38 protein-coding genes and 14 pseudogenes (1 of these 52 running past the window's edge) are annotated in these 57,671 nt (G+C 32.8%); 32 read left to right on the plus strand and 20 right to left on the minus strand.

The window, feature by feature from the left end:
• Positions 1-2,594: the 5' portion of a carboxypeptidase-like regulatory domain-containing protein gene (locus P5P87_RS13940; protein ID WP_278019670.1), read on the minus strand. Its footprint begins 94 nt before the window's first position; 2,594 of the gene's 2,688 nt are visible here — the first part of the coding sequence; it begins with the start codon at positions 2,592-2,594; its stop codon lies off the left edge, out of view.
• Positions 2,595-2,633: 39 nt separating this feature from the next.
• The gene (locus tag P5P87_RS13945) at positions 2,634-3,524 is read right to left on the minus strand and encodes a GLPGLI family protein (RefSeq protein WP_278019671.1); all 891 of its coding nucleotides are present in this window, start codon (positions 3,522-3,524) and stop codon (positions 2,634-2,636) included.
• A gap of 226 nt (positions 3,525-3,750) precedes the next feature.
• Here P5P87_RS13945 and P5P87_RS13950 point away from each other — a divergent pair, with 226 nt between their 5' ends.
• Together P5P87_RS13950 and P5P87_RS13955 are read left to right on the plus strand one after the other, a co-directional pair.
• Positions 3,751-4,554 carry a hypothetical protein gene (locus tag P5P87_RS13950; RefSeq protein ID WP_278019672.1) on the plus strand — a complete coding sequence of 268 codons (804 nt, stop codon included), beginning with the start codon at positions 3,751-3,753 and terminating at the stop codon, positions 4,552-4,554.
• Positions 4,554-5,167: pseudogene (locus P5P87_RS13955) on the plus strand (deoxynucleoside kinase). Before P5P87_RS13950 ends, P5P87_RS13955 begins: the two are co-directional and overlap by 1 nt.
• Before the next feature lie 102 nt (positions 5,168-5,269).
• Here P5P87_RS13955 and P5P87_RS13960 read toward each other — a convergent pair.
• The 5 genes and pseudogenes from P5P87_RS13960 to P5P87_RS13980 all read right to left on the minus strand — a co-directional run bounded on the left by P5P87_RS13960 (position 5,270) and on the right by P5P87_RS13980 (position 12,915).
• Positions 5,270-7,789, minus strand: a complete 2,520-nt coding sequence (locus tag P5P87_RS13960; RefSeq protein WP_278019673.1) for a sodium-translocating pyrophosphatase — start codon at positions 7,787-7,789, stop codon at positions 5,270-5,272.
• Positions 7,790-7,902: 113 nt separating this feature from the next.
• Positions 7,903-8,433, minus strand: a complete 531-nt coding sequence (locus P5P87_RS13965) for an inorganic diphosphatase (protein WP_111379450.1) — start codon at positions 8,431-8,433, stop codon at positions 7,903-7,905.
• Positions 8,434-8,544: 111 nt separating this feature from the next.
• Positions 8,545-9,144, minus strand: a complete 600-nt coding sequence (locus P5P87_RS13970; protein WP_278019674.1) for a DNA-3-methyladenine glycosylase family protein — start codon at positions 9,142-9,144, stop codon at positions 8,545-8,547.
• 224 nt (positions 9,145-9,368) lie between these two features.
• Positions 9,369-11,869: pseudogene (locus P5P87_RS13975) on the minus strand (DUF5686 and carboxypeptidase-like regulatory domain-containing protein).
• A 68-nt stretch (positions 11,870-11,937) separates the two neighbouring features.
• Entirely contained in the window at positions 11,938-12,915 is a 978-nt protein-coding gene (locus P5P87_RS13980; RefSeq protein ID WP_278019675.1) for a pyruvate dehydrogenase complex E1 component subunit beta, read from the minus strand.
• A gap of 503 nt (positions 12,916-13,418) precedes the next feature.
• On the opposite strand from P5P87_RS13980, the gene P5P87_RS13985 reads away from it, so the two are divergent.
• The 4 genes from P5P87_RS13985 (at position 13,419) to P5P87_RS14000 (ending at position 16,927) form a co-directional block, all read left to right on the plus strand.
• A complete protein-coding gene (locus tag P5P87_RS13985) occupies positions 13,419-14,165 on the plus strand; it encodes an electron transfer flavoprotein subunit beta/FixA family protein (protein WP_278019676.1) in 747 nt (248 codons plus the stop codon).
• A 60-nt stretch (positions 14,166-14,225) separates the two neighbouring features.
• The gene (locus tag P5P87_RS13990) at positions 14,226-15,194 is read left to right on the plus strand and encodes an electron transfer flavoprotein subunit alpha/FixB family protein (RefSeq protein WP_278019677.1); all 969 of its coding nucleotides are present in this window, start codon (positions 14,226-14,228) and stop codon (positions 15,192-15,194) included.
• Between the two features lie 165 nt (positions 15,195-15,359).
• The gene (locus tag P5P87_RS13995; protein WP_278019678.1) at positions 15,360-15,983 is read left to right on the plus strand and encodes a bifunctional nuclease family protein; all 624 of its coding nucleotides are present in this window, start codon (positions 15,360-15,362) and stop codon (positions 15,981-15,983) included.
• A 92-nt stretch (positions 15,984-16,075) separates the two neighbouring features.
• Positions 16,076-16,927: a thymidylate synthase gene (locus P5P87_RS14000; RefSeq protein WP_278019679.1), complete on the plus strand. Its 852-nt coding sequence runs from the start codon at positions 16,076-16,078 to the stop codon at positions 16,925-16,927.
• A gap of 33 nt (positions 16,928-16,960) precedes the next feature.
• Here P5P87_RS14000 and P5P87_RS14005 read toward each other — a convergent pair whose 3' ends face one another.
• The gene (locus P5P87_RS14005) at positions 16,961-17,257 is read right to left on the minus strand and encodes an isoamylase early set domain-containing protein (RefSeq protein ID WP_198854650.1); all 297 of its coding nucleotides are present in this window, start codon (positions 17,255-17,257) and stop codon (positions 16,961-16,963) included.
• A gap of 239 nt (positions 17,258-17,496) precedes the next feature.
• Between P5P87_RS14005 and P5P87_RS14010 the strand changes: the two genes are divergently transcribed.
• The 4 genes from P5P87_RS14010 (at position 17,497) to porT (ending at position 20,354) form a co-directional block, all read left to right on the plus strand.
• Entirely contained in the window at positions 17,497-17,841 is a 345-nt protein-coding gene (locus P5P87_RS14010) for a 2TM domain-containing protein (RefSeq protein ID WP_111288290.1), read from the plus strand.
• A gap of 11 nt (positions 17,842-17,852) precedes the next feature.
• On the plus strand, positions 17,853-18,335 hold the full coding sequence (locus P5P87_RS14015; RefSeq protein ID WP_278019680.1) for a dihydrofolate reductase: 483 nt from the start codon (positions 17,853-17,855) through the stop codon (positions 18,333-18,335).
• Positions 18,336-18,910: 575 nt separating this feature from the next.
• A complete protein-coding gene (ubiE, locus tag P5P87_RS14020; RefSeq protein ID WP_198854652.1) occupies positions 18,911-19,642 on the plus strand; it encodes a bifunctional demethylmenaquinone methyltransferase/2-methoxy-6-polyprenyl-1,4-benzoquinol methylase UbiE in 732 nt (243 codons plus the stop codon).
• 1 nt (position 19,643) lies between these two features.
• The gene (gene porT / locus P5P87_RS14025; RefSeq protein WP_198854653.1) at positions 19,644-20,354 is read left to right on the plus strand and encodes a type IX secretion/gliding motility protein PorT/SprT; all 711 of its coding nucleotides are present in this window, start codon (positions 19,644-19,646) and stop codon (positions 20,352-20,354) included.
• Positions 20,355-20,363: 9 nt separating this feature from the next.
• Here the strand turns inward: porT and P5P87_RS14030 are convergent.
• Positions 20,364-21,093, minus strand: a pseudogene (locus P5P87_RS14030) (TrmH family RNA methyltransferase).
• Positions 21,094-21,130: 37 nt separating this feature from the next.
• Between P5P87_RS14030 and tamL the strand changes: the two are divergent.
• From tamL to P5P87_RS14055, 5 genes and pseudogenes are all read left to right on the plus strand, one after another.
• Positions 21,131-23,705, plus strand: a pseudogene (gene tamL, locus P5P87_RS14035) (translocation and assembly module lipoprotein TamL).
• A 60-nt stretch (positions 23,706-23,765) separates the two neighbouring features.
• Positions 23,766-24,834, plus strand: a pseudogene (gene fbaA, locus P5P87_RS14040) (class II fructose-bisphosphate aldolase).
• Between the two features lie 81 nt (positions 24,835-24,915).
• Positions 24,916-25,770 (plus strand): acetyl-CoA carboxylase, carboxyltransferase subunit beta, encoded by an 855-nt coding sequence (gene accD / locus P5P87_RS14045; RefSeq protein ID WP_278019681.1) that lies wholly within the window; start codon positions 24,916-24,918, stop codon positions 25,768-25,770.
• 211 nt (positions 25,771-25,981) lie between these two features.
• Positions 25,982-26,383, plus strand: coding sequence for a helix-turn-helix domain-containing protein (locus P5P87_RS14050; protein WP_198854656.1), 402 nt, complete (start codon positions 25,982-25,984; stop codon positions 26,381-26,383).
• An 89-nt stretch (positions 26,384-26,472) separates the two neighbouring features.
• A complete protein-coding gene (locus P5P87_RS14055) occupies positions 26,473-27,087 on the plus strand; it encodes a hypothetical protein (RefSeq protein ID WP_278019682.1) in 615 nt (204 codons plus the stop codon).
• Between the two features lie 101 nt (positions 27,088-27,188).
• On the opposite strand, the gene P5P87_RS14060 is transcribed toward P5P87_RS14055, so the two are convergent.
• From P5P87_RS14060 to P5P87_RS14070, 3 genes and pseudogenes are all read right to left on the minus strand, one after another.
• A complete protein-coding gene (locus P5P87_RS14060; RefSeq protein ID WP_198854658.1) occupies positions 27,189-28,076 on the minus strand; it encodes a cupin-like domain-containing protein in 888 nt (295 codons plus the stop codon).
• 147 nt (positions 28,077-28,223) lie between these two features.
• The gene (locus P5P87_RS14065) at positions 28,224-28,964 is read right to left on the minus strand and encodes a hypothetical protein (protein WP_278019683.1); all 741 of its coding nucleotides are present in this window, start codon (positions 28,962-28,964) and stop codon (positions 28,224-28,226) included.
• Between the two features lie 18 nt (positions 28,965-28,982).
• Positions 28,983-30,230: pseudogene (locus tag P5P87_RS14070) on the minus strand (ABC transporter permease).
• A 165-nt stretch (positions 30,231-30,395) separates the two neighbouring features.
• Here P5P87_RS14070 and purH point away from each other — a divergent pair.
• The 6 genes and pseudogenes from purH to rodA all read left to right on the plus strand — a co-directional run bounded on the left by purH (position 30,396) and on the right by rodA (position 37,664).
• Complete coding sequence (purH, locus tag P5P87_RS14075) at positions 30,396-31,922, plus strand: bifunctional phosphoribosylaminoimidazolecarboxamide formyltransferase/IMP cyclohydrolase (protein WP_278019684.1); 1,527 nt, start codon at positions 30,396-30,398, stop codon at positions 31,920-31,922.
• A gap of 56 nt (positions 31,923-31,978) precedes the next feature.
• Positions 31,979-33,007: a rod shape-determining protein gene (locus P5P87_RS14080; protein ID WP_278019685.1), complete on the plus strand. Its 1,029-nt coding sequence runs from the start codon at positions 31,979-31,981 to the stop codon at positions 33,005-33,007.
• Positions 33,008-33,117: 110 nt separating this feature from the next.
• Positions 33,118-33,943: pseudogene (mreC, locus tag P5P87_RS14085) on the plus strand (rod shape-determining protein MreC).
• Entirely contained in the window at positions 33,936-34,442 is a 507-nt protein-coding gene (locus tag P5P87_RS14090) for a rod shape-determining protein MreD (protein WP_198854664.1), read from the plus strand. The pseudogene mreC and the gene P5P87_RS14090 overlap by 8 nt, the downstream one beginning before the upstream one ends.
• Positions 34,439-36,413 (plus strand): annotated as a pseudogene (mrdA, locus tag P5P87_RS14095) (penicillin-binding protein 2). Before P5P87_RS14090 ends, mrdA begins: the two are co-directional and overlap by 4 nt.
• Positions 36,414-36,428: 15 nt before the next feature.
• Positions 36,429-37,664, plus strand: coding sequence for a rod shape-determining protein RodA (rodA, locus tag P5P87_RS14100; protein ID WP_198854666.1), 1,236 nt, complete (start codon positions 36,429-36,431; stop codon positions 37,662-37,664).
• Between the two features lie 258 nt (positions 37,665-37,922).
• Here rodA and P5P87_RS14105 read toward each other — a convergent pair whose 3' ends face one another.
• From P5P87_RS14105 to xrtF, 7 genes and pseudogenes are all read right to left on the minus strand, one after another.
• Positions 37,923-38,603: a DedA family protein gene (locus tag P5P87_RS14105; protein ID WP_198854667.1), complete on the minus strand. Its 681-nt coding sequence runs from the start codon at positions 38,601-38,603 to the stop codon at positions 37,923-37,925.
• Between the two features lie 136 nt (positions 38,604-38,739).
• Positions 38,740-39,082: pseudogene (locus P5P87_RS14110) on the minus strand (heavy-metal-associated domain-containing protein).
• 41 nt (positions 39,083-39,123) lie between these two features.
• Positions 39,124-41,133 (minus strand): annotated as a pseudogene (locus P5P87_RS14115) (TonB-dependent receptor plug domain-containing protein).
• Positions 41,134-41,316: 183 nt separating this feature from the next.
• Positions 41,317-41,648 (minus strand): annotated as a pseudogene (locus tag P5P87_RS14120) (HYC_CC_PP family protein); the annotation flags it as partial.
• 46 nt (positions 41,649-41,694) lie between these two features.
• A complete protein-coding gene (locus P5P87_RS14125) occupies positions 41,695-42,141 on the minus strand; it encodes an exosortase F system-associated membrane protein (RefSeq protein WP_198854670.1) in 447 nt (148 codons plus the stop codon).
• The gene (locus P5P87_RS14130; RefSeq protein WP_278019687.1) at positions 42,131-42,292 is read right to left on the minus strand and encodes a hypothetical protein; all 162 of its coding nucleotides are present in this window, start codon (positions 42,290-42,292) and stop codon (positions 42,131-42,133) included. The genes P5P87_RS14125 and P5P87_RS14130 overlap by 11 nt, the downstream gene beginning before the upstream one ends.
• The gene (gene xrtF / locus P5P87_RS14135) at positions 42,285-42,668 is read right to left on the minus strand and encodes an exosortase family protein XrtF (RefSeq protein WP_278019688.1); all 384 of its coding nucleotides are present in this window, start codon (positions 42,666-42,668) and stop codon (positions 42,285-42,287) included. Before xrtF ends, P5P87_RS14130 begins: the two co-directional genes overlap by 8 nt.
• A gap of 70 nt (positions 42,669-42,738) precedes the next feature.
• Here xrtF and P5P87_RS14140 point away from each other — a divergent pair, with 70 nt between their 5' ends.
• From P5P87_RS14140 to P5P87_RS14155, 4 genes and pseudogenes are all read left to right on the plus strand, one after another.
• On the plus strand, positions 42,739-43,194 hold the full coding sequence (locus tag P5P87_RS14140) for a GAF domain-containing protein (RefSeq protein WP_198854672.1): 456 nt from the start codon (positions 42,739-42,741) through the stop codon (positions 43,192-43,194).
• A 33-nt stretch (positions 43,195-43,227) separates the two neighbouring features.
• Positions 43,228-43,923 carry a toxin-antitoxin system YwqK family antitoxin gene (locus tag P5P87_RS14145; protein WP_198854673.1) on the plus strand — a complete coding sequence of 232 codons (696 nt, stop codon included), beginning with the start codon at positions 43,228-43,230 and terminating at the stop codon, positions 43,921-43,923.
• 175 nt (positions 43,924-44,098) lie between these two features.
• Positions 44,099-44,364 (plus strand): annotated as a pseudogene (gene rpsO, locus P5P87_RS14150) (30S ribosomal protein S15).
• Positions 44,365-44,542: 178 nt separating this feature from the next.
• Positions 44,543-46,688: pseudogene (locus tag P5P87_RS14155) on the plus strand (polyribonucleotide nucleotidyltransferase).
• Positions 46,689-46,916: 228 nt separating this feature from the next.
• On the opposite strand, the gene P5P87_RS14160 reads toward P5P87_RS14155, so the two are convergent.
• Positions 46,917-47,609, minus strand: a complete 693-nt coding sequence (locus P5P87_RS14160; protein ID WP_278019689.1) for a fatty acid desaturase family protein — start codon at positions 47,607-47,609, stop codon at positions 46,917-46,919.
• Between the two features lie 340 nt (positions 47,610-47,949).
• Between P5P87_RS14160 and P5P87_RS14165 the strand changes: the two genes are divergently transcribed.
• The 7 genes and pseudogenes from P5P87_RS14165 to P5P87_RS14195 all read left to right on the plus strand — a co-directional run bounded on the left by P5P87_RS14165 (position 47,950) and on the right by P5P87_RS14195 (position 57,663).
• Positions 47,950-48,624 (plus strand): helix-turn-helix domain-containing protein, encoded by a 675-nt coding sequence (locus tag P5P87_RS14165; protein ID WP_278019690.1) that lies wholly within the window; start codon positions 47,950-47,952, stop codon positions 48,622-48,624.
• A gap of 46 nt (positions 48,625-48,670) precedes the next feature.
• The gene (locus tag P5P87_RS14170) at positions 48,671-48,913 is read left to right on the plus strand and encodes a hypothetical protein (RefSeq protein ID WP_278019691.1); all 243 of its coding nucleotides are present in this window, start codon (positions 48,671-48,673) and stop codon (positions 48,911-48,913) included.
• A 1,047-nt stretch (positions 48,914-49,960) separates the two neighbouring features.
• A pseudogene (locus tag P5P87_RS26285) lies at positions 49,961-52,746 on the plus strand (TonB-dependent receptor).
• 9 nt (positions 52,747-52,755) lie between these two features.
• Entirely contained in the window at positions 52,756-53,964 is a 1,209-nt protein-coding gene (locus P5P87_RS14180) for a DUF4249 domain-containing protein (RefSeq protein WP_278019692.1), read from the plus strand.
• A gap of 32 nt (positions 53,965-53,996) precedes the next feature.
• Positions 53,997-55,184, plus strand: coding sequence for a DUF4249 domain-containing protein (locus P5P87_RS14185; RefSeq protein ID WP_278019693.1), 1,188 nt, complete (start codon positions 53,997-53,999; stop codon positions 55,182-55,184).
• Positions 55,185-55,239: 55 nt separating this feature from the next.
• On the plus strand, positions 55,240-56,433 hold the full coding sequence (locus tag P5P87_RS14190; RefSeq protein WP_198854681.1) for a DUF4249 domain-containing protein: 1,194 nt from the start codon (positions 55,240-55,242) through the stop codon (positions 56,431-56,433).
• A gap of 54 nt (positions 56,434-56,487) precedes the next feature.
• Positions 56,488-57,663 (plus strand): DUF4249 domain-containing protein, encoded by a 1,176-nt coding sequence (locus tag P5P87_RS14195; RefSeq protein WP_198854682.1) that lies wholly within the window; start codon positions 56,488-56,490, stop codon positions 57,661-57,663.
• Positions 57,664-57,671 lie beyond the last annotated feature (8 nt).

Genomic DNA, 57,671 nt, shown 5'->3' on the forward strand with positions numbered 1-57,671 from the left:
AGATATTTTGTATTTAATAAATTGGTTGCGGAAACTTTATATTCCCATTTGCTGTTTTTCTTTTGATAAATTAAACTGGCACTTAAGAAATCATATTCGTTATCAACTGTTTTATCTCCATTATAATAGTGATAGAATTCATATTCTGAAACAAAAGAGAAACTATCTAAAAAATAGTAATCTAATTTTGCAAAAGGCTTATCGGTATAAAAAGTGGAACCACTATATTTATTAATTAAAAGATTATATCCAAATTCGATATTGGGAAGGTTTTTATAATTCGTAGAAGCTTTTACAGTATAGCTCTGAACAAAACTTTCTGTTGTTCTCAAGTCATCATTTTGAATGTTATTAAACTTTGACCAGTTTAAACTTGCATTAACAGAAGCTTTGTAGTTTTTTAAAAATGAACGTCCATAAGCTCCCATTCCTGAGAAAGTTTCATCTGCCAAATTAGAATTATATGGAACAGAAGATTGATTGATTCCGTCAAAATCTGCTTTTGTTTTAATCGCATCTACCTTTTTTGTATAAGTCGCATTGGCAAAAATGTTCTCAAAATTAAACATGTTATATTTAAAATAACGAAGCGTATGCACTTGCGAAGTTGCATTTTCTAAGAAACGATTTCCATGAAATAAACTACTGTAATCAGACAAAACATATCCTGCTGCCAATTGGTTAATATCTGTAAAATCATTCGTTAAAGAGAAATTATAAGTAAGTGTTTCAGATTTTTTGATTTGGTATAAGGCAAAGAAATCTGGCAGTATTTTGCTAAAACTTTGAGAATAATCTGTTCCCTCTTGTCCGTTTGTCATTTGATACGTATGCAGGCTTACTCCTGGCGTCAATGTAAATTTTCCAGTTAGAATTTTATAATGGAAGCCTACGAACGCATCATTGAACCTATAATCTACATCGTTATTATTTTCAGGATTATTTAAATCATTTCTGCCTCCATTATCTAACATTTGAAAAATATGAGAATTGAAATTCTGATAAGAATAGGTGTTTCCTAAAGTAACATTGAAATTACTTTTAGGTGTTACCATATAATAATAATCCAGTTTAGCATCGAGCTTATTCGTTTTTACAAAACGATCCTGATTGTAATCATTTCTAGATTGTGTAACATCATATCCTGACAAAGCAAAAGGAAGCGTTTGCAGGTTAGCATTATAAAACGGATTCTCATCTTGATACAAATGCTGCATTTCAAAAGCAAAAATATTTTTAGCGTTTTGCGTGTAATACAAATTCAAATTCTGATTAATTGAAGTCGGATCTTGTTTTTTGGTGGTAAAAATATCTTCCGAAGTTGCTACATTCTGTACAATTTGCTCTCTAAACAAATCTGAATATTCTTCTTGTTTAGTAAGTTTGGTCAAAATATCATAATCAAACTGAAATTTGTCGTTTGGTTTATAGATTGAGCTTAATTTAAAAAGTCCCAAATTATTTTTTTGACTTGTATTTTCGTTACTTTTCTGCTGATCTCCAGAATCTAAAATTGTGGTTTGCGATTTGGTTTCCAATTCTGTTTTTGAAGTTGATAGAATTCCAAAACCGCTTATATTCCAAGCTTTATTAATCGAATAAGCAAAGTTTGTAGCTCCGAATTTAGTTTCAATTTCTTTTGCACGATTATTTCGAAGCAATGAAATTCCCAAATCATTTGAAGAAACATTAAAACTGCTCCCTCCTTTTTTCATCAAGTTTTTAAACCCACCCGTAAACTTAAAATAATCTTGAGCCGTAAGAGGCAACTCACCAATATTGTTAAAATTGGTAATTAAATTTATACTATATTTTGGACTGTAATAGAACAATTTCGGATTAATGATATATCGGCTATCCAATTCTGCAACACCAATTCCTGCGGTAACGTCGCCAAACCAAAAATTCTTTTTCCCTTCTTTCAGTTTAATATTCATTGCCACATTATCCTGATCGTTTTCAAGTCCTTTTAATTGACTAATTTCATTATAATTTCTTAAAACCTGAACTTTATCAATAGCATCAGCAGGAATATTTTTTACGCCTAATTTAGTATCTCCGTCAAAAAAGTCTTTTCCTTCCACCATTAATTTACTGACTTTTTTCCCCTCTACTTCTATTTCTCCGTCAGCATTTACCTCAACTCCTGGCAGTTTTTTTAGAACATCTTCAAGTTTTTTTTCTGTTCCAGATTTAAAAGAATCAGCATTATAAACAATCGTATCTCCTTTTATAGAAACGGGCATTTCTCGGACAATTTCTACTCCTTCCAACTCTATTCCATCTCCATCCAAAACAATATTTTGAGTCATGTTTTCAGCTTTTGTAGATACAGCCATTTCCTTAGATTTCATTCCCAAATAACTCACTTTAATAGTATAAGCAGTATTTGGCTTTAAAGTGAGCTGAAACTTTCCTTTGTCGTTCGTAATTCCATACGAATCCATCGCTTTGGTTCCGTTATTAACAGCCATGATATTAGCCATTTCTAACGGATTTTTCTGTTCATCTTGAATAAGACCATCAAAACGAACACTTTGTGCAAAAGAAAAAGAAGTAATTAAAAAGGCGACGAAAAAATATAGCTTGTTCATTAAAAAAGGATGCTTAGAATAAATAATAAAGGCTGCGAGTTATCTTCCCGGAGGAGGAGGAGGTCCGCCAGCACGACCGCGGTTCATCTCTCTAAATTCTTCCATTTTTTTAATCACTGTTTCGTCATATTCTTTTTGAGAAATTACTTTTCCTTTTTTAGAAGGTTTAATATCCACTTTCTCTTTAGCATTCAAAACAATTTTCGAGCATAAAATTGTAGTTGTTCCATCATTAATTTCTAAAATTAAACCAGGAAGCCCCCAGTAATTTTCTGGCCCTTGATTAATCGGGATTTCTGGTGTATACCAAGCCGTTACCACAATTTCTTTTGGCATTTCAAAGTTGTCTGCAAAGTTGGTTTTAGTATCTCCTGACGTCTTTTTAGCTTCATCCTTTTTATCATCGTTATTCTTAGGTCTAAAGTTTCTAAAATCGGTTTTGCTTGCTTGTTTTACAGCCGTCGCTTTATAACAATTATATCCTCCAATTTGTTTGGTTTCTTGTTCTAATTTCCAGTTTAATTTTGGCAATGAATCGACAACAAGAAATTCTTTGCCCATAAATTCTTTATCTACAGTATACGTTTTTGTTTTTACGTCTTTATAAAAAGTTCCTCCGCCTCCCGTAAGAGAGCCAAACATCATTCTAAAACCCCCTTGCTGTTGGCCAGGCGCTTCTAGTTTTTCTTCTTCTTTATAAATTGATGTCGCTTTATCGAAGTTTAAGATGAATGTTTTTTCTAGCATTTTTTTCATGCGCTCCTCCATGTTTTTCTGCATCTCTGGCGTGATGTCTCTATTTCCGCGCATTCCTTCAAATTTTGGCGCTTGCGTTTTCGATTCGTAAACAGCCATTCCTTGAAAATCTTTTTGCGCTTGAATTTGTGTTGAAACAAGCATCAAAGTCATATAAAAAAATATCTTTTTCATTTCGTTTTTCTTTAAGTGAGCAAATTCAATAAAACTTACATTCAAATGTATTATTAATTTTAAAATTCAAAAAACTAAATATATTAATCGCATAATGGCATAGATAGAACCGTCTATTTTTTAGACAATTAGTATAAAAAAAGGTTTAAACCTTAAAATTGATGTTTTAATGCGAGTTTTTTGTAATTTGGTAATCTTGTAAATCAATTTTCTAATCTGTAAAACCGTGCAAAAAATTTTATTCTCCATACTTCTTTTCTGCACTTTTCAGGCGCTTTCGGCTCAGGATTTGAAAATAAATCCGACCTTAATTTCGCAGTACAAAAATACTTCAGATGAATTTTTAGGATATGATTCATTTGGGTATTCGTATCAGATAACAAACAACGTTTTTAGTAAAATTAAAGGAAAAGAAATTTTCGAATACAAGAATATATCTTTAGGAAAAATAACAAAAGTTGATCTACAAAATCCGTTAAAAATTGTTTTGTTTTATGAAGATTTTAATAGCGTTGTCTTATTAGATAATCAATTAAATAAAATGACTGAAATTAACTTTTCGCAGAATACAACCCCAATTGTAGTAAGCGCAATCGGAATGTCAACACAAAATCAACTATGGATTTACAACACTTTAAATCAGCAGATTGGTCTATTTGATTATTTGAAAAATGAATACAAAACGGTTTCAATTCCGTTGACTGAACCAATTCAATATTATCAAACCGATTTTAATGCTTTTTATTGGATTGATAAGAAAAACAACTGGTTCTCTTGTGACATTTTCGGAAAAATCACTTCGTTAGGAAAAATAACCGATTTCGATAAAATTGCCATTGTTAATTCTTCACAATATCTTTTCAGTAAGGGTAATTTATTGTATTTTAAAGGTTTCAACAAATCAAATCCAGAAGTAATTTCTGAGATTAAAATTTCAGAAAAAACCTTTGACAATTTTTATTACAAAGACCAAATTTTATCTATTTTTACAGCTACAGATATTTCCAATTATAAAATCGTAACACCGTAATGCACATAGCAATAGCAGGAAACATAGGCGCAGGAAAAACTACTTTGACCAAATTATTGGCGAAACACTTCAAATGGGAACCTCATTATGAAGATGTAGTTGATAATCCGTACCTAGATGATTTCTACCATCAAATGGAGCGTTGGTCATTTAATCTTCAGATTTATTTCCTTAATAGCCGTTTTCGTCAAGTGCAACAAATTCGCGAAAGCGGAAAAAAATCATTCAGGATAGAACGATCTATGAAGATGCTCATATTTTCGCACCCAATTTATATGCAATGGGATTAATGACAAGCCGTGATTTTGAAAATTATACGTCTTTATTCGAATTAATGGAATCTTTGGTTAAAGCTCCAGATTTATTGATTTATTTAAGAAGTTCTATTCCTAATTTAGTGGGACAAATTCACAAACGCGGACGCGAATATGAAAACTCTATTTCTATCGATTATTTAAGCCGTTTGAACGAAAGATACGAGGCTTGGATTCAGACTTATAGTAAAGGAAAATTACTAATCATTGACGTTGACAACATTAATTTTGTTGACAACCCTGAGGATTTAGGAGATATCATTAATAAAATTGATGCTGAATTGAACGGATTGTTCTAAAAATATAGTTTATATACGAATACGAAAAAGCCTCTAAAATATTTTTAGAGGCTTTTTCTGTTTTAAGAAACTTTGTCAAAGTTTTAAACTTTGACAAAGTTGTTATTTTGCGACTTCAACTTTTGCTAAAACTTCTTCTTCAGTTCCTTCAAAAACTTCGGTTGTTGTTTTTCCATCTACTGTTTTAGTAACCGTTCCCGTAGTTTTTCCGTTAATATTTTTAACTTCAACACGAACCGATTGGCTTTCTGTATGCGCATATTTTCCGTTTGCATCAAAATGAGCCAGACACTTTGCTGTTTCTTCTTCAGAACAACCTTTTTCTTTACACATCTTGATACATTCTTCTTTTGTCATTCCAGACATATCGCCACATTTAGACATCCCTGCATGCATTTCTGTTTTAGCACAGCAAGAAGCTTTTCCTGCGATATCTGATGATTCGTGGCCTTCTCCTAAAATTGGAGCAATTACCAATCCAATCAAACAAGTTAATTTGATTAAAATATTCATTGATGGTCCAGAAGTATCTTTAAACGGATCTCCAACTGTATCTCCTGTTACCGCTGCTTTATGCGCATCAGAACCTTTATAAGTCATTTCTCCGTTAATCATAACTCCTGCCTCAAAAGATTTTTTAGCATTATCCCAAGCACCTCCAGCATTGTTTTGAAAAACTGCCCAAAGTACGCCAGAAACAGTAACTCCTGCCATATATCCTCCTAACATTTCAGCAATTAACTGATTGTTGTCTGAGTAAACTAATTTTCCTAAAAGAACAATTAAAATTGGGAAACCAATCGTTAAAATCCCTGGAAGCATCATTTCACGTAAAGCCGCTTTTGTAGAAATCTCAACACATTTTCCGTATTCTGGCTTTCCTGTTCCTTCCATAATTCCAGGAATTTCTTTGAACTGACGGCGAACTTCGTACACCATATCCATTGCGACTTTTCCAACAGAATTCATTGCCAAAGCAGAGAAAACTACTGGAATCATTCCACCAACAAATAACATCGCTAAAACTGGCGCTTTAAAAATATTAATTCCGTCGATTCCTGTAAAGGTTACATAAGCGACAAATAATGCCAATGAAGTTAAGGCTGCAGAAGCAATTGCAAATCCTTTTCCTGTTGCTGCAGTTGTATTTCCAACTGAATCTAAAATATCGGTTCTAGTACGAACTTCTTTTGGCAATTCGCTCATTTCGGCAATACCTCCAGCATTATCAGAAATTGGTCCGAAAGCATCGATTGCCAATTGCATTGCTGTTGTAGCCATCATTGCAGAAGCTGCTAAAGCTACTCCATAGAATCCTGCTAAAGCATACGAAATCCAAATTGCCACCGCAAACAATAATACGGTTGGGAAAGTAGAAATCATTCCGGTTGCCAAACCTGCAATTACGTTTGTTCCCGCTCCTGTAGATGATTTTTGAACAATTGCCATAACTGGTTTTGTTCCTAATCCTGTATAATATTCTGTTACTGATGAAATAGCGCCACCTACAACTAATCCGACTAATGTAGCGTAGAAAACACGCATTGATGAAATCGCTTTAGAACCTTCTCCAAAGAAAGTCATTTGCATTGTTTCAGGAAGCATGTGCTGTACTAAGAAGAAACAAGCCACAGCGGTTAAAACAATAGAAACCCAGTTCCCTATATTTAATGCTTTCTGTACTTGTGCTTCTTTAGCATTGTCATCTGAGATTTTTACTAAAGTTGTTCCGATAATTGAAAACAAAATTCCGAAACCAGCAATTGCCATTGGAAGCAAAATTGGTCCAATTCCGCCAAAAGCATCATTGATACTTCCACCCATATCTTTTATCACATAGTTTCCAAGAACCATTGCGACCAAAACAGTTGCTACATAAGAACCAAATAAATCGGCTCCCATACCTGCAACGTCTCCCACGTTGTCTCCTACGTTATCTGCAATTGTAGCAGGATTACGTGGATCATCTTCTGGAATTCCAGCTTCAACTTTACCAACTAAATCTGCTCCAACATCGGCTGCTTTTGTGTAGATTCCACCACCCACTCTAGCAAACAAAGCGATTGATTCTGCACCAAGCGAAAATCCCGCTAATGTCTCTAAAACAACTGTCATTGTATCTGTATCTTTCCAAACTCCACCAGAGAATAAATGAAAGAAAATTATAAAAAATGATGTTAATCCTAAAACGGCTAATCCAGCAACACCTAATCCCATTACTGTTCCGCCACCAAAAGAAACTTTAAGAGCTTGGGGTAAACTTGTACGAGCTGCCTGAGTAGTTCTAACGTTTGTTTTTGTTGCGATTTTCATTCCCATATTTCCTGCTAAAGCAGAAAAGAATGCACCAAAAATAAAGGCAATTACGATTAATAAATGTGTTTTTACTCCTGGAATAAAAGTAATTCCTGCCAAAGCTAAACTGGCAATAATTACAAAGATGGTTAATAGTTTATATTCGGCTTTTAGAAAGGCTAAGGCTCCTTCGTAAATGTAATCTGAAATCTCTTTCATCTTACCGTCTCCAGCGTCTTGTTTTAAAACCCAAGTCCTTTTTATTCCCATGAAAAGTAATCCTAAAACTGCCATTATAATTGGCAGGTAAATCATAAATGCATTCATAATATATTAATGGTTTTGGTTAATAGTCAACAATCTAACTGAAACGAATTTAAACAAAAAAGCAATACTCCTGACGGCAGTATTGCTTTTTTTATATTAGAATGCGGTTAAAATTATTTAATGCTAAATAATCCAGCCGGTTTATTTTCAATGTCATCAAAACGTTTTGTACACTCAGCGATAATGTCGTAAGCTTCTTTTACGTCTCCCCATCCTTCTACATCTACTTTTTTGTTTTCAAGGTCTTTGTAAACTTGGAAAAAGTGCTCGATTTCTTTTAATAAGTGAGCGTTAATATCAGAAAGATCGTTTAATGAATTCCAGATTGGATCTGAAACTGGTACACAAATAATTTTCTCGTCTGGTCCTTTATCATCTGCCATGTGGAATACACCAATTGGTTTCACTTCCATAACACATCCAGGGAAAGTTGGCTCGTTTACCAAAACTAATACGTCAAGAGGATCACCATCTAAAGCTAAAGTTTCTGGAATAAATCCGTAATCAGCTGGGTACATCATTGAAGAGAATAACATTCTGTCAAAACGCATTCTTTTAATTTCAAAATCGTACTCATATTTATTTCTGCTTCCTCGTGGTATTTCGATTAACACATCGAAAGTCGTTAATTTGTCTGCGGTCATTTTCGTTTTTTATTGTTTCTATAATTTCGGTTGCAAAAATAACTAAAGAATCTAGTTTTACAATAAAAAACAAGGTTAAATTATGCGCATTAAAGTTTAAAAAACAAGCATTTAATAGGTAATACTTCGATTTCTCTTCTTTAAATAATAATGCCAAAGCAAATAGGTTGCATAAGATCGATACGGACTCCACTGTTCTGCATGAATTTCCATTTCCTGTTTGTCATGAATATCCAGCAATTCTTTGATCGTATTTATTACTGCTATATCGCCAAGCGGAATTAAATCGGGTTCTTCCAAACAAAACATCAGATAAATATCAATTGTCCAATTACCGATTCCCTTTAGTTTAATGAGTTCTTCACGAACTTGTTTTGCCGATTTTGAAGCTAAACTTTCAATATCTAATTCTTTGTTTAAAACCGCTTCCGCTAAAATCTTTATATATTTTGTTTTCTGGCGACTTACTCCCAAATTTCTAAATTCCTCATCAGTCAAAACAGCCATATTTTCGGGATTGCAAGTTTTGTAAGCTTTGATTTTTAAAAATGTGGCTTTCGCCGAATCTATAGAAACTTGCTGTTCAAGTATTAATAAAACCAAAGTTTCAAATCCAGGCGGACGTCTTGGAATTGGAGGCAATCCGTATTTCTCAATAATTTCTAAAAATACAGGATTTTTATTGGTTAAAAAATCGATGGCTTCTTGCATAAGTCATTAAAGTCTTTATCAAAATTAAACAAAAAACACTATAAACTAATTTTTAGTTCTCGCAGATCTAGCAGATTTAGCAGATAAATTAAACGTTTTAAAGAATATCAAATCTGCCTTATCTGCAAAATCTGCGTGAGGTAAAACATTTAAACAAAAAAAATCGCAAAGATTTTTAAACCTTTGCGACTCTGTAACTTTGAACCTTTGCCTCTAAAATATAATTAAAAATAAAACCCGAAAGATCCTTTAATTGCAAATTTGTGTGCGTCTGGCATATCTAAATAATTTCCTCTCCAAGAGAAATCAAGACGGAAAACTTTAAAAATATTTCCAATTCCTGCATTATATTCCCAGTATACTTTTTCAGGAGCGTTATAAGGTAATCCTGAAGCATTGATGGCGCGATTGGCATCAGAAATAGTTCCGTGAACGGCTCTAATTCCGATAAACTCTCTCCAGTTCAGTTTTCTCATGAATGGAATTCTGGCAAACAATCTTCCGCCAAAATCATGATTCCACTGCAAGGTTGTATATTGATCTGTAACGAATTCATAGAAATTCAAGTTACTGAATGTATTTTCGATTGTAAAATAAGTCTGGTTACCCGAATTACGCTCATCAAACCTAACGGAATTGTACCAAAAGTTTTTCCTGTTTCGATTGTAATATTTGTTCTTCCTAAAGGCCCGATAATAATTGGCTGTCTATAGAAAACTTGAATTTTTTCGTACGCAAAATCACTATCAAAAACTCCTTTTAATCCGTAACTGAAATTCACGAAGAAATGGCTAAAAGGACTATCAACTAAACTCCTTTCTACACCATAACCAATCGTTTTTCTGTTTGGCATAAACTCAAACTGAATATTGGCTTCAGATTGCTTTACCATACTTTCGACAACACCTGCTGGATTTGCTGCGGTTGGTAAAGTTGTATAATAATCCAAACTAAAGGTCTTCGATGCCGATTCTAGTGTTCGATATGAGAGCCCTGCCGAGACAATAAAATTCTTTTTAGGCTCCATTTCTACAGAAATGTTACTCAAATTAATATTGGTCAATTTCCCATTACTTCCAGTAGTAAATAAGGCCGAAGATGCAAAACTTCGTCCTAAAACGTCATTTGTAGTGGTTAAACTTGCACCAATCTGTTCAATATCTCGTCTATTTCCTCCAGAAATGATAACTCGGTTTTTCTTGTCAACCATCCATTTTCCGGAAACACCATATTTGAATTTATTATCATCAAATCCGTAAGCGGTATAAGCTTGAAGACGCCATGGATCATTTGGTCCAAAATAGGTTCTTCCTCCTACTCTCAATCTCAAACCTTCGACTTCGTTATATCCAAAAGTTGAAAATATAGGCCCGTAATCGAAGTTTTTAAATTCGATGTAACCACTTCCTAAAATAGAGACCAGATTATATAGTCGCTTAAATCGCTTGACTGTCTGCAGTGTATCAAGCATTTTATAAATACCCTGCTCATCTTTATTTAATTTTTCAAAACGATTTTCTTCCCAAAACTCAGGCGGTCGTTCGTAAACAGCATTATCAATAAAATTGACTTCTTCTTTATAAAACTTCTCCGGTTTCTGAATGTTGAATTTATGATTGCGGTATAAAGTTGTTCTTTTACCATAAACTCCTTTTGATTTTTCTTTTTTATTTAAAGCAAAATCAGACATCATGTAATCACGTGTCAAAAGGAAAACTGAGTCGTTTTCTACTTCAAATTCCTGTTCAATATAAATATCTTTTACCCAGTTAATATTGGCGCTTTTCGTCACACCCATATTAATTTTCTTGATCGCAAAAGTGGTATCGTTAACCCAAAAATCTCCCTTAAAAGTTAATTCGTTTTTACGTCTAGGATAAAAAACAATATTATAACACCATTTTTTATCGATATAAGCACTGTCTTTTAAAACATAATTGTAAACATCGATTCCTGTTCTTGAAAGCGGACTTGTAAAACTCTTATCAAAGAATTTCAGGTGATTGTCATAAATATTATAGTCAGAATAAAGATCTTTAACGAAAGATAAAATCTGCTGATTTCCATTGAAACCAGACATTTTATTTCCAGTAAGATTTTCTTTTACCTTTTTTAATTTATTATCTCCGTAAACATCATAAACCGATTCGTTGATAAAAATTGGCAAATAGGTTTTTCCCGTAACGTCTGAAGTATCAACGTGATTAAAGATAAACTCCATTCCCTTAAAAAGCTTATTCTTCATGAAAGCACTATCAATTGTGTTCATGTCAAACTCCACTTTTTCATACTTCTGCATTTGATACTGATTAAATAGGTATAATCCGTTTTTACGTTTTCTTTCCCAAATTTTTCTCAAAATATCCAATGCTGGATTATTCTTTTTAGAAGTTTTTCCAGTATAAATTACAACTTCGTTAAGCACTTGCTCTTCGAACAAAACAATTTTAAAATTATAATTAACTGCTTTGTCTAAAGGAACTTCTTTATCTGAAAATCCTGCTGAAGTAACCAAAAGTGCGGTATAAGTATTTGGCGATTCTAAATAAAAACGACCGTCTTCATTGGAAACAATCCCAATATTAGAACCTTTAAAAACTACATTTGCAAAAGGTATTGGCTGATTCGATTTGTCCAAAACAACTCCACTCACTTTGGTTTGTGCAGTAACAACATTCGCAAATGCAAATACAATATATAAGAGAAGTAGAGTTAATTTGTTCATTATAAAGTAAAAAAAACTTCACCAATCCATGTTGTCTGATGAAGTTTTATGAGTATTTTGTATTTGTATTATTTGTATAATACTTTTTTAACTGCTTTTACTACATCACCAGCATTTGGCAACCAGTCTTTAAGCAATACTGGAGAATACGGTGCAGGAGTATCTGCTGTTGTAATACGTTGAATTGGCGCATCAAGGAAGTCGAATGCTTGTTCTTGAACGATATAAGAGATTTCAGAAGAAAGGCTGGCAACTGGCCAAGCTTCTTCAAGAATTACTAAACGGTTTGTTTTTTTAACCGATTTTAAGATCGCATCTTTATCCATTGGACGAACTGTTCTTAAATCGATAATCTCACAAGAAATACCTTCTTTTGCTAATTCATCAGCGACAATAAAAGCTTCTTTGATGATTTTTCCGAATGAAACGATAGTTACATCTGTTCCTTCACGTTTAACATCAGCAACACCTAACGGGATTGTATATTCTCCATCTGGCACTTCACCTTTGTCTCCGTACATTTGCTCAGATTCCATGAAAATAACTGGATCGTTATCACGGATAGCTGATTTTAAAAGTCCTTTTGCATCATAAGGAGTTGAAGGAACAACAACTTTTAAACCTGGAGTATTAGCAAACCAGTTTTCTAAAGCTTGTGAGTGAGTAGCTCCTAATTGACCAGCAGAAGCTGTTGGTCCACGGAAAACGATAGGCACATTAAACTGTCCTCCTGTCATTTGACGCATTTTAGCGACGTTATTTATAATTTGATCAATACCAACTAAACAGAAGTTGAATGTCATATATTCTACAATAGGGCGGTTTCCGTTCATTGCAGAACCTACTGCAATTCCTGAAAATCCAAGCTCAGCAATTGGAGTATCGATTACTCTTTTTTCACCAAACTCAGCAAGCATTCCTTTAGAAGCTTTGTAAGCTCCATTGTATTCTGCAACCTCTTCTCCCATTAAATATATGGATTCATCGCGACGCATTTCTTCGCTCATTGCTTCACAAATGGCCTCTCTAAATTGTATTGTTCTCATATTTTATATTGTATGTTGAATTTTCTGAAAAGCAAAAATAAATATTTTAAATAACTTAAATGCAAAAATTGAATTTAAAATCGCATGAACTTCTATCTGTTCTCTGGTTTTAACTTTTTAAACTTTATTGTGATATTAACGAAATCGATATAATAACGTACAATTCACACTTAATCTATTCCAGAATATTTTTTAGACAAACTTTTATTCATTTGTTTAATTCTTATTTTTCTTCAAATTCATTCATCATAACGTAAAAAACCAAAAAATAGTATTTCTCAGACAAAAATTAATCTACTCCTCAACTGTCAGTTATTGCAAAATTCCTAACAATCAGACAAAATGAGTATTATTTTATTTTTAGATTCCGATGAAAATCATTCAAAACTGAACAATCTGCGAAATCGTAATAGTTTTGAAAAATATTATGCATGCATAGTATAATTATTCCAAATTAAATTCTAAATTTGTAAAAGCATATTATAAATTCAAAATATATACTTATGAAAATACTAGTTTGCATCAGCCATGTGCCTGATACTACTTCAAAAATTAACTTTACCAACGGTGACTCAGAATTTGACACTAATGGAGTACAATATGTAATTAACCCTAACGACGAATTTGGTCTTACACGCGCTATCTGGTTTCAAGAACAACAAGGTGCAAATGTAACGGTTGTAAACGTTGGAGGTCCTGATACTGAACCAACTTTGCGTAAAGCATTAGCAATTGGTGCAAACGAAGCAATTCGTGTGAATGCAAATCCAACTGACGGATTTTTTGTTGCTAAGCAATTAGCAGAAGTTATTAAAAACGGAGGTTATGATCTTGTAATAGCGGGAAAAGAATCTTTGGATTATAACGGAGGAATGGTTCCTGGAATGATCGCAGGAATTTTAGGTTCTAACTTCTTAAACTCTTGTACAGCTTTAACAATTGACGGAAACAATGTAAAAGCAGTTCGTGAAATTGACGGTGGAAAAGAAACTGTAAGCACTACTCTTCCATTAATTATTGGAGGTCAAAAAGGTCTTGTTGAGGAAAAAGATTTACGTATCCCGAACATGAGAGGAATTATGACTGCAAGAACAAAAGCTTTAACTATCCTTGAGCCAGTTGATGCGACTGTAAACACAAAAGCGGTGAAATTTGAAAAACCAGCTCCAAAATCAGCAGTGAAATTAGTTTCTGCAGATAATTTAGATGAGTTAATCAATTTATTACACAACGAAGCGAAGGTAATCTAGTATTCAGTAATCAGTTTTCAGTCTCAATTTATGAACTTTAAACTTTAAACAAAAAAAATTATGTCAATATTAATATATGCAGAATCTGCAGAAGGAAAATTTAAAAAAGTTGCTTTCGAATTAGCTTCTTATGCAAAAAAAGTAGCTGAATCATTAGGAACAACTGTTACAGCTTTAACTGTAAACATCAGCGATGTGAGCGAATTAGGCAAATACGGAGTTGATAAAGTTTTAAAAGTAAGCAATGATAAATTAGCTGGTTTTAACGCAAAAGCTTACGCTGATGTTATTAAACAAGTTGCTGAGAAAGAAGGAACAAAAGTAGTATTGCTTTCTTCTACAACAGACAGTATTTACCTTTCTCCACTAGTTGCGGTAGCTTTAAATGCTGGTTTCGCTTCAAATGTAGTTGGGTTGCCAGTTAGCACTTCTCCTTTTCAAGTAAAAAGAAATGCTTTTTCAAACAAAGCTTTCAACATTACACAAATCGATACAGATGTAAAAGTTCTTGGTCTAGCTAAAAATTCTTACGGACTTTTTGAAAGCGCAGGAGCGGCTGCAGCAGAAGATTTCAATCCAACAATTGGAGACAATGATTTTGGTGTAAAAGTAGAATCTGTAGAAAAAGTTTCTGGAAAAGTTTCTATTGCTGATGCAGATATCGTAGTTTCTGGCGGACGCGGACTAAAAGGTCCAGAAAACTGGGGGTTAGTAGAAGATCTTGTTGCTGTTCTTGGCGCTGCTACTGCTTGTTCTAAGCCAGTTTCAGATTTAGGATGGAGACCTCACAGCGAGCACGTTGGACAAACAGGAAAACCAGTTGCAACAAACTTATATATTGCCATCGGTATTTCTGGAGCTATCCAACACATTGCAGGTATTAACTCTTCTAAAGTAAAAGTAGTAATCAACAATGATCCTGAAGCTCCTTTCTTTAAAGTGGCTGATTATGGTGTAGTTGGGGATGCTTTTGAAATTGTACCACAATTAACAGAGAAATTAAAAGCTTTTAAAGCTCAGCACTCTTAACACAAAGAATTCTCTTTAAAAATATTGTTGCCTAAAAACAAGATGTTGTATCTTTGTTTATAGGCGACTTTTTTGTTCCATATTTTTTGATTAAAATTGCGACTTTATTTTTTAAACCAAAACAGTATTAAAATAAGGTGCTAAGTGCCTTTTTTACAAACATATATGAGTCTAGTAAAATTATCCATAAAAGGAATTTCATACAGTCAAACTCAAAATGGCGCCTATGCCTTAATTTTGAATGAAGTGGATGGCGAAAGAAAATTACCTATTGTTATTGGTGCTTTTGAAGCCCAGTCAATCGCTATTGCTTTAGAAAAAGAAATAAAACCGCCACGTCCGTTAACACATGATTTATTCAAAAATTTTGCTGAAAGATTTGACATTGTGGTTAAGCAAGTTATCATTCACAAATTAGTTGATGGTGTTTTTTATTCTAGCTTAATCTGCGAAAGAGATAAAATCGAAGAGATTATAGATGCTAGAACTTCTGATGCAATTGCCTTAGCATTACGTTTCAACGCTCCTATTTTTACTTATAAAAACATTTTAGATAAAGCTGGTATTTATTTAAAATCAAACACTGCTGAAACAGATTCTGGCGCTCAAGAAATTGATGATGTTCTTTCAAACCCTGAAACTTTTGGACACGAAGAAGAAAGCAACCAATCTGGAGACGTTTACGCAAAACATAGTTTACAAGAACTAAACGAGCTTTTAGATCAAGCCGTTTCTCAGGAAGATTACGAAAAAGCGACAAAAATTAGAGACGAAATCTCTAGAAGATAAATTTTGATGTTTAATCGTTAAACCGTTTATTCGTTAAATCGATTAAACAAATTTACAATTAAACAGATCCACGATTAAACGATTAAACAAAGATGAAGCAATACTTAGATTTAGTAAAACACGTTTTAGAAAACGGCAATCAAAAAGGAGACCGAACTGGAACTGGAACAAAAAGTGTTTTTGGTTACCAAATGCGTTTTGATTTAAGTGAGGGCTTCCCAATGGTTACAACAAAAAAACTTCATTTAAAATCGATCATTTACGAATTGCTTTGGTTTTTAAAAGGCGATACAAACGTAAAATACCTTCAAGAAAATGGAGTCAAAATTTGGGACGAATGGGCAGATTCTAATGGTGATTTAGGACCTGTTTACGGCCACCAATGGCGTAATTGGAATAGTGAAGAAATAGATCAGATTTCTGAATTAATTAAAGAATTAAAAACAAATCCGAATAGCCGAAGAATGCTAGTTTCCGCATGGAACCCATCGGTTTTACCAGATACTAAAAAATCTTTTGAGGATAATGTAGCCAATAACAAAGCGACTTTGCCTCCATGCCATGCTTTTTTCCAGTTTTATGTAGCAAGTCCAGATCTTGAAAAAGGAGAAACAAAAGGAAAATTATCTTGCCAATTGTATCAGCGAAGTGCCGATATCTTTTTAGGAGTTCCTTTTAACATTGCTTCTTATGCATTGCTAACTATGATGATTGCACAAGTATGCGATTTAGAGCCAGGCGAATTTATTCACACTTTTGGTGATGCACATATTTATAATAATCATTTTGAACAATTGGAACTGCAATTAACGCGTGAACCAAAACCATTACCAAAAATGATTTTAAATCCTGAGATTAAAAACATTTTTGATTTTGATTTTAATGATTTCACACTTGTAGATTACGATCCACACCCTGCCATTAAAGGAAGTGTTGCAGTATAAAAAACAAAAATCCGCTTTAATAGCGGATTTTTTTTATACAACTAAAACACTGTTTTCACTTCCAGCGTAATCATTCCATTTATAAGAATCGGCTTCTGGATCGTTCACATAATTTCCGTCAATCAGATACTTAAATTCATAAATAGCATCTTTAACCAAGTCATAAGTTGCTTTAAAAGTTCCATTTTTCAATTTACTCAGAGTTCCTTCTTCAGCATTCCAATTATTGAAATCTCCAACAACAGCTGCCGAATTTGCATCTTTAGCATCTATTGAAAACGTCACTTTACATACGGGTTTCGTTTTCACAAATTGTTTCTTTAAAGACATAACTATTTCGTTTTTAGATTTATACATCTAAAATTAATTAAATTCAATGAAACACTAACTACCTTCAGAAGCGATTTATGATAATACCAAAAACAGCTTAATATTTTCGCTTTATCTGCAATTTAAAGTGGTTAAAATTTTGTTTTTCAAATTCTTATATCTGCAAAAGGCAAATATTCCATATTCAAAATATTGACTTTCAAAAATAAATTTTAACTTTATAATCTCATTTTTATCTTATGGAAAAAGAAGTACACGAACAATACGAATACGCTAGACGCCGATTAAGACAAAAAAAGGTCTTATATTTTCATTTTGTTCTTTTCCTGCTTGGAAGTTTATTTTTATTTATTGCCAATAAATTTTTTGGATTTGGAGAGGGTACAACTCAAAATTGGTGTATTTGGGGTATTACAATTTGGCTTTTCCTTTTTATTCTACATTTTATAAAGGTATATATAACGGACCGTTTTATGAATAAGAAATGGGAAAGAGAACAAATTGACCGATTAGTTGCTTTACAGCAAAAAAGAATCAGTCAGCTAGAATCTTCTATTAATGAAGAGAATGAAAATAAAATTTAGTTAAGCATACCATGATTATAATGATAGCGGCTGCAGCCGAAAATAATGCGCTTGGAAAAAACAACGAATTAGTATGGCATTTGCCAAATGATTTTAAAAGATTTAAATCGCTTACTACTGGTCATCATATCATTATGGGAAGAAAAACTTTTGAAAGTTTTCCAAAACCGTTACCAGATCGCGTTCATATTGTAATTTCTCGTCAAGAAAATTACAACCCAGAAGGATGTATTGTAGTAGACAGCATTGAAAAGGCAATTGCGCTATGTCCTGAAAATGATGATAGTTATGTTATTGGCGGTGGAGAAATTTATAATCTTGCTCTTCCGTTTACCGATATTATTGAATTAACAAAAGTTCATCATTCGTTTGATGCAGATGCTTTTTTTCCGAAAATCAATAAAAATGAATGGATTTTGGTCGAATCTGAAGAAAATTATAAAGATGAAAAGCATCTTTATGATTACACCTATGAAACTTACATTAGAAAATAAATAAAAAACATCCTCTTTTAAGGGAGGATGTTTTTAAATAATTGATTTTGAAGCCTAACTCGCTCAAGAAAAATTTTGTCTAAAAAAAATCACAAATGTCAAGAAACATTTGTAAAACTGAATAACATTTAATGTTATTGGGACCTAAATCCCAAAGGCCTTTAATAACAAATACCACTAAGATATTAAAGGCAGAAAATTAAAATTTCCAAAAACAAATTTAATCCTAAGAACGTACTTTGCACTTAAATACAGTATTTCCCCCCAAGAACAATACTTTACAAACTCTTTCAAGAACAAATGAATTACCAGCGCAAAAAAGCAACCACTTGTTTAAGTTATAGCAACTTTATCAATCATTAAACTTTAATCATTTTTACTTGAACAAAGTTGCTCATAATAACGTGATTGCACAATACCGCGTTTTAGGGATTTTACCAAAATCCCTAAATTTAGGGATGCCAAAACAGCCTGTAAATCTGTTCTAAAACAAACTCTGCAAAACATTTATTTTACAAATTAAAAAACTCAATTACAGTTAAACTAGATTGTTTATATTTGCCTAAATAAAAAAAATGTCTGAAAAAGTAACTCCGTATAAAGACTCTACCTTAGGTAAAAAAGAGCAAGTAACCCAAATGTTTGATACCATTTCTGGGAATTACGACAATTTGAATCGTGTAATTTCATTTGGAATTGATGTTAAATGGCGCAAAAAAGTATTAAAGATCGTATCAGACAAAAAACCAAAAGTCATTTTGGATATTGCAACAGGAACTGGCGATTTAGCAATTTTGATGGCACAAACTAATGCTGAAAAAATTGTTGGTCTAGATATTTCTGCCGGAATGCTGGAAGTTGGAAAAAAGAAAGTTGAAGAAAAAAAGCTTTCTAATGTTATTGAACTAGTTTTGGGCGATTCTGAAAACATGCCATTTGAAGACAATTATTTTGATGCTATTACTGTTGGCTTTGGTGTGAGAAATTTTGAAAACTTAGAAAAAGGTTTTGCAGAAATTTTAAGAGTTTTAAAACCAAACGGAGTATTTGTTATATTAGAAACTTCTGTTCCAAATAAATTCCCTTATAAACAAGGTTATAATTTTTACAGTAAAAATATACTTCCTCTAATCGGAAAATTATTTTCTAAAGATAATGATGCCTATGGTTATTTATCCGAATCGGCGGCAGCTTTTCCTTATGGTGAAGCCTTAAACAATATTTTAAGAAAAACTGGGTTTATAGATGTTGTGGCAATGCCCCAAACTTTTGGTGTCGCAACAATTTATTCTGCATCTAAAAAATAGTATGAAAAAAGTTGTAATCTTATTTTTATTGGTCTTAACGACAAAAGGACATTCTCAATTTGCTAAAAATATGTTTAGCAAAGATCCTATCATTAATCTTGAAAACTGGCAAAAGCAGCGCATCTACTTTGGCTATTATCTAGGTTTTAATAGTTTCGACTTTAAATTTGACTACAAAACTCCTGTACAGCAAGATATTCAGGTTAAAAAAACTACTGGTTTTAATGTTGGTGTTGTAGCCGATTTAAGACTTCAGGAATATATCAACCTGCGTTTTGAACCTGGTTTGTATTATACTAAACGAGATTTATATTTTCCTGGAATAAGCAACAAAGAGACCGACTATTTAAGAGAAGTAAATAGTACTTATATTCACTTCCCTTTATTATTGAAATTTTCTGCCTTGCGTACAGGAAATATACGTCCGTATTTAGTTGGCGGTATGTCTACAACTTTAAATTTATCTAGCAATGCCAAATCTCAAGACGATAACTTTGAGCAAAAATTCAGAGTAAAACAATGGACTGCTGCTTACGAGTTAGGTTTAGGGATTGATATCTTTACCGAATACTTTATTTTTTCTCCTTCTGTTAGAGGAATGTTCGGCATAACAGATGAACTTATTAGAGATAAAACTCCAGACAGCCCTTGGACTGGAAATATCGATTCGATGAAATCTAGAGCTATTTTAATAAATTTCACTTTTCATTAAAACAAAATATCAACTATTTCGTTTAAATTCACTAAGAATAATTGCTGTTGCAGTAGCTACATTTAAACTTTCCGTTTTTTGAAGCTCTCCAAATCTAGGAATTGTTAGACGATTAGTTACTATTTTTTCAATTTCTCCAGAAATTCCGTTGGCTTCATTACCCATAATAATGATTCCTTCTTGAGGCAATTTGGATTGATAAATATTTTCTCCGTCCATAAAAGTTCCAAAAACTGGCAGTTTAGTTTGAGCAAGAAAAAGTTTTAAATCAACATAGCTTACATTTACTCTGGTAATTGATCCCATGGTAGCTTGTACGACTTTCGGGTTATAAATATCTACCGTTTCTTTAGAACAGACAATCTGCTTAATACCAAACCAATCGCACAGACGCAAAATAGTTCCTAGATTTCCTGGGTCTCTAATATCGTCTAGCGCCACAATCAAGCCTGAATCGATTGCCTTCTTTTCGGCTGGAATTTTAAAAACCGCCAAACAAGAATTTGGAGTCGACAAAGCACTTATTTTTTTCAGTTCTTGTTCATTAATAAGTGTTCGTTTTGAAGCTTGAACCGTTTCAAAATCATTCAATGTGGTGTATAAATGTTCTAATTCAAAATTGGATTGCAGCAATTCTTGAATTACTTTTACTCCTTCAGCAAAGAATAATTGATTGGCAAAACAGCCGCTTTTTTTGATGCAAACTAGAGATAAGCTTTATTTGGTTTTTACTAACCATAAAATAATGTACTTTTGAATTAAATATTAAAAAACACTTGAAAAATAATTCCACAAAAATAATAGCATTTCTTCTAATTGCAATATTAATTTGCGCTTGTAATGCCGTAAAAAGAGTTCCCGATGGAAAAAACCTTCTTGTAAAAAATAATATTCTAGTTAACGGAAAATCTACAAGTGACGAAACGGCTTCAAACCAAATGTACCAAAAGCCAAATGGTAAATTATTAGGTTATAAGCTTCGATTAAATTTATACAATTTAGCCAATTTAAATCCAGATTCTACTTATCAGGCAAAATTTAAAAACAATCCTGGAAAGTATGAGCGTATGTCTAAAATTTTTTCTGCAAAACAAGTAGATCGTCTTGGGCAATCTTTTTATTATAAAGGAATTCATGAATTTCTAAAAAACACTGGCGAACCACCTGTAATAATTGACACTTCAAAAACCAAAAAATCATTATTACGTTTAAAATACTACTATTTCAACAATGGTTTTTTCAATGTTCAAACAGGATATACAATTGATACTGTTGGTATAAAAAGAGCCGCGATTAATTACAATATTACAACAGGACCTGCTTATAAATTGGATACTATTAGAACCAAAATAATGACTCCTGCACTAGACTCATTATATAGAACTAATAATGAGCCTTCTCTATTAAAATCTGGAAATCAGTACAAAACTACAGATTTTGAAGAAGAGAAAAACCGTATTACAACTTACTTTAGAAATCACGGAGCTTATTATTTTCAACCTACTTATGTAACTTTTGACATTGACACGATTGGCAAAAAAGCAAAAGCCGATGTCACCTTAATTATTAATAACAATAATATACAGGAAAAAGATTCAAGCCGTACCGAACCTTTTAAATTATATAAGATTAGTGATGTAAATATCTACACCGATTATTCTGCTCGCCAATGCTAAGAAAAAACCAACAGATAGCGTAAGTTACAACAACTTTAACCTTTACAGTTACAAAGGGTTAAAATATAGACCGCGCGCCATTACTGATGCTATTTTTATTACAAAAGGAAGTACGTTTGCCGATTTTAGAACAACTCTTTCTTCTCGTTCTTTGAACAATTTAAGGATTTTCAACTATCCTTCTATTCAGTACGAAGTAGACAAGAGAGATTCTACAGCACAATCTCTTATCGCTAATGTTTATTTGACTCCGAGAAAAAAATACAGTTTTGGAACTACTCTTGACGTAACACACTCTAACATTCAGGATTTCGGAATTGGAGCCAGTATTTCTGAAACGATTCGAAATGTATTTAATCGAGCAGAGACCCTTGAAATTTCAGCTCGTTTAAATATTGGTTCATCTAGAGATATGGCTAATCCGAACAATAATTTCTTTAACGTTTCGGAATATGGTTTGGATATGAAATTGAATTTTCCGAGAATTTTACTGCCTTTTGGAACCGAGAAAATCATTCCGAAAAGTATGATTCCGTACACTTCTATATCATCTGGTTTTTCCAAACAGCGAAATATAGGCTTGGATAAAGAAAACTTCACAGGAGGTATCTCATATAATTGGAGCCCAAAACGTCATAATACTGCAAAACTAGAATTATTGAACGCACAGTTTGTTCGAAACTTAAATCCAGGGAACTACTTTAATGTATATACATCTTCTTATGATGATTTGAACGGTATTGGAAAAGACTACAATGTCAACCCTGACAACTGGGGAGAAACTACAGAAGAACAAGCAAGAAAAGATCTAACCATACCTAAAGGAACAACAGGATTTACTAATGATGTTTTAACAAACAAAACTGCTTTAACACCAAGTGACGCACAATACCAGGAAGTTTCAAGTATAGAAGAAAGACGAATTCGTTTGACTGAAAATGATTTCATTCTAGCAACAAGTTTTTCTTTTACCAAAACAACTAAAAAAGATTTAGCAGATAACAACTTCTATCAATTTAGAACAAAAATAGAATCAGCTGGAACTTTATTGACTCTGGTTTCTGAAATTGGAAATCTTCAAAAAAATTCGAAAGGAAACTATGAGATTTTCAACCTAGAATATTCAGAATACGTTAAAACAGAGTTTGATTATATCAAGCACTGGGATTTTGGAAAAGAAAAAGTTTTAGCCGTTAGAAGCTTCTTTGGAATTGCTATTCCATTTGGAAACTCAAATTATATTCCGTTTTCACGAAGTTATTATGGTGGAGGTTCTAATGATAACCGTGCTTGGCAACCTTATGCTTTAGGGCCAGGAAGCACAAATGCTGTAAACGACTTTAATGAGGCCAATATGAAACTTGCAGCAAGTGCCGAATTTCGTTTCAAACTTTTTGGAGATGTAAAGGGAGCATTGTTTGCAGATGCCGGAAATATCTGGAATGTCCTCGATAATGTTACAGATTCCAAAGCAAAATTTGACAACTTAAACGATTTAGAAGAAATTGCTTTGGGTACAGGATTTGGTTTAAGATACGATTTAAGCTTTTTTGTTATTCGTTTAGATTTAGGCTTTAAGACTTATAATCCGGCGCATGAGAAGGGAGATCGATGGTTTAAAGAATACAATTTTGGACACTCGGTTTTAAATTTTGGTATAAATTATCCGTTCTAATGCTAATTAATTCTTATTTTTGCAACCTAAAAACTAAAAACAACTATAAAAAAAATTACAATGGCACATAACATTAAACCAGGAGTAGCTACAGGAGATCAAGTACAAGAGATCTTTAATTATGCGAAAGAGAAGGGTTTTGCTCTTCCAGCAGTAAACGTTACTGGATCTAGCACAATTAATGGAGTTCTTGAAACTGCAGCGAAACTAAACGCGCCAGTTATCATTCAATTTTCTAACGGAGGAGCTCAATTCAACGCTGGAAAAGGATTATCAAATGCAGGTGAAAAAGCAACGAATCGCGGGAGGAATCGCAGGAGCAAAACATATTCATACTTTGGCAGAAGCTTACGGTGCAACTGTAATCTTACACACTGACCACTGTGCAAAAAAACTTTTACCTTGGATTGATGGTTTATTAGATGCTTCTGAAAAACATTTCGCAGAAACAGGAAAACCATTATTCAGCTCTCACATGATCGATTTATCTGAAGAACCAATCGAAGAAAACATCGAAATCTGTAAAGAATACTTAGCTAGAATGAGCAAAATGGGTATGACACTAGAAATCGAGCTTGGTATTACAGGTGGTGAAGAAGATGGTGTTGATAACTCTGATGTTGACAGCTCAAAATTATATACTCAACCAGAAGAAGTAGCTTACGCTTACGAAGAATTATCTAAAGTAAGCCCTAAATTTACAATTGTCGCCGCTTTCGGAAACGTTCACGGTGTTTACAAACCAGGAAACGTAAAATTAACTCCAAAAATCTTAAAAAATTCTCAAGATTTCGTACAAAACAAATTCAACACAGGACACAATCCAGTTGATTTCGTATTCCACGGAGGTTCAGGTTCTACACTTGAAGAAATCAGAGAAGGAATTAGCTACGGAGTTATCAAAATGAACATCGATACAGATTTACAATTTGCATACACTGAAGGAATCCGTGATTACATGGTTAAAAACCTTGACTATTTGAAATCTCAAATTGGAAATCCAGAAGGTCCAGATGCTCCAAACAAAAAATATTACGATCCAAGAAGATGGGTTCGTGAAAGCGAAGTAACATTCAACGCAAGACTTGAACAAGCTTTTGCTGATTTAAATAACGTGAATACACTATAATAAAAAGTTTCAAGTTTAAAGTTTCAAGTTTCAGGTTTCGCAACTTGAAACTTGAAACCTCAAACAAATAAAACATTCAATATGGCTTGGTTTAAAAGACAAGAAAAAGGGATTACGACCGCGACAGAAGATAAGATGGACGTTCCGAAAGGATTGTGGTACAAATCTCCTACTGGAAAAATTATTGATGCTGACGAATTAGCGAGAAATTTATTCGTAAGCCCTGAAGATGATTTTCACGTTCGAATTGGAAGCGCAACCTATTTTGAAATTTTATTCGACAACAACGAATTTGTTGAGTTAGACAAAAACATGACTTCTAAAGATCCTTTGCACTTTGTTGACACAAAGAAATATGCAGACAGATTGAAAGATGTGATGGAGAAAACTCACCTTAAAGACGCTGTACGTACGGGAGTAGGAAAATCTAAAGGAAAAGAACTTGTAATCTGCTGTATGGATTTTGCATTCATCGGTGGATCTATGGGAGCAGTTGTAGGTGAGAAAATCGCAAGAGGTATTGATCACGCGATCAAAAACAAACTTCCTTTTGTAATGATTTCTAAATCTGGTGGGGCTCGTATGATGGAAGTCGCTTATTCTTTAATGCAATTAGCAAAAACTTCTGTAAAACTAGCTCAATTAGCTGAAGCTAAATTACCTTACATCTCTCTTTGTACAGATCCAACAACGGGTGGAACAACTGCATCTTACGCAATGTTAGGAGACATCAATATCTCTGAACCAGGCGCTTTGATTGGTTTTGCTGGTCCTCGTGTTGTTCGCGATACTACAGGAAAAGATTTGCCAGAAGGTTTCCAAACTGCTGAGTTCTTATTAGAGCACGGTTTCTTAGACTTTATCACGCCAAGAAAAGAATTGAAAGATAAGATTAACTTATATATCGATTTGATTCAAAATAATGATATTAGATAGTTTTAAAACTACTTAAAATAGAAATCCCAAGAAAATTGCTTCTTGGGATTTTTTGTTTTCAAACCATATAAGTTTTATAAGTTCAATTAATAACTTGTCTGAAAAATTGTATTTTTGTTTTTGCATAAATGATAATAGCGTATCATACTAATGCAAACCTGTTTTTTACGGAAATCTATTTTTTCTAAAGTAATATAAATATCTTTGAATTATGAGCACAGCAACAAAACCAAAACACATAGGACGACAAATAAGCCGTATTCGCGAACTTAAAGATATGAAACAAGAAGCGTTGGCACAAGCATTAGGAATATCTCAACAATCTGTGTCAGCAATAGAAAATAGCGAAACTATTGACGACGCAAAACTTGCAGAAGTAGCAAAAGCTCTTGGAGTAAGTGCCGAAGCAATTAAAAACTTTACAGAAGAAAACATGATAAATTATTTCAATAATTTTTACGATAACAGCACAAGTACTGGAATAAATGGAATGTTCAATCCAACTCATTGCACATTTAATCCGTTAGATAAAGTAGTTGAACTTTACGAACGTTTGGTTTTGGCAGAAAAAGAAAAAAATGAATATTTGGAAAAATTAATGAAAGAGAAATAATCTTTCTAAAAACATACAAATTCAATACAAAATCTCAAGAAATTGCTTCTTGAGATTTTTTTATATCTTTATTTTAAATCTTATTCTTTATGGCTAGAATTTTTATTGGTTTTATGATTTGTTTTCTCTTTTTGAATTGTAGCAAGAAAGAAAATCAAGCTGAAAACATTCCATATATAATTTCTCAGAATAACAAAGAAATAATTCGTGGCAAAGACACAATTCCACCACCACCACCACCTATTCCTGGCTGGCTATTTTATGGGACTAATACTTTCATCATAAACTCAGATTCTACTGCATATTATTTGCAAAATAAAGGCATAGGAATGATATGCGGAACACCAAATACAGACACAATTCCATACTTCGCTGATTTAGATCCAAGAGGTTTGATTGAAATTTCAAATAAAAACATTTATGATTTTATTAAATTGAATTATAAAGATGATTTTCGAAATCAAACTTTTATTGCATCCCAATCTGATACTTTAAATTCTAAAATATTTTTCGATTTATATAAATCTTTAAATTATTTCAAAAAAGATCGAGATTTTGTTATTATAAGAAGAACGACACAAGAAGAAGACACGGTCATTTATTATAAAAGAAACAACAAACATTACAACTCGGAAAACATTAAATGGGATAAAACAAGAATCAAATTTCCTGAACATGTCAAATTTGTCAAAAGAAAGAAATAAAACTAAGTCAATATATGTCGTTCCTATGGAATTTATGAATACCAGCTCTTATTTCCCAAAGGAATAAGTTCTGTTTCTACCAATATTTTATTCCTACGAAATTACCCTGCTTTTTTCAAATCCTTCTTCAATTCCTTCTCAGCGATTTTAAAGACTAATTTTTCACGCCAAATTGCATAACGTTCTCTAAAAACTACTTTTATAGCGCTATCTACAGCACCATGCATAAAAAGACTCCATACGCTAGCAATTTTTCTAGAAACAGATTGATCCCATGCGCGAAGTGTTAGAGAAAAAGAACCATCTATATAACGCATCCAGTGCCACATTCCTGTTGGCATGAATAAAGTATCTCCATGCTCGAGAAAAACTTCATAGCCTTCTACTCCTTTCAACGCTGGAAATTTTTCAAAATCGGGATTGGCAACATCATAATCTTCTAATGCATAAGTGGTATTTGGAAGACAGTAAAGTCTTTTCTTCCATTTGTTATCAAATAAGATAATATGCTTTCTTCCGCCGAAATGAGTATGAAAAAGATGTGGCAAATCGATATCATAATGCAGAAAAGTAATCGCTTTAGAACCGCCAAAAAACATAGCAGGCATGCTTTCTATAAAACCTCCCATTAATTCTTTGGGAACTTTTACATCGTCAATTAATTCGGGTCTGTGCTTGAAAAGATTGAAGAAAAAAATACGTAACTGGGTTGGTTCACGCTTTATCAAATCCAGATATTCTCCAAATTTCATACTCGCAATCGAAGCATTGATTACTTTTTTCGGATCTGCCTTTGAATTATCTACAAGTTTAACCTCTATATCTCCAGCAATCTGCTTGAAATACTCCGTTGACCATTTTTCTCTTGCTGGCCAATCTTTTGTAAGTCCCTTTATGATTAAAGGTTTTCTTTTATCTAGGTAATTCTTTTTAAAATCTTCCTTGGAAATCGACTCAACAGTATCAACAGATTTAAGATTAAAGCTCATTTATCTTGTGTTTTAATTTGTTGTCTATCAAATGTATCTAATTATTCTCACCCAACAAAATTTACAGTAAAATAACACAAAAACAATATTACATTCCTGTTCGAATGGCTTCAGCCGGATTTAAAAATATTTATAAAACTTAAATAATTAAAACAAGTCAAGTCTATAAACTAGATTATTATAATCCCCAATATTTTCTTTCAAAGATCTGATCTTCCATAAATATGATTCTGAACATTCAAGCATATATACTAAATCATCATTGTATAAATTTAAAAAATCACTTTTATTCAAAATACTTTCCAAAAACCTACTACTACTTAAATACATCTCTTTATCTTGGGACAAATCTGCCAATATTTCTTTTAACTCATTTTCATAATCACTTTCCAACTCTTCATCTTTTAATATAATATTTAGAAGCACAATGGAAAGAAAATCTATAACTAGTTTAAATTCATCAGGCTTATAAGGTGAATTTAAATTGTTCCATGAGGCATCACTATTTGTTAATTTATCATCAAAGTCATTTATTCCATATTCTCCAAAACAAATAAATATTGATATCTCTTCTCTACTATGCAAGTCTCCAATTTCGTATAAACCTAGATTATCCAAAAAATCCGCATCCCAATCTAACTCTTCATCGTAGCATTCAAATATCCACTTGAAAATCACTTCAAATTCATTATGATTTATTTTAAAAAAATTGGACTTTATTTTCTCTATAATATTCTCATATGAAACTTTGAAATATTCTGTATCCAAATTAGATGAAAAAACAAATTCTTTAAAGTTTTTAGAAATATTATTATCCGATATTAATGGTAATAAATTTGCCTCAATTTTTAATTTATCTATTTTATAAAATTCTATCCTACCACTCATTTCTTAAAAATATCAATATTACATTCCTGTTCGAATGGCTTCAACAGGATCTAAATTTGTCGCTGAAATCGCAGGAAGAATTCCAGAAACCAGACCAATAAAAGCAGACTAAACCAGTTCCTAAAAGAATATTTCCTAAACTTAAAACAAATTCAAAATCTAGCAGTTTTGTCAGAGCAAAAGCAATTCCCCAAACCATCAAAAGACCAATAATTCCGCCAATAACAGACAAAATAACGGCTTCAAACAAAAATTGGAATAAGATAAATTTATTTTTTGCTCCTAGAGATTTCTGAATTCCGATAAGATTGGTTCTTTCTTTAACCGAAACAAACATAATATTTGCAATTCCGAAACCACCAACAAGAAGAGAAAATCCGCTGATGATCCAGCCCACAAAATTCATCTGCCCTAAAATTCCATCTATAAAATCGGTAAATCCAGAAAGCACATTAATAAAGAAATTATCCATTTCTCCCGCTTTCATCCCGCGTATTGCTCTAAGCTTTTGAGCTATTTCCGCTTTATAAGCATCCATATCTACACCTTTAACGGGTTTTAAGACAATTACTGGCGTCATAGAATCGCTATCTCCGTACATTCTTCTTAAAAAATTGGCTGGAAGATAAACCGAAGTATCATTACTGTCTCCAAAGAAACCGCTCCTTGTTTTGCCATTACGCCAATTACAGTAAATCGTTGTCCGTACAAGCGAATATTTTTTCCAATCGGATCACTTGAACCAAAAAGCCCATCAGCTATATCATATCCCAGAACAATAACGGGAGTTCCCGAATTTGATTCAGATTCATTATAAAATCTTCCTTTATCAAAACTCAATCCGTCAATATCGACCATTTCGCTTGACGACGGAATAATATTTACATCGCTAACAGTTTTAGAATCGTATTTTAAACTTTCTCTATTTACAAAAAGCTGGTATCCGACTTGATCGGTATCATTCATTGAATTTTTCAATCCGATATACTCGTCATATTTCACATTTGGAAACTGTTCTCTCTTCCATTGTGGAATTTCAGACGGCCCAAAGCAATATTTCATTAAATAAATTGTATTTTTATCTAAACTGCTCAAATCTTTTGAGATTTTTTTGTCTAAAGAGTCAACGGCAGCCAAAACAGCGATAATCGAAAAAATACCGATTGTTACACCTAATAGCGATAATAAAGTGCGTAATTTATTATTTCGCAAAGCATTGATGGCAAAGCTCAGACTTTCCTTTAATAATCTCAGATAAACGATCATATTTTTGTATTTTTCAATAAAGTAAAATTCAATAATTTAAATTCAATAACCTAATAAAAGTTAACTTACTCATCAGTAGATTTTTTTAGCATTTTGTTACACTATTTTTTTTTAATATAATATATAAAAAAACTACTTTTGCAGTCTCAAAATCATAACTACACAATGAGCACAACAAAAAAAATACAATCGGCATTAATTTCTGTTTTTTCTAAAGATGGATTAGAACCAATTGTTAGAAAATTACACGAACAAAATGTAACACTTTATTCAACTGGAGGAACTGAAGATTTTATCAAAAACCTTGGTATTCCAGTAGTTCCTGTTGAAGATATTACTTCTTTCCCTGAAATTCTTGGAGGAAGAGTAAAAACTTTACACCCAAAAATCTTTGGAGGTATTTTAAATCGTCAGGATAATGAAAGCGATGTTCAGCAAATGAAGGAATTTGACATTCCTCAGATTGATTTGGTAATTGTTGATTTATATCCTTTTGAAAAAACAGTTGCTTCTGGAGCAAGCGAACAAGATATTATTGAAAAAATTGACATTGGCGGAATTTCATTAATTCGTGCTGGTGCAAAAAATTTCAAAGACACTGTAATTGTGGCTTCTGTAAACGAGTATAGCTTACTTTTAGATTTGATTACAGAGCAAGATGGAGCAACAACTTTGGAGAACAGAAGATTGTTGGCAACTAAAGCATTCCACGTTTCATCTCACTACGATGGAGCTATTTTTAATTATTTCAATACAGACGAGACTATTTACAAAGAAAGTATTGCAAACGGTCAAGTTTTAAGATACGGTGAAAACCCTCACCAAAAAGGATTCTTCTTTGGAGATTTTGATGCAATGTTCAAAAAACTTCACGGAAAAGAATTATCATACAACAACTTACTAGATGTTGATGTTGCAGTTAATTTAATTGCTGAGTTTAAAACTGACGGACCAACGTTCGCAATTTTGAAACACAACAATGCTTGCGGATTGGCTTCAAGAAAAACAATCAGCGAAGCTTATTTAGCGACTTTAGCTTGTGATCCTACTTCAGCTTTTGGAGGAGTGTTAATTTCTAACGCAAAAATTGATTTAGAAACTGCACAGGAAATCAACAAACTATTTTGCGAAGTTGTAATTGCTCCAGCTTATGATGATGAGGCTGTTACAGTGTTACAAGAAAAGAAAAACAGAATTATATTAGTTCAAAATGAAGTTGAATTACCAGCTCGTCAAGTAAGAACTTGTCTTAATGGTTTGTTAATTCAGGACAGAAATAATATTACGGATAATAAAGAGCATTTAAAAACCGTTACAATTACAGAACCTACTGCTCAAGAGATCGAAGATTTGATCTTTGCTTCTAAAATCTGCAAGAATACAAAATCAAACACTATTGTATTTGCTAAAAATGGAACATTGATTTCATCAGGTACAGGTCAGACTTCAAGAGTTGACGCTTTAATTCAAGCTGTTGACAAAGCAAAAGCTTTTGGATTTGATTTAAATGGAGCTTCGATGGCTAGCGATGCATTTTTCCCATTTCCGGATTGTGTAGAATTAGCTAAAAAAGCAGGAATAACTGCTGTAATTCAGCCAGGAGGTTCGATTAAAGACGAATTAAGTATAAATTATTGCAACGAAAATAATCTTGCAATGGTATTTACAGGAACTCGTCATTTTAAACATTAATTTGTTTAACTTTGTTCGATAAATAATTTATAACATTTTAAACCCCTAAAAAACTTATGGGATTTTTTGATTTCATGACCGAGGATATTGCGATAGACCTTGGAACCGCAAACACTTTAATCATTCATAATGATAAAGTTGTCATTGATAGTCCATCTATCGTTGCACGTGATAGAGTATCAGGCAAAATCATTGCTGTTGGTAAGGAAGCCAATATGATGCAAGGTAAAACACATGAAAACATCAAAACTATAAGGCCTTTGAAAGATGGTGTAATCGCTGATTTTGATGCTTCGGAAAAAATGATCAATATGTTCATTAAAAGTATTCCTGCATTGAAAAAAAGAATGTTTACTCCAGCTTTACGTATGGTTGTATGTATTCCTTCTGGTATTACTGAAGTGGAGATGAGAGCGGTGAAGGAATCTTGTGAGAGAGTAAACGGAAAAGAAGTTTACTTGATTCATGAGCCAATGGCAGCGGCAATTGGTATTGGTATTGACATTATGCAACCAAAAGGAAACATGATTGTGGATATTGGAGGTGGTACAACAGAAATTGCTGTTATCGCATTAGGCGGAATTGTATGTGACAAATCTGTAAAAATTGCAGGTGACGTTTTCACAAACGATATCGTTTATTATATGCGTACACAACACAACTTATTTGTTGGAGAAAGTACTGCTGAAAAAATTAAAATTCAAATTGGAGCGGCAATCGAAGATTTAGACGGCCCGCCAGAAGATATGTCAGTTCAAGGTAGAGATTTGCTTACGGGTAAACCAAAGCAAGTAGATGTTTCTTACCGTGAAATTGCAAAAGCTTTAGACAAATCTATTCAGCGTATTGAAGATGCGGTAATGGAAACATTATCTCAAACTCCTCCTGAATTAGCGACAGATATCTACAACACCGGTATCTATTTAGCAGGTGGAGGATCTATGTTAAGAGGTCTTGACAAACGTATTTCTCAAAAAACAGATTTACCTGTTTACATTGCTGAAGATCCTTTGAGAGCTGTTGTACGTGGTACAGGAATGGCCCTTAAAAACATTGCTAAATTTAAAAGTATCTTAATCAAATAAGATCAAAATAAAAATCAATTTACTTTTATAAGGGTCAAATTATTACTATTTGACCCTTGTAAAAACTGAAACCTTTAAGCATATCCTGAAACAAAATAACCAGACAAGAAATGCAACAAATATTTAATTTCATTATAAGAAACAGTAATCGATTGCTGTTTTTGCTCGCTTTTAGGTATATCGTTAGGACTCACGATTCAATCTCACTCTTACCACAGAAGCAAAATAATCAGTTCAGCAAATTTCTTAAGCGGAGGTGTTTATGAAAAAATCAATCGTGTTAATGAATACATGAATTTAAGAGCTGAAAACGACGAACTTGTACTTGAGAACGCAAGATTAAAAAGTCTTTTATTTAATAAAGAAGACACAGCCAAATTACCTTTACCAGATACCATTAAAGGGGTAAAACCTGCTGATATCATTGTGTCAAAAGTAATTCATAACACATACAGCACACACGAAAACTTCCTTACTTTAAATTCTGGATCCAATGACGGCGTAAAACCAGACATGGGAGTAATAAACAGTTTAGGAATTGTTGGTATAGTAGATGATACATCACCTAGATATTCTACTGTTGTGAGTATTTTGAACATGAAATCTCAGATTAATGCCAAGTTAAAAAAATCAAATCACTTTGGTTCTTTAACGTGGGATGGAAAAAGTACTGGTTTTGTACAGCTAAGAGACGTTCCAAGATTAGCTTCGGTTAGAAAAGGAGATACAATTGTAACAGGAGGACAATCGGTAATTTTCCCTGAAGGAATCAACATCGGAACTGTTGAAACAATTTACAAAGAAACCCAAACAAGTTTTTATGTTATAAAAGTTAAGTTATTTAACGATATGACAAACTTAGGACACGTCTATATTATCAAGAGTAAGGACAGAGAGGAACTTATTAATTTAGAAAACAAAGAAAAAAATGAATAGCGCTCTGTTAGTCAATATTTTTCGATTTATTATGTTACTGGCAATTCAGATTGTTATTTTCAACAATATGAATTTCTTAGGATATATAAGTCCGTTTCCGTACATCTTATATATTATTCTGTATCCAGTAAACAGCAATAAAGCGGGATTGATTATTTCTAGTTTTTTCTTAGGATTAGTAATGGATATGTTCTGTAATTCTGGCGGAATACATGCAACTGCCTGTGTTATTTTAGCATATTACAGGCCTTACATTTTTAAATTTTCTTTTGGTTTAAGTTATGAATATCAAACCATTAAACTGAATGAATCTTTAACTCCGGAGCGATTTTCATTTATTTTAGTGTCCGTTCTATTGCATCATACTGTATTATTCATTCTTCAAGCTTTTCAATTTAATTTTATTTGGGATGTTTTACTCCGAATTTTGTTTAGCTCGATATTTACAATAATTACTTCAATCATAATAATTTATCTTATTAAGCCCAATAAACGATGAGAAAAGTCCTGCTGCCCACTATAATTATTATTGCAGCTGTCTTTGCTAGTGATTAGGATTTTTTACCTGCAGATTATTGATGATTCTTTTAAACTGAAATCGGAAAATAATGCGATAAAAAAGGTCTATGACTATCCTGAGAGGGGTTATATCTATGATCGTAACGGAAAGCTTCTTGTTGCAAATCAGGCTTCTTACGATATTATGGTTATTCCTAGAGAAATAAAAAAAGATCTTAATATTGCCGAGTTCTGTGCTCTTCTAAACATTACTGAAGAAGAATACCACAAACGTATTGAAAAAGCAAAGGTCTATAGTCCAAGGCTTCCTTCTGTGTTTTTATCTCAGCTGAATAAAAATGAGTTTGCCGCTTTTCAGGAAAAAATTAGAAAATATGAAGGCTTTTATTTCCAGAAAAGATCTTTACGTGATTATGAAGTAGATTACGGAGCAAATATATTTGGCTTTATTACTCAAGTAAATGAAAAACAAATTGCTAAAAATCCATACTACAATAGTGGTGATTTAATTGGAAAGCAAGGTGTAGAAGAAAGCTACGAAGAAACTTTACGTGGTATAAAAGGGGTAAAATATATTCAGAAAGATAAATATAACCGAGAAATTGGTCCTTATAAAGAAGGAAAATACGATACTATCGCCGTAGCTGGAGAAGACATTAATTTAACGATTGATGCCACACTTCAAAAATATGGAGAGGAATTGATGATTAATAAAAGAGGTGGTATTGTGGCAATTGAACCTAAGTCGGGGGAAATTCTTGCTTTAATTACCGCTCCTTCTTATGATCCTGGTATTTTGGTAGGACGTCAAAGATCTAAAAACTACACCCTTTTATATAACGATTCTATTTCGAAACCTTTATATGACAGAGGACTTTTGGCAGAGTATCCACCAGGTTCTCCATTCAAAATCCTGACTGGTTTAGTTGCACTTCAAGAAGGCGTAATCAATGAGCAAACTACTTTTATGTGTCATCACGGATTTAGTTATGGTGGAGGCCGATTCATGAAATGTCACGGTTTTGGTCCGCACCAATTGCACAACGGAATTTACAATTCTTGTAATACTTATTTTGGACAGGCCTATATGCTTACCATCAACAAGTACAAAGATCCTGGTCAAGCTGTTGATGTTTGGAGCAGTCATGTAAAAAGTTTTGGATTAGGTCAGTTCATGGGTTATGATTTACCTACTGGAAAACGAGGAAATATACCAACCTCTAAAACCTACAAAAGGATTTACCCTAACGGAGGATGGAGAAGCTCAACCATTGTATCTAATGCAATTGGCCAAGGAGAGGTTTTAATGACACCTATTCAATTAGCCAATATGATGGCGACTGTTGCCAATCAGGGTTATTATTACACTCCTCATATCATTAAAAAAATTGAAGGAGAAAAAATCGACGAAAAGTTCACCACAAAACACGTGACTACGGTTGATCAAAAATATTTCCCGCCAGTTATCAGTGGACTATTTGATGTTTACAACAAAGGTACAGCTTACAGTCTTCGAGTAGAAGGAATTGATATTTGCGGAAAAACAGGTACTGCTGAGAACTTTGCCAAAATAAACGGTAAAAGAACCCAGCTTAAAGACCACTCTATATTTGTTGCTTTTGCCCCAAAAGACAATCCGAAAATTGCTATTGCAGTTATGATTGAAAATGGTGGTTTTGGAGCAACAGTTGCAGGTCCGATTGCGAGTTTAATGATTGAAAAATATCTAAGAAAGAAAATTACAAGAACAGATCTAGAAATAAGAGTACTAAACAAAAGCTTACTTTCGGAATATGCTAAAGTAGGCGGAATAAGTGATGCTCTTAAAATTGAATCTGTGCCAAAAGATTCTGTTTTACAAGCAAAAATTGTTAAGCCAAAAGCACCAGTTACAACGGCACCAAAAACTGAAGTAAAAAAAACAGCAGTAGACACAACTAAGAAAAACTAAGAAAGATTATTTCAAATGAAAAATCAAAGTGTAAAAAATAATATCGATTGGATAAGTGTCTTTATCTACATTGCGCTGGTAACTTTAGGTTGGCTTAATATATATTCGTCTTCTTTATTATCAACCGATGGAACTTATCAAAAACAGCTGATTTTTATCTGCTGCACTATTCCATTGATATTTGTTGTGCTTTTTGTTGATGGTAAATTTTACGAAAAATATGCCAGTATAATCTTTGGAGTTTCCTTATTATCTCTTGCTGGATTATTTCTCTTTGGAAAAACCATAGCAGGACAGCGATGCTGGTACGCGATAGGAAGTTTTACTTTACAGCCTTCTGAGTTTGCAAAAGCAGCTACTTCTTTGGCATTGGCAAAATATTTAAGTGATACACAAATTAATTTAAAAGAAACGAATAGACAAATTCAGGCTTTAGCCATTATGCTATTACCTGTAATGCTTATTCTACCACAGCCCGATCCTGGAAGTGCTTTAATCTATAGTGCTTTTATCCTTGTTTTATACAGAGAAGGCTTGCCATCTTGGTACGTTTGGACAGCATTTATAACTATCGTTCTTTTTGTTCTTACTTTAGTTTTAGAACCATATGCTGTTATCGGAATGGCTTTTATCGTGTTGGCCATTATACATTTTAAAGGCAGAGTAGTTGACAGAAATATTATTTTAAGCGGAATTTTACTGGTCTTAATTTCTGGATTTGTTTTCTCTGTTGATTACGTATTTGACAACGTTTTTAAACAGCACCACAGAGATCGTTTCAATATTTTACTAGGTAAAACTGTAGATATGAAAGGGATTGGATACAATACCAACCAATCTGAAATTGCCATTGGATCTGGAGGATGGATTGGAAAAGGTTTTCTTGAAGGCACACAAACCAAAGGAGGATTTGTACCCGAGCAACATACCGATTATATTTTTACAACTGTTGGCGAAGAATGGGGTTTTGCAGGCTCTTTTGTAGTTATCTTACTTTTTGTCTGCTTATTGCTTAGAGTAATTTACTTAGCAGAAAGACAGAAGACAAAGTTTAGTCGGGTTTACGGCTATTGTGTCGCTGCAATTCTTTTTATACACTTCTTTGTAAATATTGCAATGGTAATCGGAATTTTCCCTACAATTGGGGTTCCTCTGCCGTTCTTTTCATATGGAGGTTCTGGACTCTGGGGATTCACCATTTTGCTGTTTATTTTCCTTAAAATGGATGCAAATAAAGTGAATGAATGGTAATGCTTAAAATATTCAATTTTTAAATACCCAAATTCCAATTAGAAATTACTTTTATACAACTATAATAATTTAACCTAAAGCTGTAATTACGTTTTAAAAACTAATTACAGCTTTTTTGATTTTACACTTACTTCATTAACTTCGATTCTATTTGCTAAGCAATATATAAATCATGTAATAGAAATGTCGATAATAACTAAACAACAAGCATAAAAAATCCGAAGTTGTAGCTTCGGATTTTTTTATGCTTGTTATTGATTATATCTGTTCGTTTGGTGTCTTTTTAAGTAGTTTTATTAGAACCGGGAACGTTGAAATTATAATGATAATAATAATGATGTACTCAATATGTTTCTTTAAATCTATTCCTTGTTTTAAGAAAATGCCATATAAATAATGTCCTGCGAAAATTAATATAAATGACCAAAGAAATGAACTTAAAACATTAAAGAACATAAACTTTTTTTTGTCCATCGAAACGATTCCTGCAACAATTGGAGCAAAAGTTCTAAAGATTGGCAGGAAGCGCGCATAAATAATTGCTTTGCCACCATACTTTTCAAAGAAATCTTTTGACTGAAGCAAGTATTTTTTCTTAAACCAGAATGTATCTTCTTTTTTAAACAAATAATAACCACTCTTTGCACCGAACCAATAACCAGTCATATTACCTAAAACTCCCATTATTGCAACTGCAGTAGCAAGAAGAAATACATTCAGAAAATCATTCGGAATATAGGCAACATTCTCAATTAGATCACGACTGTAAATACCTGCCAAAAAAAGTAAACTATCTCCAGGCAGAAAAAAACCTGCAAAAAGTCCTGTTTCAGCAAAAACTATAAACAGAACAATAAACAACCCAATCTGAAAACCTCCGACGCTTAAAGTAATATAAAATTCAGGGTTTAATAACTGGGTCCATTCAAAATTATTCATAAAAGGGGAATTGGTTATCTATATAAGTTCGTGAAAGTAACAATAATTTACCTTAACCACAATAAAATGCAGTATTTTAAACATAAATTAACTATTAAAAAAAGCCCAGACTCTATTGTCTGGGCTTCACTTTGTATTATTCTCTCACATACTTGCAACAGCTATGCAAATTATCATAATCTTCAGTTGTTGCTTTAACTTCCTTAGTATCATGACCTGCCTTTGCAATTGCTTTATTTAAGTCCGAAGGCGAACATTTCTCTTCGTTTAAAATAACCGAAAGTTGATGCGAACTTACATCCCAACTTGCAGTTTTTACGCCAGGAACACCATAAGTCTGCTTTTTCAATTCTTTTCTTGCATTGTTCGCAATTGCCATTTACTTCTGTCGTATATTTTAAGTTCTTATTTTTCTTAGTTTGAGCTTGAGCTGAAAAACCTAAAAAAACCATCATTGCGATTAAAACTATCTTATTCATTTTATAATTATTTATTGTTGTTGAAATTTATTTTTTTCTCTTTATTTAATTTTAAATCTTAATCCCGCATAATACATTTGTCCAAAAATTGGAGCGTATGCTATTGAAGCATCAAAATTAGGTCCAAAAGGATCATTTGCTCCTAAAATTGCTTTTTGCTGTTTGTAGTTGCCAATATTTTCTCCTCCAACATATACTTCAAAAACAGACGAAAAAACACGAGTTACTTGCGCATTCATCACCGCATACGCTGGCGAAAAATCAGGAAATTGATCTTCTACTGGATTCGATGCAGTATAAGGTAATTGTTGTTTCCCTGACCAATTATAAGTAAAATCAAATCTCCATTGCTTATCATTGTTCATCGTTGTTTCATATTCTAAATTCCCTAAAAAACGATGTTTTGCTTGAAGCGGACGTTGAAATGTTCCTCTTAAATAATCAGTTTGTATATCGTAGTATTTATAAGCTGTTCTTAAATTTAAATTATGAACCAACTCATAATTAAATTCAACCTGAAGACTATTAGCAAAAGAGCTTCCTTTTAAGTCATAAAACAAAACTTGCTCGCGGACTTTGCATTACATCTACAATAGCTTGATTTTGGAAATCGGTACGATATAAATCAAAACCAGCATCGGCATTTCTATTAAAAAGACGGAATTTCTGTGAAAAACTCACGCCATAATTCCAAGCAATCTCTGGATTCAGACCATATACTTTTCCGTTAGAATCTAAAATTGAGAATGTTCTTGAACTGGCAAAAAGTCTGCTGATTTTCAGCAAAAATGTTAGCAGAACGTTTTCCTCTTCCTGCAGAAAAACGAATTACTCCATTTTTCCAAGGATTATATCTCATGTGCAATCTTGGTGTAACAAAAAAACCTAATCGGTTATGATTGTCCACTCTTCCACCTAAAATCAAACTGAAATTATCGGTATTATCATAAGTATACTCAAAGAAAGCGCCAACCGAATTATCAATTCTGCTTACATCTGTTAGGTTGACAAATTCCTGATATTGGTCGTAAGTAAAATTTAATCCAGTTGTAAACTTGTGCATTGTATTATTTATAATCGAATTGAAAATCAAATTAGAATAAAAACTATTCTGTTTGATATCGTACTGATTTAAACCATAATAAGAATCTTGTTTGTGGCTATTAAAAGCATTTTGAAATCCGATACTTTGATAAGGCATATCTTTAAATACATATCCGATTTTTGTCGAAACATCAAATCGTTCTGTGTTAATTTCAGAACCCCAATGATTGGTCGTTCCGCGATCACGATCTTTATCAAAGTCAACTTCTCCTGTTTGCTTTTTATCATTCATATATCTGAAATTGATAAAACTAACCAAACCGCTTTCTGGATCGTAATATTGATAACGATTTAAAACATTGATTTGTTTTCCTAACGGATTATCCAAAAATCCATCATTATTCATATCGTTTTTTGCAACACGCGCATTTCCATGAACAAATAAACTGGTTGCCCATTTATCTGATAATTTTTTATTGAAATGGGTATTCAATTCAAAACGAGAATCGGTTGAACCATAAGCATTCAGAAAAAACGGAATATCATTTAAGGGTTTTAAAAGCTCTGTATTAATTTGGCCAGAGATACTTTCGTAACCATTTACAACACTCCCCGCTCCTTTGGTAATCTGAACACTTTCAATCCATGTTCCAGGAGTAAATGATAATCCGTATGCTTGGGAAGCACCTCGAACAGAAGGAATATTTTCTTCTGTAATCATTAAATACGGACTAGTCAATCCAAGCATCTTGATTTGCTTAGTCCCTGTTAAGGCATCAGAAAAATTGACATCGATTGACGGATTGGTTTCAAAACTTTCTGCTAGATTACAGCAGAGCCGCTTTAAGCAACTCTTTACTAGTAATAACAGAAGTATTGGATGTTAACGTATAGGATTTTTTAATTCCTTTTTGCTTTTTAGTGATTTTCACTTCTTCTAGATCTTCTTGCGAAAACACAGATACAGAAAGCAAAAACGCTACAAAAAGCATTATATTTTTTTGCATAAAAAATGATTTTAATGTTGAAAAGAATTACATTCTTGCATTTTGCGCAAAGCAAAAGCAATTAAAATGTAAATACGAAGTCTTAATCAAGACTTGCGGTGCATCTTAACATTAAAATCAGGAATAGAAAATATACTGATGGTATAATTTAAATAAGGGGGGCGCATTCGCATCAGCGTAATACGAAAGAACTTCTTTCTTTTTAAAATTTGGAATTTCTAAAAAGACAAGAGGCTTGTAATCTTGTATAACTGCAGGGAAAGCAAATTGAAAAAGAAAAATTTAATCGTCGCATCATCAGATTTCTTTTCAAAATGAACAACTTTATCTTTGCGACAAGAATTTTTTTTCTCTTTAGAACCGCAACATTTCTTTTCAACAACAGGCTCTGCCGTAGTTTTTAAAGATACTGAAGCAATTTCTCCTCCACAATAGTGCACATCAAAAGCAAACCCAATATTGGAAACCAATAAAAGGAACGCTAAAAATAGACCTGTACACTTTTTTAAATTCATACTGCAAAGCTATTCAAAAACTGCCTATAAAAAACTAAATCAAATGTTATTTTTTAGTTTTTTGAAGCTGATAGTAAAATCCGGGAATAAACAATAGCACAAAAATTGGCTGAATTATAAATCTTCTAACATAAAAAAGAAGCCAAGCGCCATCTGGAAAAAAGTTCAGTATGATGTAAAATGAACTCAAAAGCAAAACCAAAAAGAAGATGTAGACAATCAGGCTAAACTTAAGAATATCACGATCCTTAAACAAGGCATAAATCAACCAAAGAGATAACACGGTATTTAAAAAATAGCGAAGAAAAAGCGACCAGAAAAGTCTTAAATTCTGCACTACAGGATAAGGACTTGAATTGAAATCTGCTTCAAAATATTTTAGAAAAGGATCGTAAAACAATTTTCTTTCAAATGTTCTAATAATGGCAAAACCTATAACAACTATAATTGCTGTAAAGATTTTAAGCTTATTTTCTTTTAAATTACTTAGCATATTTTGAAAATCTATTGATCCAGAAAACCCATAAAATAAAAACATATCCGTAAATCACCAAAGGAAAAAAAGTTCCATGCAGAAATCGGTAATATTGAGGAAAGTTATACGAAAGGACAATCAAAGTCGCAATTCTTAGAATATTAAACATATAAATAGATACAACTCCAAAAAATATAAATAGTAATGTTTTTTTTAAGCCTCTCGAAAAAGTCTGCTACAAACGAAACAAAGAGTATCATCACACTTACAGCATTGCATCCCTCTATAATACGGGCTATAAATCTTCCATTTAATATTATCTCCAGCCACGGATTTTGCGAACTTTTCTGAATTATGATATCATAATTAAAAAGCTTTAGCGACTGTTCTGCATTTCGTCCAGCCATTGTGGTCACAGCATCAAGCTCTTCAGCTTGGTAGCTATTTAAATAAAATTTATAAAGCAGTGTAAGGACAATATATGTCAAGAAAAAGATGCTTACAAAAACGAGAAATGGCTTAAACTGGACTAAATATTTTTTCAAGAGATTTTTTTTTCAAATTTATGTATTTTTTGAGTTTAGCTTTAAATACTTTTGCATAAATTTTTACATTATGACATTTCAAGAATTACAACCAAAAATAAGCGCAATTATCTCTGAAAATGAATCAAATAGAGATGAAAAATTATTGGCAATATGCCAACTTTTGAACGAAAACGTAGAGTATTACAACTGGGTCGGATTTTATTTTGCCAATCATGACGCTAAAACTTTACATTTAGGACCTTATGTTGGTGCTGAAACAGACCATACCGTTATTCCGTTTGGAAAAGGAATTTGCGGTCAAGTAGCCGAGAGCAATGCTAATTTTGTTGTTCCAGACGTTAAAGCTCAAGACAATTATATTGCTTGCAGTTTAACTGTAAAATCAGAAATTGTTGTGCCTCTTTTTGTTAATGGAGTAAATATTGGCCAAATCGATATTGACAGCCACGTTATTGATCCTTTTACAGAAGCCGACGAAAGATTTTTAGAATTTGTAAATCAAGAAGTTGCTAAATTATTCTAGAAGAACTATTTTTAAGAGAAAAAATAGCACAGAATGAAAAGAAACTTCCTTCTTTTTTTGCTTCTAACAATTTCAGTTCATCTGTCTGGGCAAATTAATTTGGTTTCTAAAAAGATTTTTTTAGACTCCTTAAATCGTGAATGCACTCCAGAAAACTATGCCTATACAAGAGTAATTACCAATTATTCTCAGAAAAGCATGCGTTATGTTGTAACTGACTTTTATAAAAATGGAAGAAAGAGAATGACGGGCTCTACTTTGGATCGCGATGTTTTAAAAAAAGACGGAGAGTTTATTTACTATTATAAAAACGGAGCAAAAGAAACCGTTGTCAATTATTCTGAAGATCACAAAAACGGAAAAGAGATTAATTGGTACGATAACCAAAATAAAAAGTGTGAAAAGCAGAATCTTTGGGATCCGAAAACTAAAAAAGCACAAACTTTGATTCTTAATTGCTGGGATGAAAATAAAAGTCAGACCGTCGTTGATGGAAACGGAGATTATGAAGAAACCGATTTATTTGTAACACAAAAAGGAACTCTCAAAGACGGATTGAAACAAGGCGTTTGGGAAGGAAATGATGTGGCTCGAAAAATTACATTTGTAGACAATTACGATCGGGGAATTTTAATTTCGGGAGTAAGCACTGATGCCAACAATGTAAAATTCTCTTATTCTTCTTTAAGTGAAAAGCAATCTGGCAAAAAAGCTCCGAAGTTAAAGTAAAAGAACAACCGAAATCAAAGAAAAAGAGGATCGCAAATCATTAAAAACAAATTTCTTACCCCTAATTTTTAGATTCTTTTATTTTTTTTTGATTTTTCTGTTTTTTTAATCTAATTTTGCACCCGTCTTACAAAAGTTGTATGACATACATAAAAATCATTAAAACAATATTGGAATGTATTTAACTAAAGAAAAGAAAGAAGAAATCTTCGCACAACACGGTGATGCAAAAAACACTGGTAAAGCTGAAGGTCAAATCGCGTTGTTCACTTACAGAATTTCTCACTTAACTGAACACTTGAAAAAAATCGTCACGATTACAACACTGAGCGTTCTCTTGTACTATTAGTAGGTAAAAGAAGAGCTTTGTTGGACTACTTGAAAAAGAAAGATATCAACAGATATCGTGAGATTATCAAAGTATTGAATATCAGAAAATAATCAATATAGAAAAGAGGTGCGAAAGTGCCTCTTTTTGTTTTTACATTATAGCTATTTATAATAAGCACGTTACAAGAAAAAAGTTTGGTTTTTCATTGGGTTTTAGATAACAACAACTACACACAACAACAACTACAACACAACTAAAACCCATTGTATAATCAAAAAGGAAAAATTTATGATTCCACAAGTTTCACAAGAAATTATCGATTTAGGAGATGGAAGAAGCATCTCAATCGAGACTGGTAAATTAGCAAAACAAGCCGATGGTTCAGTTGTTGTACGTTTAGGAAACTGTATGCTTTTGGCAACTGCAGTTTCTGCAAGAACATCTAACCCAGGTGTTGACTTTTTACCATTAACGGTAGATTACCGTGAAAAATTTCTTCGCTGCAGGACGTTTCCCAGGAGGATTTTTCAAAAGAGAAGCAAGACCAAGCGACAGCGAAGTATTAACAATGAGATTAGTTGACCGTGTTTTACGTCCGCTTTTCCCAGACGATTACCACGCAGAAACTCAGGTTATGATTCAATTAATGTCTCATGACGATAACGTTATGCCAGACGCATTAGCTGGTTTAGCGACATCTGCTGCATTAGCTGTTTCTGACATTCCGTTTTACAACTTAATCTCTGAAGTACGTGTTGCACGTATTGACGGAAAATTAGTAATCAACCCAAGTCGAGAAGAATTAGAAAAATCTGATATCGATATGATGATCGGAGCTTCTATGGATTCTGTTGCAATGGTTGAAGGTGAGATGAAAGAAATCTCAGAAGCTGAAATGGTTGAAGCAATTAAATTTGCTCACGAAGCTATTAAAGTTCAAATTGTTGCTCAACAAAAATTAAGAGCAAAATTAAACTCTCAAGAATACAGAACTTACGAAGGTGAAATTGAAGACGAAGCTGTTTACGCAAAAGTAAAAGCTGCTGCTTACGATAAATGCTATGCAATTGCTCAAGAGGCTTCTGGAAAAGCTGAAAGAGGCGAAAAATTTCTTGCTGTAAAAGAAGAAGCAAAAGCTTTATTTACTGAAGAAGAATATGCTGAAAATGCTGACCTTGCTGGTTTAGTTGGAAAATATTTCTACAAAACAAACAAAGAAGCTGTTCGTAATGTAATTCTTGAAAAAGGAATTCGTCTAGACGGTAGAAAAACTACAGAAATCAGACCAATCTGGTGTGAAACTGATTATTTACCATCTGTACACGGATCTTCTTTATTTACTCGTGGAGAAACTCAAGCTTTGGCAACAGTAACTTTAGGAACTTCTAAAGAAGCTAACCAGATCGATTCTCCATCTGAACAAGGTGAAGAGAAATTCTACTTACACTATAACTTCCCTCCTTTCTCTACTGGTGAAGCAAAACCATTAAGAGGAACTTCAAGAAGAGAAGTTGGTCACGGTAACTTAGCTCAAAGAGCTTTAAAAAACATGATACCTGCTGATTGTCCTTATACAATTCGTGTTGTTTCTGAGGTTTTAGAATCTAACGGTTCTTCTTCTATGGCAACGGTTTGTGCTGGAACAATGGCTCTTATGGATGCTGGAGTTCAAATGACAAAACCAGTTTCTGGTATTGCTATGGGATTAATTACTGACGGTGAGAAATTTGCTGTATTGTCTGACATCTTAGGAGACGAAGATCACTTAGGAGATATGGACTTTAAAGTAACTGGAACTGCTGACGGTATTACTGCTTGCCAAATGGATATCAAAATCGAAGGATTACGTTATGACATTATGGAACAAGCTTTAGCACAAGCTCGTGACGGACGTTTGCACATTTTAGGAAAATTAACTGAAACTATTGCAGCGCCAAGAGCAGAAGTGAAAGCTCACGCACCAAAAATCATTACAAGAACTATTCCTGGAAACTTTATTGGAGCATTGATCGGACCTGGTGGAAAAGTAATTCAAGAATTACAAAAAGCTACTGGAACTACAATCGTAATCAACGAAGTAGACGAGCAAGGTGTAGTTGAAATCTTAGGAACTAATCCTGATGGTATCAAAGCTGTATTAGCTAAAATTGATTCATTAACTTTCAAACCACAAGTTGGCGAGGCTTACGAAGTTAAAGTAATTAAAATGCTTGATTTTGGAGCTGTAGTAGAATATACTGCTGCGCCAGGAAACGAAGTATTGCTTCACGTATCTGAATTAGCTTGGGAACGCACAGAAAATGTTGCTGATGTAGTTAAAATGGGAGATGTTTTCCAAGTGAAATACTTAGGAGTTGACCCTAAAACTAAAAAAGAAAAAGTGTCTAAAAAAGCACTTGTTCCAAGACCTCCACGTGAGGACAAAAAAGAGTAATCAGATCTTAGTTTACTAAAGGTTTATTCATAGAAAACCCCAATTCATATTTTTGAATTGGGGTTTTTAAGTTTTATAATTCAAACTTGAGGATTACCCATTTTATGCAAATGTGTAAAATGAGAAAACATCATTTGCAATAACGTTTTATGATGATAGGGTTGTTTGTATTCTTTTGTTGTTTCTTCAATTATTGAATTTATTTCACTGTAGTTGGTATGGCAGATATTAGGAAAAAGATGGTGAGCTTGCATGACAGTTTGAACCACCGCTTAAAAACCTCGCCCAACTTTTGTCTGCATTCCAATCGCAGCTTGTATGAAGCTGATGCACTGCCCATGTGTGTTCAAGAAATTCTCCTTCTGGCTGCGGATAATCTGCGCCATCAAAAAAATGCGTTCCTACAAGCATTATAATAAAAACCATTGACGTAAAAGCACTCGCAGTAAAATAACTCAAGACAATAAAACTCCACGAAAAACCACAATATAATATTGGAAAAAGCAACACTAAAGAAAAATAAAATATTTTATACAATATAAATCTTACATACAATTCAACCTTTGGAACACCTCTTTTCATCCAATCATATTCGTTGGAAAACAAATAAACCCAATCGCTCATAAAAACAGAATGGAGCAACGTAAACATATAAACAAATGGCGCATAATAAGCCTGGTATTTATGTTTTGGTTTCCAAGGATGGGTTGGGCTTAATCTTAAAAAGGGATTTTTATCAATATCTACATCGCTTCCTTCTACATTTGCATACAAATGATGTGAACGAATATGTCTCAATCCCCAAAGCAATGGATCGATACCGACGGTAAGAAAACTAAAAAAATGCAATACCGAGTTTATTTTTTTGTTTTTGAATGCCGTATTGTGAGAAGCATCATGTCCAAAACTGAATCCTATCAATAATCCTGATAATTGAAAAACAACATACAGAAGCCAAAAACTTATTTTATTTATGGATTCACAAAAGAGCAATGAATAGGAGAAATAACAAATCAATGTCCAGAATAATCCTTTAAACCAAAATCTGAAATCTCCGTAAGAAATATTTTTACCTTGAAGTTTTTGGTGAACACGATGTTTTAGAGTAGAAAAAAAAGTTTTTCTTCTTCTGATTTATTGAAATATTTAGCTTTCATAAAGTGTCTTTTTTAAAATTACAAGACAAACCTATTGCATTTATCGCGTATCAATTTGCGCAAACCAATTAAAGAAATATTTATATTTGCGATTATCGCAAATTATGAAACATCAGGAATCTTTTTTAAAAGCAATTAGACAAAAAGCACCTAAGTCAGTTTCTTTAATAGAAGAAATTGCAGGTATTTTAGAAATTAAATATGACGCCTCTCATCGAAGGATTTCAGGAAAAAGCAAATTCTCTATTGATGAAACGATTAAACTGGCGGAACATTTCAACATTTCGCTAGATAATTTATTCTCAAATAAAGAAAAGGTGGTTATTGAGAAAACAATCGAGATTGAAAACTTAAAAGACATGCTTCATTATTTCAAATCATCATCTGAAAATATTGAAGCATTAATAAAAAATAAGACAGCAACACTTTTCTATTCAGCAAAAGACATTCCGCTGTTTTATTTTATGGATGGTACAATTTTATCCAAATTTAAAGCCTTTGTATGGCTGAATCTATTAAACTCAAATCAGAAAAAAGTTGCTTTTGAAAATTTTGTAATTGATGAATCATTTACAGAATACATGCAAAAATTAAAAGAAATATACGAGAATACTCCTGTAAATGAAGTATGGAATGACACCACCATAAACAGTAGCTTGCAACAAATTCTATATTTTTATGAGGCTGGACTTTTAAATCTAAAAAGTGCAAATGCTCTTTGTTTAGATTTAAAACGAATTATTAGCTTAATAAAAGAAAAATGCAGACAAACCCAATAATCAGTTTTCGATTTATTATAATGAGCTAATATTATTGAATAATAACATGCTTATAGAAACAGAAGAAAAGCTGACGATGTTTGTACCTTACACTCTTTTAGGGTATTTTATAACCGACAATAAAGAAAGTCGCAAGAATGTTCATCAATTTTTCAAACAGCAAATTACAAATTCTATACCCTTAGGACAATCTGGAATAAAGGAACAAAATCTTTTCTTTAATCGAGCCATTCGAAAAATAGACTATTATCTAGAAAAAATAAATTCTCAGGTAGATTTATTGTTTTAAAAAAATTGAAAAACCCCAAATTCTTAACCAAATTAGGGTTTTTCAACCTTATGTATTTCTTCATTTTTTACATTTCCTACAAAAGGAATCTATTTCGTACCAAATTTAAAATTTACTATTGCAAAGTCATTTTCGAATATTTTTAATAAATATTCTAAATTTTAATAGTTATATAACGCCTTTTAAGAGGCTGTAGCAACTTTTTATCACAATTTAACAAATTAGCGTTTTATTTGTAACCTTTTTTTTATACTTTTGAAATCTTCCGAAAACAACTAATAAAACCATTAAATCCTTTGAAAAATTACCAAAAAAAAATCGTTTTTCTCATTTTATTTGAATTATTCTTAAACATTCATCCTATCCAGAGTCAAACTAGTAATGATATCAATACTTACAATTGGTTTGATACTACTGTTGGCAGAATTAATTTGGATATTAATAATGGGATACCACACACCAATTCATTTCGAACTTTAAGCACTGACATCCATTTGTATTTAATTAATAAATACGAATCAGGAAAAGTTACGTACGAAAACCAAACTTATTATGATGTCAAACTCAAATATGACATTTATAGAGATATATTGGTTTTGAACCCTGATGGAGGGTCAGAAAATATTGGTATAAATCTAATACAGAATAAAGTTAGTTCGTTTTCTATACTTGATAAAAACTTTATCAAAAGAGAAAAAAGAGCGAAGATATACCTGAATTTACAACGGGTTATTACGAGGAAAGCAAAATTGCTCCAGAATTGGTCTTGTATATCAAACACCATAAAGATATGCAGAAAACGATTTACGAAAGCAGTCTTTACTTTACCTTCAAAGAAAACAACTCCTATTTTATTGATTTAAAAGGTAAAATTTATGCAATAAGAGGCAAAAGCGACCTTGTTAAATTATTTCCAGAACAGAAAAAGCAAATCAATGGGTTTTATTTATTGAACAGAGAACTAAGAAATTCCGATTTAGATCAATTCATGAAAAATTTGATGAAATATACCTTTAACTCTCAGTCAATATCAAGCAAATAAAACAAATGAAAAAATTTTTACTCTCCTTACTTATCGCGTTCTCTTTTCAATTGTCTTTTGCACAAAATACGAATGAGAAATTATCTATCACTTTTAAAGACGAAACTTTAACCAATGCGCTAAAACGTATTGAAGAAGCAACTGCATATAAATTTTACTTTGATCCAACTTGGGTTAATGCTGAAAAAGGACTGATCTCTGGAACTTATACAGATGCAAAAATCGATGATGTGCTTAATAAAGTATTAAGCAAAACAGATTTGAATTATATCATCCTGAAAAACAAAGTAATCTTTACACTAAACAGTACAATTCACGATACTTTGCCTGCAAATTATTTTACTGATGCTCCTGTTGAAACAAATCAGAATAAAAATACTGATAGCGAGAATCCTGTATTTCACCAGCAATACGATTCTTTAAGCGACTATACCGTAAATAAAAAATCTGCAATTGTTTTTATTGGTAAAGAAAACAAAGAAGCTACTAAAAAATCTTTTACCGTTTCTGGAACAGTTAGAAACGAAGAAACAGGTAAAGCTGAACCAAATATTTATATTAAAGTTCGAAATAAAAACATAAATACTTCTACAGACCCTGACGGAAATTATACTCTACAACTTCCTAGAGGTATAAATATTATTGAAATCAAATCATTAAGCCATAAAGAAGTGGTAAGAACTTTAATGGTTTATGATGATGGTGCATTTGATGTTAATATCAACGAAAAATCAAACCAACTTGACGAAGTTGTAATTAAAAAGAAAGGACAAAAACCTACTGAAACTACTGTTTCTGGTTTGGTTTCTATTGATATTGAAGGAATCAAGAATGTTCCTTTAATTCTTGGTGAAAGAGATATTCTTAAAGTAGCGACTACTTTTCCTGGGATTAAAACCACAGGTGAAGGTTCTGCTGGATTTAATGTTAGAGGTGGAAAAGATGATCAAAACTTAATTCTTTTGGACAATGCTGTATTATATAATCCGCGGCACTTTTTAGGATTCTTCTCTGCTATTAATCCATACACTACAAAGAAAGCCGATATTTACAAAGGAAGTATTCCTGCAGATTTTGGAGGAAGATTGTCGTCTGTGTTTGATATCGCTACCAAAAATGGTAATCAGGAAAAATTTTCAGGTGAGGGAGCAATTGGTCCTATTACTTCGAATCTTACGTTAAGTGTTCCAATCGAAAAAAATAAATCTAGTATTATTGTCGGAGGACGTGCAACATATTCTGATTGGATTTTAAAGGCGCTTGATAATGAAGATTTAAAAAACAGTCAAGCAGGATTTTATGATGGAATTTTTAAATACAATAATGCGATTAACGCTAATAACAATTTAGAAGCTACAGCATATTATAGCCACGACCGTTTTAGTTTAAGCTCTGACTCTATTTACAAATACAGCAACAGATTGGCTTCTATTAAATGGGATCACACTTTTAACAAAAAAAATAAAGTCGCTTTCATTTTCACAAACAGTGAATACAAATTCAATATTGACTACGATTCAGATGATATAAATTCATTTGATTTTGGTTATAAAGTAAACGAATCGCAATTACAGGCAAAATTCACTTACCAACTTAACCCAAAACATACTTTTTCTTATGGTATTGCTAGCAAACTATACAATATCTCGCCAGGATATCAGCACCCTACAAAACCGGAAGCTACTTTAGTCCCAACAGATATTGAAAAAGAAAAAGCATTAGAATCTGCGAGCATATTTATCTGACAGTTATAAATTCAATGATAAATTACTTATTGATCTTGGATTAAGGTATTCTTATTACATGGCATTAGGTCCTGGTGATGTAAATACTTATGCTCCTGGTTTACCATTGAGCGCCGAAACAGTGACAGGAACAACGACTTATAAAAATAATGAAGTAATAAAAACATACGGCGGACTAGAGCCTCGTATTCGTCGCACGTTATTTCCTTACAGATGATTTCTCTGTAAAAGCAGGTTATGATGTAACTCGTCAGTATATTCATTTATTATCTAGTAATGTTACTCAATCACCAACAGATACTTGGAAATTATCTGATTCTAATGTAAAACCTCAAACCGCTCAACAGGTTTCGTTAGGATTATTCAAAACATTAAAAGATGAAGAATACGAAGTAAGTTTAGAAGGATATTATAAAAAATCTAAAAACATTCTAGATTACAAAGTTGGTGCGCAATTATTGCTTAACCAAAATGTTGAAACCGAACTTTTACAAGGTGAAGGAAAAGCATACGGAGTTGAGTTATTATTAAAGAAATCGACTGGAAGATTAAACGGATGGATTGGATATACTTATTCTCGTACTTTTATCAAACTAGACAGCCAGTTTAGTTCAGAAATCGTAAATAATGGAGAATATTTCCCTGCTAACTTTGATAAACCTCATGATTTAAGTGCGATTTTAAATTATAGATTTACAAAACGTTACAGTTTATCAACTAACTTCTTATATCAAACAGGAAGACCTATAACGTATCCTATTGGTACTTTCCATTACGGAAACTCAGAATATACTTTGTATAGTGATAGAAATGCTTATAGAATTCCAGATTATATTCGTTTAGATATTGGAGTTAACATTGAAGGAAACCATAAAATTAAAAAGCTAGCACATAGTTTCTGGAATATTTCTATTTACAACGTTCTAGGAAGAAACAATCCGTATTCTATTTATTTCGTAACAGATCCAAATGGAAAAGTAAAAGGCTATAAAACATCTATTTTCTCAATCCCAGTACCAAGTATTACGTATAACTTCAAATTCTAATACGAGTAAATGAAAAATCACAATCTATATAAGATTATTATTTTACTTGTTACTGCTATTGTAATTAATGGCTGTACAGAAGCATATCCATTGGTAACCAATAGATTTGAAGATGTACTGATTGTTGAAGCCAATCTAACTAACGAGCTCAAAAACCAAGAAGTAAAACTTACCAAATCTGCAAGGTTCGAAGATGAAAATTATCTTCCAGAAAGTGGAGCAGAAGTTTTTATTACTGACGATGCAGGCAATAAATACAATTTCAGCGAAAATTCAGATAAATACGTTTCAGATATAGAGTTTCAAGCTGTTCCTAATACCAAATACCAATTACACATTAACACCAAAGACGGAAGATCTTTTGCTTCATCGCCAGAAATCCTTACCACTATAACACCTATCCAAAGTGTAGTAGCAGCGATTGAACAAAAAGATGATATTAATGGTGTTGGTATTCGTGTAAACAGTTTTGACCCTACAGCTACATCGACCTATTATAGATTTGAGTACGAGGAAACCTACAAGGTTGTTGCGCCAAAATGGTCGCCAACAAAACTTGTATGGAATGGCGGGCCAACCTTTGAACCAAATTCTGTAGACACTAAGGTTTGCTATGGTTCTAACAAAAGCATCGGATTTATGCTTTTAAATACAAATAAACTGAAAGAAGATCGTGTAGATTATCGAATTCGCTTTATTAGTGACCAAGATTATATTATTACGACCCGATACAGTATTTTAGTTAAGCAATATGTAGAAAGTCTGGCGACTTACAATTATTACAATACATTAAACAAAACAGCTGTCTCAGGAGGAACTATTACTTCTCCTACTCAGCCCGGTCTTTTGTTAGGTAATTTGAGATCAATTAATGGCGACAGTAAAATATCAGGATATTTTGATGTATGCTCCGTATCGACTGAGCGAATTTATTTTAACTATGCGGATTTATTTCCAGGTAAATTTCCTCCTCCTTATGCTGTAGATTGTACACAATTTTGTTATGAAAAAGAAGCTTATAACCCTGTTCCTTGTACACATTGCTGTCATTATTTAGATGATTTGCCTCGAGGAATAATAACTTATTATTCAGGAGATGGAATCAAATCTCTTGAAACATATTGGGTTGATGCTCCATGCGGAGACTGTACAAAAATTGCCTCTAACATAAAACCACCTTTTTTGGGTAGATTAATAAAGAATTATCTATTTTTTTGAAGATCAAATCAACTTAAAAAGAACATCGAAAAATGAAATTTCAAATCATAAAAAATATAATCCCACTAGCTCTTCTCTCAACCCTTTTTTATGGTTGTTCAGAAGCATATCCGTTAGTGACAAATAGGTTTGAAGAAGTAATTATAGTAGAGGCCAGCCTAACTAACGAGCTAAAAAAACAGGAAATAAAATTGACCAAATCAGCAAAATTTGAAGATGAAGGCTACCTTTCTGAAAGTGGCGCAGAAGTTTTTATTACCGATGATGCTGGCAATCAATATAATTTTAGTGACGATTCAGAAAAATATGTTTCAGATATAGAATTTCAAGCTGTTCCAAATACTAAATATCAATTACACATTAACACCAAAGACGGAAGATCTTTTGAATCATCCCCAGAAATGCTTACGACCATTAACCCTATGCAAAGTGTGGTCGCAGCAATTGAACAAAAAGACGATATAAACGGCGTAGGTATTCGCGTAAACAGCTTTGATCCTACAGCCACATCAACTTATTACAGATATGAATATGAGGAAACATATAAAGTTATTGCCCCAAACTGGCTGCCTATTAAACTTGTATGGAATAATGGGCCTATATTTGAATCAAACTCGCCAGATACTAAGACTTGCTATGGTTCTAAAAAAAGCGTAGGATTTATGCTAGTAAATACAAATACGCTAAAAGAAGACCGCGTAAATTATTTAATTCGCTTTATTAATGACCAAGACTATATTATCACACACAGATACAGCATTCTAGTTAGACAATATGTAGAAAGTCTTGTCGCTTACAACTATTATAACACATTGAATAAAACGGCAGTTTCTGGAGGAACCATTACTTCTCCAACCCAGCCAGGTCTTTTATTGGGTAATTTAAGAGCTATTAATGGTGACAGTAAAATATCAGGATATTTTGATGTGTGCTCTGTTTCTACGGAACGAATTTATTTCAATTATAAGGATTTATTTCCAGATAAATTCCCACCTCCGTATGTTATTGATTGCACACAATATTGTATTGCAGAATCTCCTTTTAATCCTCCTCCTTGCACACACTCGGCCCCCCATTATTTAGACGATTTGATTCTCGGAAAAATAAGCTATTTTTCAGGAGACGGTGCTAATACTATTACAACTTATTGGGTTGATGCCCCTTGCGGAGATTGCACAAAAATTGCCTCTAACATAAAACCTCCTTTTTGGGTAGATTAAACAAAGTCATCTAGTTTTTAAAAGATTCAATCAACTTAAAAAGAACATCAAAAAAATGAAATTTTACATCATAAAAAATATAATCTTCCTTGCCCTTCTTACAATCCTTTTTAATGGTTGTACAGAGGCATATCCGTTAGTAACAAACAGATTTGAAGAAGTAATTATTGTAGAAGCCAATATAACCAATGAACTTAAAAAGCAAGAAATAAAACTTACCAAATCTGCAAAATTTGAAGATGAAAACTACCTGTCTGAAAGCGGAGCAAAAGTTTTCATTACTGATGATGCCGGCAATCAATATAATTTTAGTGAAGATTTAGATAAATATGTTTCTGATACGGAATTTCAGGCAGTTCCAAATACTAAATACCAGCTGCATATTACCACTAAAGACGGTAGATCTTTTGAGTCATCGCCAGAAACTCTAACCACCATAAATCCTATACAAAGTGTAGTGGCTACGGTTGAAGAAAAAGATGGTGTAAATGGTGTTGCTATTCACGTAAACAGCTTTGATCCTACCGACTCATCAACTTATTACAGATACGAATACGAGGAAACCTACAAAGTTATTGCGCCAAAATGGAGACCTACAAAAATTGATTGGATCGTAAGCACGCAAACTCCTGTTTTCCTTCCAAATTCACCCAGCACTAAAACTTGTTATGGTTCTGGAAAAAATATAGAATTAATGCTACAAAGTACAAACAATCTAAAAGAAGATCGTGTAGACTATTTAATTCGATTTATTAACGACCAAGATTACATTATTACACACCGATATAGCATTTTGGTTAGACAATATATAGAAAGTCAAACAGCATACAATTATTACAATACATTGAAAAAAAGCGCTGCATCTGGAGGTACTATTGTTTCTCCTACTCAGCCAGGCTTTTTATTGGGAAATTTACGAGGTATTAATAATGACAGTAAAATATCTGGATATTTTGATGTTTGCTCTGTATCGACAGAACGAATTTATTTTAACTATGAAGACTTATTTCCAGGTAAATTTCCTCCACCTTATGTAGAAGAATGTAAAGAGTTTTGCTACTCAACAGATGAGTCTTTAGTTCCTGACCCTTGCACGAACTGGGGACATTACGCTACTGATTTATCATTAGGGAAAATAACCTATTATTCGGGAACAGGAACAGGTTTGACCTTTTGGGTAGATTCTCCATGTGGAGACTGTACAACAATTGCATCGAGTATTAAACCTCCATTTTGGGTGGATAATTAAAAATTCCTTTTTACAATAAAACCAGAATCAGATTAAAAAGAATAGATTTAAACCATGAAATTTCATTTAATAAAAAATACAATCCTTTTAGCATTTCTAGCAGTCCTTTTTAGTGGCTGTACAGAAACATATCCGCTTTTAACTAACACTTATGAAGAAATAATAGTAATTGAAGCAACATTAACAAACGAACTTAAAAACCAAGAAATTAAAATCACTAAAACTTCAAAATTTGAAGATACAGAAGTTGCCGTAGAAAGTGGCGCTAAAGTCGTTGTTAGAGACGACCAAGGAAACGAATATCTATTTGTAGAAAGCTCAGGAGTATATAAATCTCAGGTAGCTTTTCAAGCTCTTCCAGATGCTAAATACACATTAGAAGTCACTACTAAAGATGGAAAGATTTATCAGTCAAACCCGCAAACTTTGACAAAGGTAAATCCAATCCAAAGTGTTGTTCCTGCACTTGCAGTAAATAAAGACAATGAAACTGGTGTTCAGATTAATGTTAACAATTACGATCCAACAAAATCTTCAAATTACTACAGATATGAATATGAGGAAACTTTCAAAATTGTCGCACCAAAATGGAATGTTTACAAAATCATTAGCACTTCTCTGCAAACAGTAGATTTGATTAATAACGATCCTGCTACTAAAACTTGTTACTCAACCAAAAAATCAACAGATATAATTTTGGTTAATACTAATGACCTGACAGAAGACCGCGTAAACTTACCTATTCGATTTATCGATAAAAATGATTACATAATTGGACATCGATACAGCATATTGGTAAAACAATATATTGAAAGTTTAGAAGCATATACTTTTCATAAAACAATAAAAGACATGTCAAGTTCTTCAAGTATTTTAAACCCAAAACAACCTGGTATTATTGCTGGAAATATAAGATGCATAAACGATTCGGCTACAAAAGTTATAGGCTTTTTTGATGTTTCTTCTTATTCTGAGTCTAGAATATTCTTCAATTATACCGATTTTTTCCCTACAAGCCCAATACCTTATTTTAACAGCTGCGACGACGTTCCTTTTAAATTCTGCTTTGGCACAGAAGACTGCGAGGGAGAAACTATGATTTATAATATAAATAAAAACCTTATGACATACGTTAGTGGCGCTGGTTCAAACTATACTCTTGTAGACGTCGCCTGCGGAGATTGCACATCATTTTCATCAAACATAAAACCTTCATTTTGGATAGACTAAAACATTTA

It is taken from the genome of Flavobacterium ginsengisoli (genome assembly GCF_029625315.1).
GTDB lineage: Bacteria > Bacteroidota > Bacteroidia > Flavobacteriales > Flavobacteriaceae > Flavobacterium > Flavobacterium ginsengisoli.

Bases quoted from the DNA above. Each gene is read 5' to 3' on its own strand.
- P5P87_RS14090 (WP_198854664.1), top strand. From the start codon at position 33,936: ATGAATAGCGCTCTGTTAGTCAATATTTTTCGATTTATTATGTTACTG.
- P5P87_RS13965 (WP_111379450.1), bottom strand. From the start codon at position 8,433: ATGACCGCAGACAAATTAACGACTTTCGATGTGTTAATCGAAATACCA.
- P5P87_RS14145 (WP_198854673.1), top strand. From the start codon at position 43,228: ATGAAAAGAAACTTCCTTCTTTTTTTGCTTCTAACAATTTCAGTTCAT.
- P5P87_RS14005 (WP_198854650.1), bottom strand. From the start codon at position 17,257: ATGTCTTTAAAGAAACAATTTGTGAAAACGAAACCCGTATGTAAAGTG.
- P5P87_RS14195 (WP_198854682.1), top strand. From the start codon at position 56,488: ATGAAATTTCATTTAATAAAAAATACAATCCTTTTAGCATTTCTAGCA.
- P5P87_RS14185 (WP_278019693.1), top strand. From the start codon at position 53,997: ATGAAATTTCAAATCATAAAAAATATAATCCCACTAGCTCTTCTCTCA.
- P5P87_RS14125 (WP_198854670.1), bottom strand. From the start codon at position 42,141: ATGCTAAGTAATTTAAAAGAAAATAAGCTTAAAATCTTTACAGCAATT.
- P5P87_RS14140 (WP_198854672.1), top strand. From the start codon at position 42,739: ATGACATTTCAAGAATTACAACCAAAAATAAGCGCAATTATCTCTGAA.
- P5P87_RS14170 (WP_278019691.1), top strand. From the start codon at position 48,671: ATGCTTATAGAAACAGAAGAAAAGCTGACGATGTTTGTACCTTACACT.
- P5P87_RS13990 (WP_278019677.1), top strand. From the start codon at position 14,226: ATGTCAATATTAATATATGCAGAATCTGCAGAAGGAAAATTTAAAAAA.
- P5P87_RS14080 (WP_278019685.1), top strand. From the start codon at position 31,979: ATGGGATTTTTTGATTTCATGACCGAGGATATTGCGATAGACCTTGGA.
- P5P87_RS14010 (WP_111288290.1), top strand. From the start codon at position 17,497: ATGGAAAAAGAAGTACACGAACAATACGAATACGCTAGACGCCGATTA.
- P5P87_RS14190 (WP_198854681.1), top strand. From the start codon at position 55,240: ATGAAATTTTACATCATAAAAAATATAATCTTCCTTGCCCTTCTTACA.
- P5P87_RS14050 (WP_198854656.1), top strand. From the start codon at position 25,982: ATGAGCACAGCAACAAAACCAAAACACATAGGACGACAAATAAGCCGT.
- P5P87_RS13995 (WP_278019678.1), top strand. From the start codon at position 15,360: ATGAGTCTAGTAAAATTATCCATAAAAGGAATTTCATACAGTCAAACT.
- rodA (WP_198854666.1), top strand. From the start codon at position 36,429: ATGAAAAATCAAAGTGTAAAAAATAATATCGATTGGATAAGTGTCTTT.
- purH (WP_278019684.1), top strand. From the start codon at position 30,396: ATGAGCACAACAAAAAAAATACAATCGGCATTAATTTCTGTTTTTTCT.
- P5P87_RS14000 (WP_278019679.1), top strand. From the start codon at position 16,076: ATGAAGCAATACTTAGATTTAGTAAAACACGTTTTAGAAAACGGCAAT.
- P5P87_RS14105 (WP_198854667.1), bottom strand. From the start codon at position 38,603: ATGAATAATTTTGAATGGACCCAGTTATTAAACCCTGAATTTTATATT.
- ubiE (WP_198854652.1), top strand. From the start codon at position 18,911: ATGTCTGAAAAAGTAACTCCGTATAAAGACTCTACCTTAGGTAAAAAA.
- P5P87_RS14180 (WP_278019692.1), top strand. From the start codon at position 52,756: ATGAAAAATCACAATCTATATAAGATTATTATTTTACTTGTTACTGCT.
- P5P87_RS14130 (WP_278019687.1), bottom strand. From the start codon at position 42,292: ATGTTTAATATTCTAAGAATTGCGACTTTGATTGTCCTTTCGTATAAC.
- P5P87_RS13945 (WP_278019671.1), bottom strand. From the start codon at position 3,524: ATGAAAAAGATATTTTTTTATATGACTTTGATGCTTGTTTCAACACAA.
- accD (WP_278019681.1), top strand. From the start codon at position 24,916: ATGGCTTGGTTTAAAAGACAAGAAAAAGGGATTACGACCGCGACAGAA.
- P5P87_RS14060 (WP_198854658.1), bottom strand. From the start codon at position 28,076: ATGAGCTTTAATCTTAAATCTGTTGATACTGTTGAGTCGATTTCCAAG.
- P5P87_RS13960 (WP_278019673.1), bottom strand. From the start codon at position 7,789: ATGAATGCATTTATGATTTACCTGCCAATTATAATGGCAGTTTTAGGA.
- porT (WP_198854653.1), top strand. From the start codon at position 19,644: ATGAAAAAAGTTGTAATCTTATTTTTATTGGTCTTAACGACAAAAGGA.
- P5P87_RS13970 (WP_278019674.1), bottom strand. From the start codon at position 9,144: ATGCAAGAAGCCATCGATTTTTTAACCAATAAAAATCCTGTATTTTTA.
- P5P87_RS13985 (WP_278019676.1), top strand. From the start codon at position 13,419: ATGAAAATACTAGTTTGCATCAGCCATGTGCCTGATACTACTTCAAAA.
- P5P87_RS14015 (WP_278019680.1), top strand. From the start codon at position 17,853: ATGATTATAATGATAGCGGCTGCAGCCGAAAATAATGCGCTTGGAAAA.
- P5P87_RS13980 (WP_278019675.1), bottom strand. From the start codon at position 12,915: ATGAGAACAATACAATTTAGAGAGGCCATTTGTGAAGCAATGAGCGAA.
- P5P87_RS14165 (WP_278019690.1), top strand. From the start codon at position 47,950: ATGAAACATCAGGAATCTTTTTTAAAAGCAATTAGACAAAAAGCACCT.
- P5P87_RS14055 (WP_278019682.1), top strand. From the start codon at position 26,473: ATGGCTAGAATTTTTATTGGTTTTATGATTTGTTTTCTCTTTTTGAAT.
- P5P87_RS14065 (WP_278019683.1), bottom strand. From the start codon at position 28,964: ATGAGTGGTAGGATAGAATTTTATAAAATAGATAAATTAAAAATTGAG.